We start from the raw sequence: 57671 nt of genomic DNA on the forward strand, positions 1-57671 counted from the left end.
AAACATACCGGATAATCACGTGCTAACTCAATATAATTCAATGATGAGGGTACATGACGATAATGACTGGATGAACGCTCGTCCCACTCAAAAATACCAATCCCAAAATCAATTTCACAACGTAATAAACGCTGTAAGCTATCATCATTCCAAGTTTTACTGGTTAGGCCAATATCAGGCGCTTGCTGTAGCAGTTGTGGCATAAAACGCGGGTAAGTTAATGAATAAGCAGTTTCTACTAGATCAATATGAAACTGACGTTGACTCAGCGCTGGATCAAACGCTTCAGCCCGTGTCAGCTGATTAACCTGCTGTAAAATATCAGACACAGAATCCGATAATAACAATGCTTTAGGTGTTGGTCGCAAACCATAGGGTGTACGTTCAAACAAAGGATCGGCAAATGTTTGGCGTAATTTAGCTAATTGCTTACTAACAGCTGACTGACTCAAATGCAGTCGCGCCGCAGCTGCCGTCACACTTTGCTCTTCTAGCAATACATTCAATATGCGTAATAAATTTATATCAAAGTTTTTCATCCACTACTTTCCTATCAAACATTTAAATCTAGCCACAACCATCACCATGATTATATTCTGCTACGCAAATGTTGATGAGCAGCGTCTGAGATATCATTTCCCCATGCTTGACGTTGTAAGCGTTGCGCAGCAACTAAAGTTGAACCCGAGCCAAAAAAAGGATCAGCCACAATATCACCGGCAACAGAGCTTTGCTCAATTAACGTTTCAAGCAATGGTATCGGTTTCTCTGTGGGATAACCGCGATAGATACGTTTAAACTCAAGTACATCTGGAATAGATAAGTTTGATAATTTACGTTTGCCTTTTTCAAAGAAAAGAATGAATTCATAACGCGCACGATAATGATAACCCATACCGATGGCGACTTTGTCCCATACAATCGGTTTCCAAAATTTAAACCCAACCTGTTCAGCAATCGGTTTAATGTAAAACATGGTTTCTTGATCGCAAAACAGATAGAAATGGCTATTAGGTTTTAATACACGGTAAGCATGCTCTAATAATGCCTCAAATCGTTGATTAGGGAAGATATCAAACCATTGATTACTTGATGACTTACTGTTTTTTAGGCGAGTTGTAGTACCTATTTTTCGATGCTTTTCTAACGATTCATATGGAGGATCAGTGATCAGAAGATCAATACTGTTATCCGCTAATGAAGACAGCCATTCGACTGCGTCTTGTTGATGTAATTGCATTGAAAAACCCACACTAAACAATAGAAAATAATAACGCCTCCATACCATTGATGAGGCGTTAATTTGGTTACGTGTTTTAGCAAAAAAAGCACAATATAGATAGCAACACGCCTTTAAACAGCTGTAATTTTAATTAACTGTGCTATTTACCATCATTGTGAGTTTTCTTGCTTCACGTCGACACAACGGCGTTAATAGCGCGACATTATTTTTAATAAAACTATCAACAAAATCAAAATCAATTTGGCTGTAGGCATTTAATACTTGTCCCATCGCTTGTTGAACTAACATCGACTTATCAGCAGCAAGATATAAAATAGTTTCACTTAATAAGGTTACATTGGTTTGTTGCTGATGATGTAAATGTGCTAGCAATGATGCTCGTTTCAGCCATACGTTATCTGACTCTCGCCATTGAATAAGGTAATGTTCTAAATCTCGATGTTGTAGTATCACCTTACCTATCAAGTTACTCGCAAGGCGATCTAAAATATCGACATTATCAGCCGTATCTAACATTTCAAGATAAATATCAAAAGATGCTAATGTTTGATAATCGGTATAATATTCACCTGCATCTAAAGCTAAATAACGCTCTTCTCGATAAATACCCGACCATAACCATAATAATAACCGCTGATAGTCCTCAACGTTATTTATTGTGGTATGTGCTTGCGCGAGTTTGAATATTTTATGGCGTTTTTCCGGACTAACGCCATAGAAAGGCTGTCGAATATTCAAATCATACTGCATTTTTTTGGCAACAAGTGTGCTGCCAGCTGCGACTAGGTGCTGCTGCATAAGAATAACCATTGGTATAACTAATGACATAGTCTTTCCTCTTTGTTACTTCTCATTACTGCCGAGCATTAATGCTAGTAATGGTAATAACTTTTTTATAATCAATATTGTTGTATTTTTTAGCTTATAAAAATAAGTTCCTCGACTTTTTCATATTGCGACCTAAATCTCAAATCATTTATCACGGTTTCAAGCAATTCACAGTGATAATACGAACGATAACTATATGCATTTATATTTGAATTGTAAGTTTGCATTTATTGCAGTTCAAAATAATAACCATTCTCATTAGTATTCGTGAAAATTATTCTTTACAGGTATCGTTGTGAAAATTAAGCTAAAAATCCTTACAATTTGTGCAGCTACTCTTTGTCCACTGACCTCTTTTGCTGCTACCTACCCTGTTACAGTGACTGACGTAGCTGGACGTACTATTACCTTTGACCACCAGCCACAAAATATTGCGCTATCAACCAGTCGTATTTTTCCATTACTTGAAATCATCTATCAACAAGACGCTGCTAAGCATCTTGTCGCTGCACGTGATGATATGCAATTTTCCGCACCAAGCATGTACGCTAACTATGTAAAACACTATCCGTCACTACAACACGTACCAAAAATTGGCCTCATAAAGTCAGGGGAATTTGATGCAGAACGATTCATTAATTTAAAGCCTAAACCAGATTTATTTATCGTTGATTTATCTAATATTAAATTAGCTCAAGATAACGGTTTATTAAAAAAATTAGCGGCGGCAGGCATTAAAGTGATTGCAGTTGATTTTCGAGAAAACCCTATCAAGAATACGGTAAAATCGGTAGAAACAGTGGCGAAAGCTGTTGGCCGAGACGCACAAGGACAAGCATTCGCGCACTACTATCTCGATCACGTTACTGCACTCGAACAAACCATTGCTCAGCACTCGAACCTAACCCCTAAACGGGTATTTATTGAACGTGCAGCAGGTTACAGTGATTCTTGTTGTCGTACCTTTGCTGGCGGTAATATGGGGGCTTACGTCCCATTCTTAAAAGCGATTAATATTGCCGATAAACCACTTAAAGGAGCGATCACAGGTCAGATGTCACCAGAAACTGTGATTACCGCTCGTCCTGATGTATACATAATGCAGACCACAGGTTGGATTAACGATAAAGGCCTGCCCACTCATGGCATTCCATTAGGTTATAACCCAAATCCTGCTGCGATAAAAACAGCCACTAAAGCATTAATGGATCGTGATTGGTTACAAGCTGTCAGTGCTTATCAAACTAAAAATGTCTATTCGATTTATATGCCATTTTATAATTCACCTTATAACTTAGTCGCGATGGAATATTTTGCGAAATGGATCCATCCAAACGTATTTAAAAACTTACACCCACAACACACTTTTGAAGAAATGAATAAGCAATTTGGGCATCGTACTGTCAGTGGCGACTTTGGCCAGAATAACTTTAAGGCAATGCAATAATGAGCGCATTGTTACTTGAGTTAAACACCCACAATACTCGTAATCGCAACAAGAAAGTGGCGCTGGCTATTTTCTTAGTGCTGAGTATTGTGTGTGTCATTGCTGATATTTTTATTGGTTCACAAGGACTGACTTTTACTCAAGTTATTCACGCCCTGATTCATCCTCAAACCAGTGATATTGCCAGCAAAATTATTGTGTGGAATATTCGAATGCCAATGGCACTAATGGCACCCTTAATCGGGGCCGCCTTAGCGTTAGCAGGCGCACAAATGCAAACCACATTAAATAACCCTTTAGCTGATCCCTATACCTTTGGAGTCTCGGCTGCGGCTGGATTTGGCGCATCATTGGTGATCACTAATGCCATCGCGATCCCCTTCGTGCCAGCCCAATATCAAATCGCATTGATGGCATTTATTATGTGTTTATTAACCACATTTTTAATTGCTGCTGTTTCATCAGTAAAACGAATTTCTATTGAAGGGGTAATGCTGTTTGGTATTGCGGTGATGTTTGCTTACGACAGCTTACTGACCATGATGCAATATGTTGCCAGCGAAACTCAATTACAAACATTAGTATTCTGGCAAATGGGATCTCTTGATCGCGGCAGTTGGGCAAAAATTACTGTGCTTGCAATTGTGTTACCGCTTGTGCTGTTGATTATGATGAAAGATGCTTGGCAATTATCAACCCTCAAAATTGGTCACGAACGTGCTCAAGCAATGGGAGTAAACGTTAAGCGGCTGCGTATCAAAACCCTATTATTAGTCTCTGTTATCACCTCTCTCGCGGTTTCATTTGTAGGCGCCGTTGGTTTTGTCGGATTAGTTGCACCACATATTGCCCGTATGGTGTTAGGCGAAGATCAACGTTATTTCCTGCCTGCATCTTGTCTTGTCGGTGCTGTGCTACTTGAACTCGCCTCTATCGCCAGTAAAAGCATTATGCCAGGTATTATTTTGCCGTTAACGGTAGTGATGTCGATCATTGGTATTCCCTTCTTTGTCTATTTGATCATTAAAAAAGGTGGGCGTTTCTAATGGCTCTTACAATTAATGATATTTCAGTCACATTTGGTGATAAAACAATCTTAGATAACCTATCACTGCCTGTTATCACAGCGGGAGAAATGGTGGCGATTATTGGTAAAAATGGCGCAGGAAAATCAACCTTACTGCGACATATTACTCAGAATTTACGTCAGCATTCACAGCAAATTTTATTACACGGCAAGCCATTAACTTTAGATAACATAGGCTATTTACCGCAAGATCACCGTATTTCCGCCACCATCACAGTAGTTGAATTATTAATTACCACGCTAAATATGGGATCACACTCTTTATTTGCCAAAGCAAACAGTGCTGAGAAAAGCTTACTATTATTACAACAAATGGGCATTTTACATTTAGCCAATAAGATGTGTACTGAACTCTCTGGCGGTGAAAGCCAAATGGTAGGACTTGCACAAGCGGTAGTTAATCAACCTAAAGTGCTTATTCTTGATGAACCAACATCAGCACTTGATATGCATAACCAAATGAAGTTACTTGATTTTGTGAAACTATACGCTCAACAAAACCAAGCTTGTGTATTGATGGTTATCCATGATCTTAATTTAGCCATTCAATATTCAACCAAAGTTGCTGCATTGCATCAAGGTCAGCTTTTTGCTTATGGCAACCCGATTACAACCATTACTCCTTCGCTCATTACTTCAGTATTTGATGTTGATTCACATGTGGCAATTATTGATGAGCGTCCGATTGTGGTGGTGAGATCATCTGCTAACACAGCGCCTATGAGCGCTTAATTTTTAACACTTATATAAAAACCTCTATTGGTATCAACCAGATAGAGGTTTTTCATCTCAATTAACAGTTATAATTAATCGAGTGTCGAGATCTGCACTTTCTTTGCTAAAGACATCGCTAAATTATTATCGTAATACGCCGCTTCATTGATAAAGTGTGGAAAGGCTTCATAATCCCCTTTCCAAAAAATCTCACTACCATCAAACAAGGTAAAGATTGGATCGCCACTGTGCAGCGGTTCAAAGTCATTATCTTGCACAGAACGATGCACCATGCCGATACGTTGACCTTGTTCATCTAACGGTAATGATAGCGTTTCATGATAACGGAAAGCTTCATAGCTTGGAATTAACGGTAATAGCTCATCGGTATTATATAAATGCACAAAATCTAGAATATGCTGGGTCATTTCATTCATCCAATCAAGCACATCTTGACGGATCACTGACTGAGGTTGAGGTCCAATTTCAACAATCACCCCTTGAGGTGCGATTGAACTTAAGAAATGATGTTGCTCAACAGAAGTATGATCCTCTAGTACAATCACCGCATTAGGCATGTGCATTTTTACATACGCGCCTAATTGGCGATTAAAGCGATCTGATTGCAATAAAATTAACGATGGCCCCATATTACTGGTGGTATTGTGCAAATCGATAATAAAATCAACTTTAGCATCCCCTTTAGGGCCAATTTGTTGATTAATTGCTTTGGCTCGACTTTGTTCGTAGCTTGCTAGCTCATTATTGGCTAAGTCAGCCAAACTAAATTGACGGTTTAAATCATGATCAACATAACGCTTATTATCATTATGGGCTTTAGGGTTTGCAAATACCGTTTCAACGCTAAAACTATCACGTGCTAATGCTGCTGATTGCTGCCATTTACGTAATAAGTAAATGCCACTAAATTCATTACCGTGAGTACCGCCAACCACTGCTACTGTTTTTATTTTACTCATCCGTGTGTCCTAATAATCAGTCATTCATTTTAGTGTACTGAATTTAATCGCTATTGGAAGTGTATTTATCAGACAAAAAAGCTATTAGATATCCCTAAATTGGCCGAGTTTGCGCCAATTTCAAATAGGAATGCAGTTCATCATTTTTATATTCTATAGCGGAATGAATATTGACATAGCGGTTAGCATATACAGCACAGCGATAACGGTTATCTCCTTTAATTATTTCAATTTCAATAACCCCATCAACTAACTGCCAATGTCCTTGAGTATGCATACGATTAAACAAGGTATATTCATCTAAAGAGCCATCAGCATGTAACCGCAATTCGGTGATATAGCCCGCACTACAGGTTTTGATCCAATACTGCTCACATATTTCATCACGTTGAAAATTACGTTTAGTCTCAAGCCATTGATTCATCACTTGCTGTAATTCAATACCTAATGGCGGCAGTTGATAAACATCCAATAAGCGTACACGTTCTGTTTCTCGATAAAACAATTGTAATAGTTGTAGCGTCTTTTTTTCAAACATCCTTGTTCACCAACTGATTAGCAAATGTCGCGGTTAGCCGCGGTACAATATTGTCAGATATTAATAGATAGTCACAGCAGCGACTAACAACTAAGGTGATTATGCAGCCAATATCACAAAAATATTTTATTACGCTAATAGTGGTGATTGCGGCACTTATTTACAGCTACATTTGGACTTTTCCACGCAGTTGTTTGGTTTTACCGCGTTGATTTTTTTTATCCATTCGGCGTACTTGAGAACCTTTGGTGGGCTTCGTTGCTCGACGCGCTTTTTGAATCACCATCGCATTTTGAATCAATTCTTTTAATCGAGACAGTGCTTCTTCACGGTTCATTTCTTGAGTTCGATGTTGCTGACTCTTAAGCACAATAACACCGTCTTTCGTTATACGACTATCAGATAGCTTCAGTAAACGTTCTTTATAAAAATCAGGCAGTGATGAACGATTTATATCAAACCGTAGGTGGATAGCACTTGATACTTTATTAACATTTTGCCCACCCGCACCTTGAGCTCGAATTGCGGTTAATTCAATCTCCCAATCACCTAAGCTGACTGAATTAGAAATCACTAGCATCGATATTTACCCCTTCAACGCTGTATTTATATTAATCTTATATTACCACATAGATTGCTCAAATCAGTCCAATCTACAAGTAAACACTCACTTGTATTCTCTCGTTATTAATTTCTTTCTGTTGATACACGACTGATTCCATTAATAAATAATCACATTCCATTAATATCATTTACAAAGCTTGCATTTTACTGACATTTGAACAGTGTTTTTAATTATGATCAGTCCATTGCTAGTGATTCACAAACAACATCAAGGTTATTTCATGAAAAAATTATTATTCTTAGTATCGCTAATCGTTTCCAGTTCTGCTTTTGCAATGCCTCACGGTAACCCAGCATCTATTTATTGCGTTAACCATGGCGGTAAATCAGTGCTTGTTGATGGTCAAGGTTATTGCCGTTTACCTAGCGGAAAGATGTGCGATGAATGGGCGTTTCAGAAGGGTCAGTGTTCATCATCAAAACCAAAACAAGAGAAATGGATCAAATACTGCGTAAAGCATAAAGGCACAGCAATTGGCTCTAATTGTCACTTTAATAAGCAAGGCACAAGCTGTGATTTAAAGAAATTTTATAATGGTACTTGTAAGAAAAAACCCAAACACCCAAAGGTATATTAATTAATATGATATATAAAAAATGCTCAACCTATTATTCATAGATTGAGCATTTTTATATTCACTAAACTACATTTAAAAACTGTAATTAATACTGAGAATTTACAACAACCTCTTCGCCATAAATTCCATTTTTAGCAATTGGACGGTTAGTTGAGTTTGCGGCACGCATTACACGAATACCAACAGCACCAGCAGCACGTGCTGCGGTAATATCACCATCTGAGTCACCATAATACACTTTAATGTTATCTGCTTTTATATATGGCGTTTTAGTATTGGTTGTTTTACTTGAACCTGCAAAAATAACTTTGTGCATATTTTTAATGCCAAAGACATCTTTTAAATATTGGGTTGTAATTTCACATTTAGATGGATCGCGACCAGTAATAAAGTAAATATCATCGCCACGTTTTTGGTGCATCGCGATCAATTCTCTACCTATTTTCTTAGGAATACTGAACTTATCCCAATCACAATTCATTTTATCCCAGAATTTCTGATTTTTTAAATAGCTAAAACTGTTTGGAGAGAAAACTTGTTTACCGCGATAGAAACCAGGAGAACTAAATAATACTGTATCATCAATATCAAAACCAACAGCCATTGGTGGTTTACCCTTAAGCTGCTGAGCAATTTGATCAACAGTAACCCAGTGAACACTCTTAGGTTGACCCATTTGAGTTAACTGAATAGTACTGTAACCTGTTTCTGTTGCTGGTACTTTTGGCTCTGCCATTGCAGAACTAGAAACAAGACTTAAAGCCAATAAAGAGGAAAGCGTAATCGCAGTAAATGTCTTTTTCATTTTAGAATAAATCATCAAAAAAATTGAATTAATAATTTAACTATTCATCACTTCAGATAAAGTGACAATTATCACATTGAACCATTATTTTATTTGGAATATAAGATCCACAAAAAGTAAACGCAAAATAATACACCCTCGTTACATTTATAATTTATATGTTTATAAAACAATAATCATACGCGTTATTATAATTATTAAGAACTAACATTTTACTGAAACAGATTGAACTAATTTATTCTATTATTACTCTAACCCAATAAATATTTATAGTGATTGATAATAAAATGAAAAAATTGCTTCTACCTATTATGCTAGGTGCATTACTTACCGGCTGTAATGAAACAACAACAGTTAATAACAATGGCGAGTTTACGGCTCAACAAAAAGCACAAATTGAACAAATTGCCAGCCAATATATTATTAGCCATCCTGAAGTATTAGTAAAAGCTTCACAAACATTGCAACAACAGCAAATGCAAGCACAACAAAATGATGCTAAACAAGCTGTTATTGCCAATGCTGATCAGCTTCTAAAAGATAAAACAACACCTTTTATCGGTCCTAAAGATGCAAAAGTCAATGTGATCGAGTTCTTTGATTACCAATGCATGTACTGTTCTAAAATTGCTGATACCGTCAAACAATTAGAAGCTAAAAACCCAGAGGTGAAATTCATCTTTAAAGAAACACCTATTTTCGCATCGCGTTGGGAAGCTTCAAAATATGCCGCTGATATGGGTAATTGGATCTACCAGCAAAAAGGTGGGGCTACTTATGCCAAATACCACAATGCAGTATTTGCAACAGGTAAAGATGAAGGTAAGTTAACCAAACAAGATATCAACACTATCGCCACCAGCGTTGGGGTTGATGTCTCTAAATTTAATGCTAACAATACCTTTATGAATAACTTTGAGTTATTTAGCAAGCTCGGCTTTCAAGGTACACCAGCACTGATTGTTATGCCAAGCAACAACATCACCGCAGATAATATCCATATTATTAATGGCTACAACCCTGATGCGTTAGCTAAAGCAATTAAAGACGTAGAAGCAAGCACTAAATAATAGTGGCTTCACATTACGCATAAAACACAACAAGACATATATCTGTCTTGTTGTGTTTTTTTGCTTATTAATACATTTAGTAATACTTAAACATCTGCTGTACTTCTTGATAATTTTTGGTTTGAGTTAGCGACAGCATTAATAAAACCCGTGCTTTTTGTGGATTAAGTGTACCTGCTGCAACAAAACCATATTTTGCATCATCAACTTCGGCAGCTAACGTCGTTGATCCTGTTGGCACTCGAGAACTACGCACAACCAAAGTGCCGTTTTTACTTGCCTTTGCTAATTCATCAAAAATAGCGTTATACATATTCCCGTTACCGACTCCGGCACTAACTATTCCATCAAATTTTGCGTTAACTAACGCTGTCACCGGTAATGGCGATGCATTGGAATAATTATAAACAATCCCCACTTTAGGTAGACTGGTTAATTTGGATACATCAAAATGCGTTGCTGTTGTATGATGACGCTCTGGCGCACGTTGGTAGGTAACATCGTTATTGTGAATATAGCCTAGCGGTCCAAAGTTTGGCGATTGGAAAGTATCAACGGCTGTAGTATTGGTTTTGGTAACATCTCGTGCATCTAATACTGTATCGTTCATTGCTAACAATACACCACGCCCTTTTGAGTCTTCATCAACAGCAGTAATAACAGCATTATATAAATTAGCAGGACCATCAGCACTGACGGCTGTAGATGGACGCATAGATCCAACGAGCACCACAGGTTTGTCACTTTTAATGGTCAGATCAAGGAAATAAGCCGTTTCCTCCATGGTATCAGTACCATGTGTTACCACAACACCATCAACATCATCTTGTGCAAGTAACTGATTAATACGCTTAGATAACTTCAACCACACTTGATCATTCATATCTTGAGAGCCAATATTAACTACTTGCTCACCAGTTATATCTGCAATTTTAGTCATTGCAGGTACTGCTTTAATTAATGAATCAACTCCAACCTGACCTGACGTATAAGCAGATTCTGTTGCTGACTGACCCGCACCAGCGATTGTTCCGCCTGTGGCTAATATTTTAATATTAGGTAAGTCATCAGCTGCAATAGCCAACGAACTTGCACATAAACCTGCAATTAGCATTGCCACACCAATAGGATTTTTATTCATCACTCACACCATAAGTTAGATTGTTAATATTTATTTATGGTGTAAATAATATTATTAATAGGATATTTTTTTGCGCTAAATGTCACTGTTTATGCACACACCTAGTGACCACAATCACACAAGAGTAACTGCGCCCACAAAAGCCAACAAAAGATAAACACTTATATAACAAAAGCTTATTCCTATTTTATATATAAGATCGCGCATTACTATGACTAATGAATAAATTATGCAATGGCGGTTATTGGATCAACGCTATAATAGTCATGCAAACATACATCTCCTAATGTAGTTGTAATATAGTGTTGAATGATATCAACATCACTTGCTTCCCATAAACACTGAAAATAGCCCTCCTTAATATAAACAAATGTTGAATGCAAAATCATATTCTTGGGTAACGGTTGCTCAAAGATAGCAATATCGTTGACGTTTTGTGCTTGATCGCGACGCTGATGACAACTGGCATAAAACATAAAGCACGTACCTCGTTAGAATAATTAACTTTAAGTGTAGACATAAAATAGACACTTAAACCTCTGCAAGGCTTATTTATCAAAGTGAATATAATACGTACATTAAACGGATATTAATTAATCAAATCGTTATTATACTATCAATTCATTATCGTGCTTCGACTTAAAGGGACTTTAAATAACCATGAATCGATAGTGGTTATTTATTAACTAACGATAAGATTAAATATGCTGATATACAGATATGTTAGAATTTATTAATAATGATTTTTTATTTTACACTTTTAGCACGTTATTTGAGCAATGTTATCCGTACTGTATAAATTAACCTCACAAGGTTTTTAAACATCACTTTTTATAAGGGGTTAACAAGGGTTTTACTGTATCCTAGCCATCTTTTATATGCTTGTCGCTATAATGCGACCAGCTGAACAAATGCTCCTTACTTAGACATTTTTATGCATTTCAACCAAAATATACCAGTACGCTCCCCTAAAGGGATTTTCGCCATGTGGAGTGTTTATAGCTTCACTGGTGCTGCTATTCTTGCATCAATCGTGTTCTCACTATTGTTGTTTTTATCTATTGATGATGACCCACTGATGAAATTCCTCTTTGGCGGCTTAGCTGTCATTTTTGAATTGGGTAAATTCTTTGCGTGGTATGAGGTTGGAGAACGTAAAGCACGCCGTAATTACACCGGCACCTTCACCGCTTTTACATTTTATGCCGTATTAGCTGCTATTTCTATCGGTGGCTCTATTGGTGGCATTAATAGTGCGACCAATAAGGCACACAGTGAAGCAAATGTTCAACAAAGTAAGATCAATGCCTTTAATATGCAAATTCAAGCCATTGAAAAGCAAATTGATCTCAATAACGTTGCGGCTGAGAAGTATATCCAAATGGAGCGTATCGCTTCAGGTGTAACTCGCATTCAGAAAGAAAACGAACAACTGCGCAAGCAACAACAACAAATTGCTATTGAGCGTGATACAACACCAGTTGTGGGTCAAGGTTCGGTACTTGGATTAATTGACAGTCTAGCAACAACTTTCAATGTCAGTAATCAAGCCGCTCAGCTTGGTTTAGTTATATTCTTATCCGTGTTGCTTGATTTCTTCGCTGCTTTTTTTGTTGGTTTAATTGGTGAGGAAAACCGTTTCCGCTACCAATTTAAGCGCCAGCAATTACTGTCAGTTAATGGCTACAATATGCAAGAGCAACCGCAGCTATTAACCCATTTTGATCCCTCGGCTGTTGGCATCTCATCGATTGCTGATGTGAATGATGAAGATGAAATTATTGTCGAGGAAGCTGAACCTGAGCCGCCGAAAACGGCCTATGAACAAGCAGTTGAAGCACTCTCTAAAAATCAAGTGAATTGCAGTAAACGGGCGGTAAGTCAATTACTGAAACTTACCACTGATGAAGTCGATACGATTTTCCATGAGTTATTAACCCAAGGTATCGTGAGTAAGAAACCCAATAACCATTATCAATGGCATGGTACTGATACTGTAACCAGTTAATTATTCGACTCAATGTGTTTCTTATATGCAAAAGCCCAAAATATTGATTCTATTTTGGGCTTTTTTACACCTAAAAAGTGTCAACAATGACATGAAAACCATTAACTATTCTAAATAAACATACATAGTAATCAAAAATACGTATTCTGTTATTTATCTAAAGCACAAATATATAATTACAGGTAAAATCGCGGCACTTTTTTCAGAACAAATTTTTATAATGATTACTCTTAATCGTTTCAAACAATTATTGACGCACTCACTGATTGCGACTAGCGCACTAACATTAGTTGGATGTGCACAACCTCTATCGACATCAAAAACATCGACTTACAGTAATGTTGATAACTTCACCACCTCTTTTTATCAACATACGCGACCTTATACCCAAGCAAATCCTAATAAAACAGGTTTTTACCCACTTGGTGACGGTCAAGCAGCACTTCTTGCTCGTTTAGCTGTTATTGAAGGCGCACAAAAAACTATCGATGTGCAATATTATATCTACCGTGATGATGCAACGAGCAACCTACTGACATGGTATTTATATCAAGCGGCAGAGCGTGGTGTACGCGTACGTCTATTACTTGATGATATGCAAAATCGTGATGACCAAGCCTTAGCGAGTCTTTCTGCGCACCCTAACGTCGAAGTACGCTTATTTAACCCTTTTGGTAATCGCAGTTTTAAACCTCTTAGCTTTTTAACTGATTTTGATCGACTTAATCGTCGTATGCATAATAAATCCATTATTGCTGATGGTGTATTTGCAATTACAGGCGGACGTAATATTGGTGATGAATATTTTTCTGCCAATGATAGCGTTGAATTTGGCGATTTTGACTTATTAATGATGGGGAAAATAATTCCTCAGGTTTCACGTCAATTTGATGAATACTGGAACAGCAAACCAGCAACTCCAATTGAAGCGCTGGTAAGTTCAGCCCATAAGCCAACACCGGAGCAACTTACACAATGGAAACAAGCGCAGCTTAAATACATGTCGACAGATTACGCACGTTCATTGAAAAACCACCCAATGGTTAAACAATTGATCAATCAAACTCTGCCACTATTCTGGACAGACGCTGAGCTGCTATACGATACACCATACAAAGTGGCTAACAGCAAAGACGATCTATTACTGCATAAGCTATCTGAAATGATTGCAAAAGCAGATCACGACTTCTTTCTTGTCTCTCCTTACTTCGTACCAACCGAAGAAGGCGCAAAAGAATTAGCACAAGCAGCTAAGAACGGTAAAAACATTACTATCGTCACTAACTCGCTCGCATCTAATGATGTCTTTGCAGTGCATGGCTGGTATGCAAAGTACCGTAAAATCATGCTAGAAGGCGGGGTTAAGCTGTATGAAGTGAAAGTTGAACCAGGGCAAAAAACGAAACACAAATGGCTAAGTCACTCGCGTACAAGCCTACATGCGAAAACGTTCATTATTGATAAGTCTAAAATTTTTGTTGGTTCATTCAACTTTGACCCTCGCTCAGCATATTTAAATACAGAGCTAGGTGTGATTGTTGATTCACCTACGTTTTCTGGTCAAGTGTATAACCAGATCAGCGACTCAATGCTAAAAGAGGCTTACCGTCTATCTCTTGATGAGAACGGTGACATTGTATGGAATGACGACGTAACAGGTAAGCAATATACGTCTGAACCAGACAGTAGCATCTGGTTGAAGATGGGAGCTTGGGCTGCAGGCGTACTACCTATCGAAAATCAGCTTTAATTGAATATATAACAACAAATAAAAAAGGCGTTCAATAAACGCCTTTTTATTTACCTAATCAAAACGCTTGGTATTAACCACGTCCGCGTGTTGTTGGTTTTTTAGATGCATTCTTTTCGATGTATTCGATGACCATGCCAGCAATATCTTTACCGGTTGCCTTCTCAATACCTTCCAAACCTGGTGATGAGTTAACTTCCATCACTAGTGGGCCACGATCAGAACGCAGTAAGTCAACACCCGCGACACCAAGACCCATGATCTTCGCTGCAGCTACGGCTGTTTTACGCTCTTCAGGCGTGATCTTAACCAAAGCAGCGCTGCCGCCACGGTGAAGATTAGAACGGAACTCGCCTTCTGCACCTTGACGTTTCATTGCCGCGATCACTTTATCACCGATCACGAAACAACGAATATCTGCACCGCCTGCTTCTTTAATGTATTCCTGCACCATGATATTGGCTTTTAGACCCATAAATGCTTCGATAACACTTTCAGCTGCTTTACGGGTTTCAGCAAGAACAACACCAATACCTTGTGTACCTTCAAGCAGTTTAATAACAACAGGCGCACCGCCTACCATATCAAGGAGATCTTTAACATCATCAGGCTTACTTGCAAAACCGGTTACAGGCATACCAATACATTTGCGTGATAATAGCTGCATTGAACGTAATTTATCGCGAGAACGACTGATCGCAACCGATTCATTCACAGTATAAACGCCCATCATTTCAAACTGACGTAATACCGCTGTCCCGTAAAATGTTACTGATGCGCCAATACGAGGGATAACTGCATCAAAATCCACTAAATCTTCACCTTTAAAGTGAATTGATGGCTTTTGCGAGTTAATGTTCATATAGCAACGAAGTGCATCAATCACCTTGATTTCATGGCCACGTTGCTCTGCCGCTTCAATAAGGCGAGACGTTGAATACAATGACTGATTACGAGATAAGATACCGATTTTCATTACTATTATTTTTCCTTGGTTTGAATTAGGTAAGAAGCTTCTGGATCTACAATGATACGACCATGCATGGCGGTTCGTCCAAGCAACATACGAAATGCCATGTTATCACGGCTAGTTAGCGATATTTCTATTGGCCATTGTTGACCATTAAAATCAATAGTTGAAACAATAAAGTAGCGCAATTGTTCATCGCCACCTGAGTTTCTTACAACACGTTTGTCAGCAACCTTAGCCATACAAACCTGCTCAATATCGGTATTATTGTGGATAGGGTGTAGCCAAAATTTCACCCATAATTCATCATTTTGGGTAAATTCTTCAATTTTGAATGTGTGAAGACAAGAACTACGAGCACCAGTGTCAATCTTCACATGAATATCATCAACACCAAGATCAGGTAAAGCGGCAACTTCGCGCCAACCAACAATAAATTTATTATTTTTATTCACAATTGATTCTTTATTTATCATTACAATAACCCAAACGTCCTTAATAGCTAACCTAAACAGCTTACAGAAATAAAGCACATATAATTGACATCAATAATTTCAGATTATACATAGCTAACTGTACTCGATTTAAACGGTTGTCTATAAATAAGGAAGTCATTAACAAAACTGAGCACTGAATTGATCTGAGTCAGTGCTAATAACGATGATAAAACCATCATTAGACGACTATTTTTTAGTGTCATCTTGCTATATATTACCACAAATTAGCCATATAAGATTTTTTATTCATGTCATTAAGCAATAAGTTTTCACGTGATAATCCTGATTTTACCTGTTTTATTCCTAGCAGGATCACAACAACACAAACATTAGTCTAAAATTAGCGGCATTTAAAATAAAATACGTATATCAGTGACCCTTTTTATGGCTTATTATTATAAAAACCAATCAATTACACCTAATTATAATATATTTCATTACGCCACTCACCCATACAGCACTTTCACTATTAACAAATAAGACGCAATAGACATGTCACACCTAAAACAACAATTATTATTACTTGGCATGGCCAATTTATCTGTTGATGCATCGATCCAGCAGCAATTAGAGCAATTTATTTCAACATCATCAGCCCATTTTGAGCGGGTTCGATTACAGCGGCCAGATAGTACACCATTAGATTTATTACTTGGCTTTATGACCTTACACCACCAGCAAGCGCATCAGCAATGGCTACATCAACATGCTGCCGCGACAAAAATGCTGGCTGTTTTTGACAGCACACTCGGTGATCATGCCAATGGCTTCACCAATCAAGATCAACACTATCTCGTTGCTTTAACCCATTTATGGCTAATGGTACAAGGCGCTTGCAACATTGATTATAGTTACAGTAATGAACAAGCAGAAATCCAAAGCGGTATTATTAACGGCGAGCACCATCAGTTACCGCCTCAGTTTAGCACTGATGTTGAGTCACTAAGATGCCAATTTATGCAATCATACTACTTGGGAAAAAACCATAATAAGCCCAACTTTAGTACGCGTATCAAGCAACTGTTCAGAAAAGTATAACCACGTTATATCTTATAACTTTAAAATGACATAACCGTTGCTTTTTACTCCGCGTCTGACTTGTTCTAACGCCATAAATTACCGACAATACAACTATCGTTATTTTTAATGCAATAAGATCTTTTCAATAGCGGTCTTATGAGTAATGTTATAAATACTGCTCGCTTTACACGTAAAGAGTGCTGTTATCGATAGTACCTTGGCCAACCATAAAGAATCATATATTGAACAACGTTAAATAGTGTCACTTTGCACGTTGTTTACATGGAGCTCTAGATTGAAAACGTTATACCAGTATTTCTATTTAACCTTTGCCTTACTCATCTCTGGGTTTGGGCTTACCTTTTCATCCATTGCCGCAGCAACACCTCAATATACGACGGGATGGGTTAAAAATCCTCAGCACCCGCCTGTTGAAGTTAGGCTAATGCTTACTGGTCAACAAGATTTGGCGAAACAGACTGTTCAGGGGCTACTTGAAGTAAAACTTGATACGGATTGGAAAACCTATTGGCGTTCACCGGGTGAAGGCGGTGTCGCACCTTCTATTGATTGGAATATGTCATCTAACATTGCCAAAGTAGATTGGCAGTGGCCGTTACCTAAACGCTATGAATTTTTAGGTGTTGAAACGCTAGGTTACAAGCACGACGTTATCTTCCCTCTTTCGATTCATGTTAAAGATATGAATAAGCCAGTATTCCTTGCTGGTAAATTAACCATGTCATCATGTACTAGCATTTGTGTACTCACCGATTACGAGCTTTCATTCGATTTTACACCAAGTAAGCTAATGCCATCGACAGAAGCGATGTTTTTGTATAACAAAGGTGAAAGTCAGGTACCAAAACCGTCGCCAAATGTAACCTTAGATACCGTCTCTTATAATAAAGCAGACAAGAAAGTAACGGTTGTTGCAACCAATACCATGGGATGGCAACAACCCGATGTGATCATTGATGGTGATACCCAAGCTGCCAAAGACACCTCATTTCTAAAACCAACCACAACGATAAAAGGCAATACGCTTTACGCAACACTGCCGGTTACCAGTTGGTTTGGTACCCCAAAATTAATAGGCCAACCGCTGCATATCACCATCGGCGATCATGATACTGCCGTTGAAATGACAGCAAAGGCGACAGATACACCAGTTAACATTCCAAGTGCCAGTGGCAACCTAGTAAAAATTATTGGATTAGCTTTATTAGGTGGCTTAATCCTTAATATTATGCCGTGTGTATTACCAGTATTAGGCATGAAACTAAGCAGTGTTATCTCTGCTCAAGGGTTAGCACGGCGTCAGATTCGTACCCAATTTTTAGCCTCTGCTGCTGGGATCATTGTTTCGTTTTGGCTATTAGCCGCTTTTCTTACTGCAATGAAAGTCTCAGGCCAAGCACTTGGGTGGGGTATTCAATTCCAAAGCCCATGGTTCATCGGTGTAATGGTGGCAATTACGGTGCTATTTGGTGCCAATATGCTGGGCTTGTTTGAAATTCGCCTTTCAAGCAATACCAATACCTGGCTAGCAACCAAAGGTGATAATTCTCACTTAGGCCATTTCATTCAGGGAATGTTTGCAACGTTACTCGCAACACCTTGTAGCGCACCGTTCTTAGGCACAGCTGTTGCGTTTGCACTTGGCGCAGATTTAGTGACCTTATTTGCTATTTTCACGGCACTTGCAATTGGTATGGCTGCCCCTTGGTTATTGATTGCCATATTCCCACAACTCGCGACATTAATGCCCAAACCAGGGTTATGGATGGATCGTGTTAAGACACTGTTTGGCTTAATGATGCTTGCAACCTCAGTGTGGCTATTAAGCTTAATGACCAGTTTCTTTGATGCAATCATCGTGTGGGGATTAGGTGCACTTATCTTAGCCACTATTTTATGGTTATTAGGCCGCAAAAAAGGCCGTAAAACCGTCATTATTACCTTAGCAGTAATGTTACTTGGTGCAGGTGCCAGTTTATTTACAGGCAGTCTTACTGCCGATAAATGGGCGACCCCTCTGCCAGCAGATCATCATTGGATTCCATTAGATACCGCGAAAATAGCTACAGAAGTTGCACAAGGTAAAACGGTATTTGTCGATGTAACCGCCCAATGGTGTATTACTTGTAAAGCCAACAAAATGGGCGTTATTTTGCAACAACCTGTTTATTCAGCTTTGGATAATAAAAATATTGTCTTAATGCGTGGTGATTGGACCAAGCCGTCTGATTATGTGACTGGCTTTTTACAGTCCCATGGCCGTTTTGGAGTGCCATTTAATATTGTTTATGGCCCTAATGCACCAAAAGGTATTGAATTACCAGTAATTTTATCCAGTGACAGCGTACTTGACGCACTCAAAAAAGCAGGAAAATAATGTCAGTAAATTCCAATAAAACACCTCGCCATAAGTGGCGAGGATGGATCAAAAGCATAGTTATTTTTATGATCATGTTTACAGTTGCTACAACAGCATTAGAAGCATGGCGTAACCGTCATTTAAATCAAATGCAAATATCAGCCACTCAACCTGCTTTTACTACTATTGATGGCCAAACAGTCAATATCTTTAAAGACAGTTATGATCAAACCGTGCTGGTGTATGTATGGGCAACATGGTGCGGCAGTTGTAAGGTTGTGTCACCAATGATTAATTGGCTGAATAACCAATCGTGGCTAAATACTAAAATAGTGACCATCGCAATGCGATCAGGGGATGATCGTCGCTTACATGCTTATTTAAATATGAAAGGCTATGATTTCCCTGTCGTCAATGATAATAGCAACCTGATAACTCAAGAGTGGAAACTATCGCGAGCGCCGACTATTTTAATTATCAAAGATGGTAAAATTCAAAACACGACAGCTGGGTTAGTTACCCCGCCTGGATTATTGGCCCGTTTAGCATGGGTTGATATGAAATAATAAAAAACCCAGCGAGTTAGCTGGGTTTCTTTTTAATATTTATCTAATCGACGTATTTGCCAAAAATGCCGCTTCCAATAAGGATTATCTAATCGTGAAATAATAACCCCTTTTGATTGAGATGCATGTAGAAACTCTGAATTACCTAAGTAAATCCCTACATGACGTGAATTACGCCCAGTTCGAAAAAAGACTAAATCCCCTTCCTTCGCGGTATGACGCTTAACTTGCTTGCCTTTTTTTACGAGCTCTAATGTCGTTCTAGGGAGCATTTTTTGATAAACACTTGAGTATCCAACCTGCACAAAAGCCGAACAATCAATCCCTTTTTTTGATGAGCCACCGTAACGATATGGAGTACCTTTCCAATTATGATAAACACCATCAAACATACCATCATTACCGGGTAATGACTGTGCTATTGTCTGTTTGGGGATCGGTGTTAGCGATTTTTGGGCTGCGGTATCATTAACGGAAGATGATGAACACCCTACTACCGAAAATAGAACTAATACCTGTAATATCGTTTTTTTTATAAAAAATCCATTATTCACGATTTATCCTGCAATCCTTCGATAGAAATAAATATACTCGACACAATCAACGAAATATTATCACTGCGTATAACATACTAACGTAAATCACATACAATAACTGTGGTATTGATTCAATTGTTGGCGATCTTCTTATTAGGTGCATTTAATAACACACAAATAATCATACCATTAAAGAATAACAAATACTTCTATATAAACAACTGGATACATTACAACGAAAAAAAACAAAAAAAAAGCTTACGCCCAAGCGTAAGCTAAATTAACACAATAGAAGAGACAAACATGATGAAATGTCATCTGTCCTTACTGTAAATCTTTCCGTACTAAATACGAGAGATTTAACATCTGTATTATTAATCTTAGAGGTAATTCACACCTCTGTGTAATTGTCTTTATTATCAATAATATAACCCCTGTGATAATAACAAATAGGCATTGATGATTATTCACAAGGTTAGTTTTATATTAAATAAAACAATTATAGGTAAAGTTTAGCCACTTCTGAAGGCTCTAACTCTACACCTTCAAGTGATTCATTCCAGTTCAAACCAACTAAAACACCGTCTTCAACTAGAGTAAGCATCCAATCTTCAAGAAAGATATCTAATGGTAGTTCACTTGGTTGAAACTCTGCCCACTCATCAGCACACTGTACTTTAGCATCAGCTTCACTTGACCAAAATGGCATTACTTCAGAGTCTTCAAATTCAGAAGAGGCAACAGACAACCAATCACCCTCTTCGTTACGAAGACTCCAAACAATACGCGTTGCTTGTGTTTCTGTTACGAATAAAGCTTTATTTGCTTGGATATCTGCCGTTAATTTAGTCATTATCTTCTCTCAATTAAAATGCCATAACATGAATTTATCGGTTAAATACATCAACCTTTACTCTACTTAGATATTTTATCAAAAAAAACACCCTAGCAGCATTATTATTTAGTAATCACCTATTTTATGCCCCGACAAAATGAAAAATTCCCACAATTATTTTTCTTCACAGCACATATTGACTTATAAAAATACAATGACAAAATAGTCGCGAATGTTATCACTTCACACCAGGATGGTATCTAAGGCTCTGAGCGCCACTTTTGATCATTCATCAAAACTGCTTCTCAATATTGCAATGATATTGAGACCAATAACCACTTTCTATCATTAGGTGTTAACAACATGCAATCACATCGAGCAGGTAACATGCTTGCTGCATTCTCGTTCATTCTATGGGGAATATTACCGCTTTATTACCAATATTTACCCCAAGCAAATACTAATGAGTTACTTGCATTACGGCTGATATTTTCTGTACCTGTCATGTTAATTGTGATGGTATTACTTCGCCAGCCTATCCCTGCAATTAAAGACATACTAGCGGATAAAAAATCATTGGCTATGTGCGGTATTGCTGGTGTGATCATGAGTGTATCTTGGTACGCCTTCACATGGGCTATCACCCATGACCAAGTATTAGCAGCCAGTTTAGGCTATTTTATTAACCCTTTGTTTGCCATTGCTCTGGCGATGTTTTTCTTAAAAGAGAAACTCACTAAAGCGCAAATGCTTGCCGTTATTTTGGCTATTCTAGGCATTGGTTATCAAGTATGGCAATACGGTCAATTACCTTGGCTATCTTTAATTATGGGCAGTTTTTTTGCTGTCTATGGCTTAACCAAAAAATACATAAAATATGATGCACTAACCTCGGTCATGATTGAGGCTGCCCTACTAACACCATTTGCACTTATCTATATGATTTGGCTATATTTTAGTGGTGATAGTGTTGCTCTATCTTCTGGCACAAGTACCTTTTTATTATATGCAGGTGCTGCTCCAGTTACCGTAGCACCGTTAATCTTTTTTGCCTTAGCATTAAATCGTACCAGCCTGACGATGGTAGGCTTAATGCAATATATTGAGCCAAGTTTACAATTTTTATTAGCCGTCTTCTTATTTGGTGAGGTCTTTGATCATACCAAAGCCATCAGTTTTAGTTTGATCTGGCTAGGGTTGATCTTTTGTACGCTAGAAGCATTACCACCATTTTCTCGCCGTAAAAAAATCGCCATCGCCACTCACTAAACATTCATCAGTTTAGCCCCTAACGTAAACATCGTGTTTCTAACGATGTTTACGTTTATGCTATTACAAACTTCACAATATCGATGATGATAATGACCACTTCCGCCTTTAATTCTGACATCAAACAATTACAATCAGCTCTCACTGAATTTGCCCAGCAACGAGATTGGGATCAATTTCACTCACCCAAAAATTTAGTGATGGCACTTAGTGGTGAAGTAGGAGAATTAACCGAAATTTTCCAATGGTTAACGCCAGCACAAAGCCAACAGTTATCAGCAGAGAAAAAACAGCACGTAAGTGAAGAAATTGCTGATGTAATGATGTATTTACTACGTCTAGCGGATAAATGCGATATTGACGTAATGCAAGCATGCCAACAAAAGATGCAGCAAAACGCTGCCAAATATCCAATTGATAAATGCTATGGCTCTGCTAAAAAATATAATGAATTAGACTAACAACATACACTTGAAAAACGAGCAATAAAAAAGCTGACACATGGTCAGCTTTTTATAAATAATTTACTTCTCACCGACACCGCGGTTTTCTTTCTTTGCAAGTGCAATCTTACCAAAGCCTAACTTGCGGAAATAGCTATCACGATATTCACGTCCAGCTTTACTGCACGTCGATACTGCTTCGACTTGTTGTTCCATTTTTAAAAAGGCCGTTAAGTCGATACCTTCAGCAGCAGCTACCGCTTCATGAATGTTACGGTGTATATCAAAAGAGAAAATTAAACGCTTCTCTTCTTCTTTATAGGTATAAACAATAGTGCGTGACATAACGTCCCCAATAGAGCATAAAAGGAGAGCGAATTTACCGTATAAGCGTCCAATATGGAAGTAGAACCGTATTTCAAATAACGATTTACTTGCGTGGGTGTTAATTATCAACCACTTCACACTGCTGCGGTGTTAATAAGCCACGTTGAAACAAGGTCTCTTCAGCCATTGGTTTATAAAAATAAAAACCTTGAATATAGCGCACACCGAGTGACGCAATAAAATCTAACTCAGACTGCTGTTCTACGCCTTCCACCAGAATATCGGCATGGGTTATTTTGCCTAATTGAACCGCTATTTTAAATAATTCTCTTCCGCGCTGTGTATCAAGGTTCAATACTAAAGAGCGATCAATTTTTAGTTTATCAAACTCAAAACGTGATAAATATGCCAATGATGAGTAGCCGCTACCAAAATCATCTAAAGCGACAGAAATCCCCAATCCTTGTAATTCAGTGATGACTTCCGCAACCTTTTTCTCATCACGAATTAATAATTCTTCGGTAAATTCAAGTTCTATATGCTGAAAAGATAACTCGCTTTCAATGATACGTTTTTTAACTATATTAACGAAATTCTTTGATAAAACAGTACTGGGTGAGATATTAATCGACACCACAAGATCAGGATTGACTTCAATAAAACGTTCAGCCGATTTTATGGCTTTATCTAACACCCAAAAATCAAGTTCAGGCATCAGACCTAATTTATTAAAGTCATCAATAAATGTCGGTGGTAAAATATCACCTTGATTGTTTTTAAAGCGTAGTAAAACTTCACAGCCAACAATACGGTTATTATCAATATTTACTTGCGGCTGAAAATATAAAATAAACTCACCACTATTTTGAAGCTTTTCAATATTCTTTTGAGCTATTAGATTATTATGAAGCGATGGAATAAAACTGGTTAAACGTGTTTTAGATTCAATTTCATCGCTGGTAAATAATCGATTAGATAATAAGCCTGAAACACCAATACCTAAACTTCGTTTATCCATGAGTTTAAAAAATGGAAAATATATAGCGATACCAATAGAAATTAATAATAATTGTAGTATTGCACCAGAAATTGCGCCCCCTGTTGCCATATAGCCACTAATAAAAGGCGGCATTAACCAACTATGTATTTCACTTAGTGGCGGAACAACCCCAAAATAAATAGCACCATAAGCAATAACAAAACTTACCGCAGGGACAACTAAAAATGGAACAATCATAATCGGATTAAAAATAACAGGGATACCGTATAATATCGGCTCATTAACATTGAAAACACACAGTATAAATGCTGATTTTGCTAATATTTTATAGCCTTTACTCTTGGCAAATAATAACATGCAAATAACGAGACTTAACATATTACCACTGCCGCCAATTCCGGTAAAAAAGTCATAAAAATTAGTACTTAATATATTTAAATCAACACCATAATTATGCCACTCAGTCATATTCATACTGGTAACATTATACAATTCGACCTTATAAGCATGCAGAATATTATGGCCATTAACCCCTATTGACCATAATAAACCCCGTAACACTTCATAAATAAGACCATCGAAAAATGAAGTAGGATCTAAACGAGGAATCAATGATCCAGAAAAGAATGACGATGCCTGCTCAAACAGTTTACGAAATAAGAAACTTACCGATAATGCAGCAAAAATAGTAACGATAGATCCTGCTAACATACTCATCGAAATATCAATAAATGATTGATTAGATTTCAGTCTAAATAATCTGATATTTTTTAGTTTAGCTATAATCTCACAAGAAACATACGCTGACAGCAGTGAAACCAAAAAACTATTTGGCAGAGGAATTAATGGTGATATTAAATTCCATTGATAAGATACGATAAAAAATACCGTTAATGACGTTGCTATCGCTGCGCTCTTTGGAATCCGTTTAACAGCAGATAAATAAGTAGCTAAATAAAAATTAATCAGCAGAGGAATGATCACCCTTGTCGCTCGACCAACCTCTTGCGCTATTTTTCCAAAGTCATTGAATTTAAAATACTCACAAGTAAGAGCAATCAGTTCGCAAAATGTTGAAATCAATACTAATGGCAATGCCATTAAAAAAACATTGGAAACTGCGACAAGATATTTATTTGCAGATAAGTGAGACATTGCTTTAAACATTGGCATAATATTTTCGGCTTCTATACTAAATACTTACATAAAATCAATGCTATAACTAACAGCATTGATTGATACTAAATATTAACACTTTTAAATAGAACGCCAAGAAATTTGACCTAAAAATCGATCACAGGTAGAAAAATACGCCGATATTGTTCAAATATTATTTCAATTTATATAAAAACCAACGATCTAATACCGTTTACCAACATTTACCGATTTTTCCCAAAGTTATGCACAGAAACAGTGGATAAGTTTTAAAATCACACAAAAACACACAATATATAAACATTTCAACAACAAACAAACCAAGTATCATCATGTTATTGATTGCTTAATAATCAACCTTTAGTTATCGATATTAAAATAATGAATAACTTGATTTTCACTACCCTTCCATACCAAAGAAGGATTTCGTTGCGCTTGTTCATATTTTCCATCAACCATCACATCAATAAGATTAACAATTTGTTGCTGCTCTAGAGTCAGTTCTGACAATAAATACCCAGTCCATAACCAAATATCTTTACCTACACACTCACGACGTACGCGCTGCACCAACTTCAAAACAGCAGCCACATTTTGAGGATGCAATGGATCACCACCAGACAGTGATAAACCACGACGTTTAATACGGGTATCGTTAAGATCATTAATCACTTGATCTTCCATCTGTTGAGTAAACGGATGTCCGGCATCTAACCGCCATGTACTCTGGTTATAACAGCCTTTACATTGATGAGCACAACCAGAGACAAATAAAGTTACTCGTGTACCAGGGCCATTAACAATATCGACAGGGTAATAATTGTGGTAATTCATTGTTATCTCTATTAATTAATAATGTATACGGGAAACGTAACTAACCCAGCATTTCAAAACAAAAGAAGCGCCCTAAAGCACTTCTTCTATGTTTAACTCAATCAGGTAATCGGTAGTCGTTACATATGCTTAACGCGACGTTTCACTTCTTCTTGTTTGCCAAAGTTAAACGGACGTGCATCAGGGCTACCTAAGTAACCACATACACGACGGGTTACAGATACTTTCGATGGCTCATGATTACCACATTTAGGGCAAGTAAAGCCTTTACTAGTACAGTCAAACTCACCTGTAAAACCACACTCATAACATTCATCAATCGGAGTATTGGTTCCGTAATAAGGTACACGGCTGTAACTGTAATCCCAGACGTTCTCTAAGGCTTCAAGATTATGTTGAATATTTGGATATTCGCCGTAACAAATAAAGCCACCATTAGCGATATTTGGATATGCCATTTCAAAGTCAATCTTGTCATATGGATTCACTTTTTTCTCAACATCCAAATGGAAGCTATTGGTGTAGTAACCACGATCAGTAACACCATCAACCACACCAAATTCTTTAGTATCAATTGCACAGAAACGACTACACAAGTTTTCACTTGGAGTACTGTACAAACTAAAGCCATAGCCTGACTCTTCTTTCCATGCATCCGTTGCATCACGCAAGCGCTGAACAATAGCCACTGCTTTTTGGCGTAATGTCTCGTTATCATAAACATGGGTACCATTGCCATAAAGTGCATTCACTGTTTCATGAATACCAATATAGCCGAGTGAAATTGAGGCACGACCATTTTTAAAGATCTCTGATACATCATCATCTTCTTTTAAACGTACGCCACAAGCACCTTCCATATAAAGAATAGGAGCAACACGGGCCTTCACGCCCTCTAGACGTGTAATACGAGTATCAAGCGCACGGCGAGATAACGCTAAACGCTCATCTAAAATCTCAAAGAAACGATCTTCATCGCCTTTTGCTTCTAACGCAATACGTGGCAAGTTAATACTAACAACACCTAAGTTATTACGACCTTCATGAATCAGTTCGCCATTTTCTTCGTAAGGACCAAGGAAACTACGACAGCCCATTGGCGTTTTAAATGAACCTGTTACTTCAACTAATTTGTCATAGTTTAAAATATCAGGGTACATACGCTTAGATGCACACTCCAACGCCAGTTGTTTAATATCGTAGTTTGCATCATCTGGTTTATGGTTAAGGCCATCTTTAATAGCAAAAACAAGTTTAGGGAATACCGCTGTTTTATGGTTTTTACCTAAACCTGCAATACGATTTTTAAGAATAGATTGTTGAATTAAACGCGATTCCCACGATGTGCCTAAACCAAAGCCAAAAGTTACAAAAGGTGTTTGACCATTCGCGGTGTGAAGCGTATTTACTTCATATTCTAGTGATTGAAATGCATCGTAACATTCTTTATGAGTACGAGATTGTGCAAAAGCAACAGGATCAGCAATGTTCCACTCAGTTGCAATTTCTAAATGCTTGGCATAACTAACGCTAACATAAGGTGCTAACACTTCATCAATACGGTTAATGGTGGTGCCACCATAAATATGGCTCGCGACTTGAGCAATAATTTGAGCTGTTACTGCTGTTGCTGTAGAAATTGATTTAGGAGTATCAATTTCTGCATTACCCATCTTAAAGCCATGCGTTAACATGCCATTAAGATCAATAAGCATACAGTTAAACATTGGGAAAAACGGGGAGTAATCTAAATCATGATAGTGAATTTCACCACTTTCATGTGCTTTTACAATATCACGTGGTAGTAAATGTTGTGTTGCATAATGCTTAGCGACAATACCAGCAAGAAGATCACGTTGGGTTGGGATCACTTTACTGTCTTTATTTGCATTTTCATTTAATAACGAAGCATTACTTTGTTCAATTAAACCACGGATCTCATTATTTAGACGACTTTTCTTCTCACGTGAAATATCACGATCGTGACGATATTCAATATAAGCACGCGCTACAGCCTTGTGTGGGCCAGCCATAAGTTGTGTTTCAACGGCCTCTTGAATGGCATGGATATCTACGTTCTCAGCGCCAAAAAACTGCGCTAATACTGCTTCAGCTACCGATGTAGCATAAGCCTCATCCATTGTATGACACTCTGAATCGCTGATGGAATTAGCTGCTCCAAGCACAGCCTCTTTAATGCGTAAAACATCAAAGGATACACGGCAACCATCACGCTTTATTACTACAGGATTCACACAAGGCTCCTAACTTCACAGAAAATGACACTGTCACTTAAACACAAAATATAGTGTTCTATTTATAAGCGGCAACAAGATGTGGGGTATTAGGCGCGATCTAGCGTAAAGAAACCTTGATCGAGATCAATTTAATAAGCGAGCAGTTTGTCTTGTGAACGATGATTATGATCCGCCACAAAATTTTGCATGCAAGCTAATTTCTAAAGAACATTGTCAATAAATTTATTATCACATTCAGAAAATAATTAAAAAAAACACTTGCCTTTCTACTAAGAATTGCCACTATTTCCCTTCCAGTAATCATGGCTCTCTATCATGAATTTTTCATCACTCAATACGCGTATTGACAACACTGTATATAGCAATCTTCGCCTTGGTTTTATTTGGGCTTCTAAAATATCGTTAATTACGATAACGCTGATAACTGCGGTTATTTGAATTGATTTTATCCACACCAAAAACAGCAATTTAGTGCTAACTGCGATAAATTTTAGTATTCAAGATCCTCGCTTTGAGCTCCTTTTTGTGTTGCAAAACTCATTATTACTATCATTATCATCGAATCAGGACGGCTACTACTGTTTGAATGGTTTACTACCTGTATTCAGCAAGAACACGACAATCAGCGTTTGCTCAAACAATTGACACAGATCTCTTCTACTGATCAATTAACCCAAATTAATAATCGCCGTTTTTTTGATATGGCGATTAATAAACACATTATCAACGCAAAACATAGCCAGCACCCACTATCGATCATTTTAATTGATGTTGATTATTTCAAACTTTTTAATGACAACCTTGAAAACAAACCAGCATCCAACACAATTAATTAATACAGCAGATAGTTGCCTATATAGAACTAAGAAATTAGGCCGTAATCAATTTTTTAAGCACACAAAAATGAAAACAGTGATGGCATGGTTACATTAAAACCTAACCACTCTTATAGTAATGCGATTACTTAGTATAAATAATTCAGAATACTAACCAAATAAGGCACAGTGAATAGCAAATTCGTATAATGATAATAACGATGCCTATTTTAGCTTTATTACTACTATTAATGCCTATCAGCACCAGTTACGCACAATCTTTCACTCTCATGAGCTGGAATATGCAGTGGCTATCATTAAACTCAACCTCCCCTGTTGTGCGCTCAGAAGCAGATTATCAAGCATTGCAGCAAATATTTACTTCACACTCCCCCGATATTCTAGCTTTTCAAGAAGTTGATAGCGTCGCAGCCCTATACCGCGTCATTAATCGACAGCACTATAATATTTATTTTTCTAGCCGTATGAATAACCATCAAGATAGCTTTAAGAAAAATAATCAATACACGGGATTTGCTGTAAAAAAGGCGATTGTTGTCGACAACCTTGATGATTTATCACAACTAAGTACACCAACAATTGCGACAGGCGGGACAGCATATTTCAACAATAAGTTACGTTATGGCAGTGTTATAAACATAATCATAGATAATCAACCAATTACATTGCTAAATCTACACCTAAAATCGGGCTGTTTTTCAGGAAAACAATTGGCTCAACAGCAACGTCGAGCATGTAAAACTCTTGCTCAACAACTTAAGCTTATAAAGCAATGGATACATACTCAGCAAGCAGTATCAACAGCGTTAATTATTGTTGGTGATTTTAATCATCGTATTACATCAAACCATAACTTCATCAATAAAATCACTGATAATCCAATCCGTCTCCATCATATATCTGCATCAATTAAAGCCAATTGTACGGTAAAATTAGCCACCAAAGTTAGTCAATATCGTACTTATACCAACTTGATTGATCATCTATTTGCAACCACCAATGTTAAAGTGCTAAGCCAACATCAAATTCAATATAACAAGCAACAACTGTCACAGTTTACACTTAGTGATCACTGTCCATTGCTTTTTAGGTTAGTTTCTGATTATAAAGACAAAAAATAACTATTCTGTTGCATAACCACCATTACAATAACGCACATCTGGAATAATATTATGCTTGTTAAGCAGTCGATACATGGTTGCACGCGATACCCCAAGATCTTTAGCAGCAGAGGCAACCTGACCTTTGTGAGCTTCAAGCATGGTAACTAATACATCTTTTTCTGCTTCATCTTTAATGGTGCGTAGACTTTGTTTAAGATTAGTTTTTTTGGGTAAATCAAAATGATCGAGGGTAACTTCATTACCATCATTTAATAATGATACTCGCTTAACTTGGTTAATGAGTTCACGAACATTACCCGGCCAGTTATAACGTAATAATAACTGTTTTGCCTCTTCACTATAATGCATTGCAAGTGTGTTATATTCTTTAGAAAACTGCTGTAAATAATATTCAGCTAATAAAATAATATCAGCACCACGCTCTCTTAACGTCGGTACGACTACGTGAAAAACATTTAATCTATAATAAAGTTCTTTATTAAAAGTATTATTTTTTACCGCTTGCTCTAAATCAATACTTGATGATGTAATGACACGCACATCAAACACACCTTGATCATTAAGTTTTTCGTTTTCAGGCTGTTGTAAATAATTAAGTAACTTTAATTGTAATGGTTTAGATAATTCTTCAATACCATTTAATAATACTGTTCCATTGGTAATAGTGTCATTAGAATTATCATTATAAAGTGGGTTTAAAAAATGAATACGTTGATCATCATCTGTTAACGAAGAACAGTTAATTACGGTTATATCATCATTTCGTCGTTTACTTAGATTATGAATTGTTTTCGCAATCAGTTCTTTTCCGACACCTTGCTCACCCGTAAGTAAAACATTCACATCTGTTATTGCGACTCTTTTTACCATATCTCTCAAGTGCTTAATCGATTTTGATTCGCCATACAGACCAATTTCACATTGCTGACTAACATCATTTAACGATGTTGATTCAATCTCTAACATTCCTAATTGATGGCCTGCTGTATCTAATAATTGACTTGATGGTATCGGCGTAGAAAAAAAATCAACACAGAAATTATTTATGAACTGACAAATAGAATCTATTTTTAGCTGTTCTTTTTTTATTATTGCTATCCATTTAACCTGCTTAGTTTTATTCGCACGTTGGGATATACTATTTAAACTAAAATCATTATTACTTAAATCAACAATACAAACACATGGGCTATATTCTTCTAATATTGCATCAGCAGTTCTCAAATCATAACAACAATGTGTTTTCCACCCTGCTTGTTCTAACAATGCAATCCAAGGTTCATAGGTACACCCCATTGCAACCAAACGTCCACCTGTCTTTTTTTTATCATTTATAGCCACCATTAGAGCCACCCTTTTAGAACATATCCATTATTGATTTATATTAAAAAATATAGGTAACAACGATGTATTTTGCAGTGTATCAACGATAAGAATAGTCCTAAAAATATACCACCATCATTTAAAAAATATTTATTTTCTTTATATAATTGTTATATTTCATAGTATTAAAAATTCTGTCGTTAAAAATAATCATATAATTTATTTAGCTTAAATTTAAAATGAGAAAATAAAACATTGACTTTTATTGCTTTAATATACATTTAAGTATGCACATAAACACAACTATATAGACATTGTTTAAATAAACATCATCACTAAACGACGTAAAAAACTACGGATAAAACGAGATCTTACTCTGCTTTTGTTTTATCCTTGCTTACATAACAATGTGTAATAAATAGGACAACAATATGTCTACCCCATTAGATGCTGCAATGATTGAAACAATTCAGAGTTTTGATGCTGAAAAACGTTATAAACACTTAGTAAAAGAAGTTGTAGAAAACCGTGAAATCTGGATTCTTACTGATGAACATGGTTGCGTTATGCTCAATACTGACGATGAAGATTGCGTACCAGTATGGCCTAATAAAGAATTTGCAGAAGCATGGGCTACTGGCGAATGGGAAACATGTAAAGCAGAAGCTATTTCATTAAACAAATGGCATAGCCGCTGGACTCACGGTTTAGAGGATGATGAACTTGCATTGGTCGTTTTCCCGATCCCTGAACAAGAAGGTCTGGTGATCTATCCTGATGAACTTGATTATGAATTAAAGACATTAGCAAATAAACGTCGCTAATCATATCTGACTGTTTTGATAGGCTAGCATTTTGCTGGCCTTATTTTTAATTATTCCAAATTATGAGGCTGTTTTGGATTCTTTTATCGAACAAATTAAACAAACACCAACCACGATTGAATTTGACGCTGTCATGGCGATGATTAACCACTATTATGATTATCAACCAACAGGTTTTACCAATGGGTTGAACGATAATGTAATCTCTAACCAAGCAGCAACTAACGAGGGATCATGTAAAATATTTGCATTTGCACACCTACACCAACTATCACAAGCTGAAACATTAGCGTGTTTTGGTCGCTATTATCGTGAAGATGTACTTCTGCACCCACAACACACTGATCATAAAAATATTCGTCAATTTATGTTATCAGGTTCCAAAGGGATCACTTTTGAGCACTTTCCTCTAATACTAAAAACCGTAATATAAAAGCCATTAAGTCCGTTAATTCTTAATGGCTTGATATTATTAAGATACGCTACTTATAGTGGCTTTTTACAATGACTGCATTTTTGTGGCGGCTTCATAAAGAAAGGAGAGCGGCTAGCCTGACCACAACTATCACAAAATTTTGTTGATCGAATAGTCAAAAATGTTACCGGTACTAATAAAATCAATATCGCAATCATCCATGTTACTGGTGGCTGCATAAAAATGATAAATCCACCAATCACAACATTACTGAACACCGTATAAATCGGCCATAATCGACGTTTTTTTGCTACATCATTACCGCGTTGGAACAGCATTACACTTCCTACCGTCAAACCCAGCCAAATAACAACAAAGCCAATTAATAGATTTTCCTGCATTTTTTTTCCTTAAAAAATATATCTCAAAGCACAATAGCTATTGATTAAGTATCATATAGTTGCTGCATAAAACACCGCATTCATTGTTACTCATAACCTCAACTATTGATAGTAATCTCGTTACAATGCTGCATTTTTATCCAATTTTATACCAACATTAAGACCCACTCACCATGTAACAAAAAAGTTACAACTATGATGCAAAATATTATTGATTATATTGATAAAAGTATTATATTTAGCGTCAGAACAGGATGTTCAGTGAAAATACCTACTTAGCTGCCATTTGCTAAAGCTAGGTTTAAGGAGTAAAAATGGTTATGCTTTCAACTTGTCAACAATCTAGCAACAATGTGCGTTCTATCGTGTGTGGCTGTGCTATGTCTCATCGTCTTAATCTTATTAACGATTGGCGTTATGACAACATTCACCAACCTCATCAACAATTTGAAAAATTGTATCAACATGCTAAATTTGCACAAATAGAGCTTAATTTATTAATTAAAAAAGCAGCATCAGATACTGCTTGCCACCCAATCCTTCCTGGTCAAAAATCACGAACACGTGCTCTACAAAAGATCACTACCGAGCTACATGGTAAATCTGATGCATTAACCGATCTAGTCCGTGGATCAATTGTTGCCTCAAATATTGATGATTTAATCACGGCTTATGATTATATTATACAATATACCGATGTTTGCGGTGTTAAAAACCGCTTTAGCCAACCGACAGATTCTGGCTATCGCGATATTAAGCTATTGATACGTTTACCTAATAGTCATTTCATTGCCGAAATACAACTACACCTAAAAAAAATAGCGTCAATAAAAAATGGCGCTGAACACTCAATTTATGAACAAATTCAAAATATTGAACGTCAGGCTATGCTTGAGTCGCGTTTACTACATGAATTAGAACAACGAAAAATTACCAAATTACGCCAGTACTCACAATCGCTGTACCAGCAAGTATGGCAGCACTATATGGGCAGAGGCCGTCTTGCAAGTTAGTCCTAACAACATCCATTATGTGTGATTATGAATAATGTAAATACACTGTAATAAATAATTCAAAAATATGAATAACAGCACAGTATTCAATTCCCATTCAGGGTAAAGTTACTACCATGTGAACAGATAACACATTATATCTAACGCTCAACATACAAACTTTTTAGTTATACCCGTTTTAGTATGTTTCGATATTGCACATGCAATATTTACAGGAGTTGTTTAATGAACATAAAATCTGTTTTACGTACAAGTTTTGTTCTTTTTTGCATGCTTAGTCGCTCTGTTGTGGCAGCGCCGGCTATTACTCCCGCTTTTAATACTCATGATCAATCACCAACCCGTCAAACACAAGCCAGCCGTAAGGCCTTTCAACGTGATTTAAGCGGCTTATACAGTATTCAATCATGGAAAACTGACAACCTGCGTCAACCATTTTCGAATTTTGATGACCTTTACTTAGCCGCAACCGATGCGCAAGTAGAACTACAAACATTACTGCAAAGTGTTAGCCTTGCATCAACAACTAATATTATTATCCCTCAGATTAAATCAGCCCAACGGGCACAGCAGAAAATCACCACAGAATTACAAGGCCAGACTGATAAAATTACCGATATTGCACGCGGGTCTATTGTTGCGAAAAATATTCCAGCATTAGTTCAGGCGTATGAATTACTATCAAAAGAAGCAACAATCGTTAGTGTCAAAAATAGATTTAAAAATCCAACACCATCAGGTTACCGTGATTTAAATGTGCTAGTACGCTTACCTAACAGCCAAGTTATTACTGAGGTTCAACTGCACTTAAATGAAATATCAACCATAAAAAATGGCCCAGAGCACGACCTTTATGAAAAAATTCAACATATTGAACGTGTAGCATTACAACAACAACGTCCATTATCTGAATTTGAAGTTGCGCAAATTAATAAACTGCGACAACAATCACACCAACTATATCAAACAGCATGGTTAGGTTATTTACAACCACAAGCAGCATAATTTACATAAAAAAAAGCCTATATGAAAATTTATCATATAGGCTTTATATCAACAGCTACTATTATTAGAGTGATATTTTTTTTGCATCTTTATCATTTAATTCTTTAATAAAGTCAAAGAATGGTTCAAAAACAGGACCATTATTAGCCTGATGAAAACTAATATCAGACCAAAGAATATTATATTCAACAATAGATATAACACCATCTTGATCTACTGTTATATCCCATGATACTAAATCTTGACTCTTTAATTGTTGATGTTTTTCTTTTACTAGTGCAACAATTTCATTAAAGTAAGGCACATAATGATCATCAGAAAAATCAATCTTAGAAAATGGGTGAGTATAGAAAATTTTGTCTAACGCATAATTAAATCCGCGATTATTTAATTTCCCTTGATGATCCATACCAATAGAGATACCACCACTAGAGGCATTATCTACACGACCACCATTACCCATACGCAAAATTGCAGAAACGAAATGAATATCGCCATGACAACGCATTGTCATAATTCGTAACGTATTTATTGAAGTCGGATTGAATTTTTTCAATTCCTGATGTTGTGTAATTAATGGTTGAATAATAAAGTCAGTTTTATTATTCAATAGCTTTTCAATTGCTGTTTTAACTTCAGAAAACGTACCAATTGTTACGCCAATGCCACCACCAGTACCAGAACTTACTTTAACAACAAACTCTCGACCATCTTCTTCAGTTAAAATATCAACCATTTGAGAAACAGTAATGATTTCACCATTCTCATTGTAAATACAATTAGATATTTTATTAATAATACACTTTATTGTATGTGAACCTAAAACAGTATCAATATAACCTTTATGATCAAAATAACCAGCAACATTATAATTATTAAGCTTACCTTCAACACGATTGTGATAGTAAGTCTCAGATAGATATTTATCCGATTGGATACCTGACGCTAATTGGTATTGATGTGTCCAAAATCGTCCGGTAATAGGACTCAATTCATTGCTACACTTAAACGAGTCTTTATTTTTAAGCCCATATTTAAAATGCTTCAAGTTCGCTTTTAATTCGAAAAAAATACGACGTAATTTACTATTTTTCATATTTCAACCACTCTAAGTTATCCACACACAAATATAATTAACTAACGATTCACTGAATGTATACATGTATAGAATTAATAGTAAAATCCTAATTTAGCAATTTACCCTATTAAGAATAACTTATGTAAGCTCAATAAATATAAGTCGATAAATGGTATTAGCATTATATATTAGTGATAGTTATATAATCATATAAAACAAAATATCATAAAAAGCTCAAATTAACTATTTAATTTAATATGTAAAACACCAACAAAGTATTGCTTATAATTTATATAAATTACACTTATATAAACATTGTTCATTTTGGGGTTTTATATTAATACCATCTTTAATAAAAATATATTATGTATTTTGATTCCCCTCATGCTCATAACGTAAATTGTAGCATCTACATACCTAAAGTGTTTTATACTTACTTCTCATTTTATATTAGAATTAAAAACACCATCGCTACATTCAATTATTCTACACCCACTAAATTATTGTTGGTTTGGTACATTTATAAAAAAGCGCAATGTTGAATATTTGTACGTATAAATAATAAGTTATGTATATAAATTGAGAGTTTTACGATACAGAACAAAAGTCTTTATTTGAGCAGTATCATAGTTACATTTATTTGCTTTCATTAGGCGCACTTTTTTATCGTGAAAACGTTTTCAATCTCTTATTATCCAGCCCATATAAATGGACTTTTTCCAACAATATGGAGCTAGATAATGGTTACTATTTTTAGTCTTGTGGTTATATTCCTTGTAGGCTTATTAATCTATAAAAAATACAATCCACAAACAACACTACTGCTTGGCGGTATTATTATGATGGCAGCAGCCATTATATTTAGTACAGGTACGCCGCTTCCTGAAAAAATTTCTAGTGGTAATCAATGGCTTGATATATTTACTTTCCTAAAAAATACCACCGCCAAAACAGTGGGTACTCTTGGTCTAATCATCATGGCTGTTGGCGGTTTTGCTAAATATATGGATCATATCGGTGCCTCACGCGCATTGGTTAATATTGCGATAAAGCCTTTAGGTTACTTTAAAGCGCCTTATTTAGTAATGGCACTCGGTTATATCATGGGCCAAATACTGAATATCTTTATTCCAAGTGCATCCGGTCTTGGTTTATTGTTAATGGTAACACTGTACCCTATTTTAGTGCGTCTTGGTGTGAGTAAAATGTCTGCTGTCGCTGTTATTGCAACCGCAGCCTGTTTAGATTTAGGTCCGGCCTCAGGTAACGTGAATTTAGCGGCGCGTACTGCTGATATTCCTGTTACTGAATACTTTATTACTTACCAATTACCTGTTGCTATTGCGACAATGATAACAATCGCTACGCTACATTTCTTCGTACAACAATGGTTTGATCGTCGCGCAATAGCAACTGATGAAGTACAACTTCAAACACAAGATGACCACGTTGCACCACCAGCATGGTATGCATTACTGCCAATTATTCCGTTAGCATTAATTATGATCTTTAGCCCAATGGCGATTGCTAGTGTAAAAATAGATGTGGTAACTGCAATGTTTATTTCAATTGCGGTAGCGATGGTTTGTGAAGGTATTCGTCACGGTGCAAAACCCATCTTTAAAGATATTTTGGTTTATTTCGATAGCATGGGTAAGCAATTCGCACGCGTAGTAACGTTAGTTATTGCAGGCCAAGTGTTTGCTCATGGTATGAAAGTCATCGGTCTACTAGATACTGTCATCAACTTTGCAATTAATGCGTCTGTATCACCAGCATTAATGATTATTTTAATGGTTATAATCATTACCTTTGCGGCAATTTTAATGGGTTCAGGCAATGCGCCGTTCTTCTCATTTGCTGCTATGGTGCCAGATATTGCCAACAAAGTCGGTGTTAATGCCGTTGTTATGTTGATGCCAATGCAATTAGCATCAGGTATTGCACGCTCAATGTCGCCAATCACAGGCGCTATTGTTGCTGTTGCCGGTGTTGCCGATGTGTCACCATTTGAATTAGTCAAACGTACCGCGATACCAATGATTGGTGCGCTGATTGTTTCAACGGCAATGTCACTGATTTTAGGCTTATAATTTTCGCTACTTAAAGAAAACCCCGTTAGCTATTATTAAAGAGAAATAACTATACGGGGTTTTTTATTATCTTTTATTTACACTAATAAATAAGCTTAGATGCGTTCCCAAGGGCCATTTGCATTACCCGGTTTATCACCTTTCGTCCACCATTTTGCGCGGTAATTATTACCGTCAAAGATAACTTCATCACCACCATTATAGGTTTTCGATGCTGACCAACCACCAACTTCACCGGTATCTTCTTCTACCCATACCGATGATGTTCCCGGAGTTTCACCTTTCGTCCACCATTGCGCAGTATAAGTAATGCCGTTATAAACTACAGTGTCTCCGCTATTGTAGATAGTATCGGCATTCCACGTATCACCAACAGCTCCACCTTCAGCCTTAACATTAACCATAACTGTTTGTTGAGTCGCGGCTTGACCATCAGACACAGTAATCACAACATTGAGTGTTGTATCTGTCGTTGTTGTTGGTGCAGTGACAGTAACATCAGCACCCGTTGCAGTCGCTGTAACCTGACCTGTTGATGCAGAGTAAGTTAGTGCATCACCATCGGCATCGGTTGCTGTTACTGTAATAACCACATTCTGACCACTTTCAACATCAACCATTGCTGGCGCTGTCAATTCTGGTGCGGTATTTTCAACGACACCAGACCCTTTCACATTAACAACCACAGATTTAGTTGCTGTTTTACGACCATCAGTTACTTTGATCGCTATTGATGTCACAGTATCTGTTGCTGAGTTAGGTGCGGTATAAACGACAGTTGCAGTACCGTCGCCATTATCTGTAATTTGTGCATCAGCAGAACTAAAGCTTAAGCTATCGCCATCAGCATCGGTTGCCGAAACAGTGAAACTAATTGTCTCACCAGCCAGTGCCGATTGAGCACTTGGTACGGTTAACTCTGGCGCAGCATTTGGCGTGGTGTCAGCACTAAATACATCATCAATCGCTTCTGCTAATGGTGAGCTTAACTTAGTACACTCTTTTAGCTTGGTACCATGATTAATAAAGGTGCCTTCACACTTAATATCGCCATGCACTTGCCACACGATCACTCCACCTAAATCATGATCAACAATGTACTGTGCTTTCTTCTTCATCGAAGGTACATCATCATAACTTAAGAAATATTTTCCTTTCACAGCATAAGGGACTTCAGCACTAGCATCCCACTTATGTTCCCAACCTTTTGTTTTAACAATGTAGTTATAGTTTGGTGAACCTTCAAATTCTTTCCAGTTATCAACATCAACTGCCGATAGTAATGGCCCATCAACCGACATATTATAAATACGCTTATCGGTTGGCGCACCTAAATAAGCCTCAGCTTCTGTGGTTTGTACACCTCGACCATAGAACGCAGCACCAAAGTTAATTTTTTCTGATGGAATGCCTTTTTCTGCCATCCAAATACGTAGTGTATCTAAATCAAGACCTTTAAATTCTTCTTCAGGATATGGATACAATGGCGCGTTATGGCCTGTAACATTTGACCACGCACCGTTAAGGTCGTATGTCATCATGTTGAAGTAATCCATTGATTTAACAAGGCGTGGCCAATTAAATCCTTCAAGTTTAGCGGTTGATGCAGAGAATGCAGCAGTCAGTAGTTTATCAGGACCAATACGCTTACGAATATCTTCCATTAACTGTTCAAAGTTAGCAAAATCAGCAGGATCACCCGCAAAGTTCATACCGCCAAAACCTGGGTATTCCCAATCAATATCAATACCGTGGAAACCTAATGCCATTAACTTATCGAGATCTTTAAGGAAACGGGCTTTTTTAACAGGATCGGCGGCCATTTCAGGAAAGTGCTTAGACATACTCCAACCACCAAGTGATGCCATCACCTTAACGCCTTTCTGATTAGCAAGATCAATCAGACCCGGAGCGCCACCTTCTTTTTTAAGTGGGATCGGCATATCACCTTCAATACCAGTTGGCTTATGACGCCAACCTTTACCACTTTTCACAAAACCTTGCGCTTTTACTTTGGCTAAATTTTCAGCATCCCACGGTTCATTTACAGGATATTGATGAATATACTCTAATTCACCCCATAGAATATGGAAATCCCAGCTTGAATACACATCTGGATGTAATAATGGCCCAGGCTCTTGCACACTACCTGGCTTATAAATTTGTTTATTACGTAAATCACCGCTATGTAACGTACCGTCTTTTGCTACGCCAAAAAATGAGAAATTAAGAATGGAGTAAATATCCATATCTACGTTCAAATGCGTCGCTTCACCTTTTACAGAAAAACCTGCATTAGTACCTTTCCATGCTTCCCACTGAGTTAGATAACCGATTACGTTCTTATCATGTGTTGGCGCTGCTTGTACTTGAGCTGCCGTACTTGCAAATAGAAAGCCTGCAATAATGCCCGCCACTTTGGTTTTATTAAATCCCTTTTCCATTTTGTGCTCCACGTTATGATTAATAGCAAATTGCTATATCAGCTTTTATAAATACAACTGATTTTTTATAACGATTAGTAATGCTTTTTGGTCATTAAGAATCTAAACACAGTGTGAAGGAACTTTTTTAGTTTAGCGAAAAAAAATCACAAATATAGGCTCAATAACTAACATTAATGCAACAAGAGTGGCGGATAACATCTTTTTTTAGCCACAACATTCAAAAAATAGCACTTTTACACAGGTAAAAATTGGAAGGTGGAAGAGATAATATTTACATAAAAATATCATTCTAAAGCGGATAAAACGGTTTCTAGGCAATCATGGTTTTCAATACAAATAAAAAAGAGAATCGAATTAATCGGTTCGCTTTTTTATTTTGTATATTACTAATGCTATGATTATTAACGAATAAAACGATTATAAACAAATAGCAAAATGAAAGCACCTAATGTTGCAGTGATAATACTGCCAATATTGACGCCTGTAGCGTGGCCTAAACCAATAAATTTACCGACAAAACCGCCAACAAAAGCACCACCAATACCTAGCGCCATTGTCACAATCCAACCACCGCCATCTTTACCAGGCATTAACCATTTTGCTAATGCGCCTGCGATTAAACCTAAAATAATCCAAGATAAAATGCCCATTTTTTTTCCTCAATTGGCCAATTTTTCACTCTCAATAGAGATAATGTGATTATGGTATAAGTAGACATATATCACACTATTGAGTTCAATAAAAATTACATTGCGATAAAAGCAGCCCAATTTAGCACAATTATTTACTTTGATTGACTAGCATGTACTTCCTGACTTCAAGTAAAATAGCTTCCGCTTGCGAGGGTTCATCTAGTCGCATTTTCACTCACAAAAATAGAGATTTACGCGTAATGAAATACCAATGGATTTTATTTGATGCTGATGAAACCTTGTTTCATTTTGATGCTTTGCGTGGCCTGCAACTGATGTTTTCTCGTCATAACATTACTTTTACTGATGCCGATTTCAAACAATATGAAGCGATTAATAAACCACTATGGGTTGATTATCAGAACGGTATAATTTCAGCGACTGAATTACAAAATATACGCTTTGAAGCATGGGCAGCCAAACTTTCGCTATCAACCGAACAACTCAATCATGATTTTTTAATGGCTATGGCTGATATTTGTACGCCATTAGACGGTGCTAAATCATTGCTTGAAGCATTAAAACCACAGGTTAAGTTAGGTATTATTACTAATGGCTTCACCGCTTTACAAGAAATACGCTTACAACGTACGGGTTTTGCTGATTTATTTGATGTACTGATTATTTCAGAGCAAGTGGGTGTCGCAAAACCTGATGTTAAAATTTTTGATTATGCCTGCCAACAAATGGGCGAGCCTCAACGCCAACAAGTGCTGATGGTCGGTGATAACCCATATTCTGATATTTTAGGTGGTATCAATGCGGGCATGGATACCTGTTGGCTTAACTGTGACCACAAGCCGCAGCCCGTCGATATTAATCCTACTTATACCGTGACGTCATTAGCTGAATTACAAACCCTGCTGCAAGCCTAATCCGCGGTCTATATTATAAAATACTAGATGCCATTATATAATGACTATAATTCAGTTATTTATATGGCATCTAGCTGGTGAATACTAAAAAAACGTCAATTATTTCTTCAGCGTGCTTTACAATCCCTCTAATTCCGATTAAGTTTAAGCCTCATTTTTTCTTAGAGCGTATAAGCTATGTCTCAGAACATTAACAACAATCAGGATGCTATCACCACAGCAACCAGACCGATTGCTTGTACGCTAACATCTGTCGTCGTCGTCATTTTCTGACGCTGACGGTTAGTTTATTCGTCAGTAACGCTGGCGGATATGAGTCTCACTTCTTATTACCTCTTCCAGCATACTGACTCACATTGTTCGCTTTGAATAAGGTATGTCATTTGAAAACAAAAGAACTTGCAGCCATTGGTTTTATGACCTTTGCACTATTTCTCGGTGCTGGTAACTTAATATTTCCACCTCTTATGGCACAACAAGCGGGTGAAAACTGGCTCATTGCTATCGCTGGATTTTTGCTTACCGCCGTTGGATTACCAGCCTTAACACTGGTTGTGCTAGGACGATTATCTTCTGCTGATCGATTAACAGCAGCCTTACCTAAATGGATGGATCGTTCATTTTGGTTCTTAGTATTAACCACTCTTGGCCCTGCTTTTGTTTTACCACGTGCTGTAACGGTTGCTTATGAGATGGGAATTAAACCGTTCTATTCTGGCAATGGTTTAATGGCGTTTTCTGCTATTTTCTGCGCTTTAACATTAGTATTGGCCCTTAAACCTGGAAAATTGGTCGATTATATTGGCAAAATCATGACTCCAGCACTGATTGCTATGCTGGCACTACTTGCCATCTCTGCTATCGTCAATCCTCTAGGCTCCCCAACGGCTGCAATTGAAACCTACCGTAAAGCACCAACAGTAAATGGTCTTATTCAAGGCTACATGACATTAGATGCTATTGCAGCGGTCGCTTTTGGCTGGGTTATTATTCAAACAATTCGCAACACTGGCGTAAAATGCAATAAAGCCATTTCTTACTACACCCTTCGCATTGCCATTATTTACGCGGTTTTGATGTCTCTTTGTTACCTTGCTATGGGATATTTAGGCGCGACGTCGTCTGATATTGCGCCACAAGCAACGAATGGTGGTGAAATTCTGACGCGTTATGCAGCTGGTGAGTTTGGCACACTGGGTCAATTATTATTAGCCACCATTACTTTAATGGCTTGTTTAACCACAACGGTCGGTTTAACTAATGCTAATGGTGAATACTATAAAAATACTTACGGTGTAAAATTTAAAATCAGCGCGACTGTGATTATGGTACTGACAGCCATTATTTCTAACGTTGGTTTAGAAACCATCATTAAAGTTAGCCTACCTGCTATTTTAATATTGTGTCCAATTGCGATTTCATTAATTATTTCAACATTTTTCATACATAATCATTCAACTGCTGAGCAACGCTATATCTCGCTTAGCCAAACAATCGTGGTTATCGTTGCCACTATCTTTGGTAGTATTGATGCGTTAAATATTCTCGGTAAACTACCCTCGACAATGTCTACATTTGCCGAGCATTGGTTACCTTTATTTTCATCACATGCTTCTTGGTTAGTACCTGTTGCAATTACTATTTTAATCAGCAAATTGTGCCGTTTGGGGCATAAAAACCAGCCAAGTATTGCCGTCAATTAATTTGCTATCACTCATTATAGGGCTAGATAACTGCTAGCCCTATCTGCTGATTGCTCACAAAAAAACATACATTCACAACATAATTCATCAAAATTATGACTACTATTCAAAATAAATAGCTCACATTTCACTAACCTTCTAATATTAAACACTTAAATTAGACTATTTTTACAACGATTAAAAAAAAATTGAAGAAAGTTATTTACAACACTAACTTTTCTTTATATTTTTATGCTGTAATTCACGTTTTCATTAATAGAAGTTGTTAAATTATGCATTCAACAGTGTTTGAACATAGAGAACAAAAACATTTAACATCGACAATAGCGGCTAACGCTTGGGTTGATGTTGCTTCTATAACGATAAAAAAAATATCTCGAATTATTTCCGCTTTTATCCTAGTGATTATTCGCTAGGCTGGCGGGCAAGCTTCCGTCAGCCGTTGCTGATGGAAGATAGTTTCAACTCTTCATATCTTCTTTCAGCAAACCTGCGGAACCATTATTAACGAAGCAACAGACTATAATAGTTACGATACTAAGTGATTAATAGCTGTTTGATATTCACAACAATGCAGGTACAACATTTGAAAACACAAGACTTACTCGCTATCGGTCTAATGACCTTTGCACTATTTTTAGGCGCTGGTAACTTGATCTTCCCCCCCGCAATGGGTCTCGACGCAGGAACATCATTAACATCAGCAATGAGTGGCTTCTTAGTAACCGCTGTTGGTCTACCCGCTTTTACTATTATTGTCCTTGGCCGTATTGGCTGCACAAAAAACCTCACTAAAGCATTACCAAAATGGTTAGCAACAATATTTTGGATCCTCTTATTTACAGCTATAGGTCCTGCATTTGGCATGCCGCGTGCTGTTACCGTTGCTTATGAGATGGGACTAAAACCTTTTTTCAAAGCTGATCATCTGATTGCTTTCTCTATTGTATTCTCTGCTATCACATTACTTTTAGCCTTTAAACCCGGTAATCTTGTTAACTACATTGGTAAAATCATGACACCTGCACTGATTTTATTATTAGCCGGTTTAGGACTAGCAGCATTTATATCACCACTTGGTGTTCCCGCAGCACCTTATGGTGACTATCAACACAGCCCAGTAACCAATGGTTTGATTCAAGGCTACATGACCATGGATGCTATCGCAGCGGTTGGTTTTGGTTGGGTTATTATTCAAGCGATTAAAGCTAAAGGGATCGTGTCACAAAAAGGGATTGCAAGCGTCTCATTTAAAGTCGCTATGATCTACTTTGTATTGATGGGCAGTTGTTATATTGCTATGGGATATGTAGGTGCCACATCAACCACAATTGCAACTCATGGTATGAACGGTAGTGTGATCCTCACTCGCTATGTTGCAGGTGAATTTGGCATCTATGGTCAATGGATATTAGCTGCAATTATTATTATGGCATGTTTAACAACAACGGTTGGTTTAACCAATGCTTGTGCTGAATATTACCAACAAACATTCAAAGCATCATTTGGCTTAACAGCCACAATCATCGTGGTATTAACGGGCATCATTGCTAATTTTGGTCTTGAAGATATTCTAAAAGTAAGCCTACCGGCTATTTTAGTTTTATGTCCTGTTGCAATTGCTTTGGTGTTTGCTTCTTTAACAGCTTCGACTATTCATGTTTCAACGCTGACGCACACTTCAGTATTAGTGACTGCAATGGCTTTTGGTACTATTGATGCAATCAGTATTCTCGGTAAAATGCCCGCGAATCTTAATCAGTTTTTCAACAATACACTGCCGTTATATCAAGCACATGCTAGTTGGTTACTGCCAACACTATTGATATTATTCGTAACAACAATCATGGCACGTCTACCGATTGTTGCACGTAAATTCAATGTCGTTGATTACCGATTAGATTCAGCAGCTAAACAGCAATAATATACTCAGTAACGATAATTGGGGTTATCAATACTCGTTGTATTTCCTTATTGACTAAGCATAAAAAAGCCTCTTATTCTGCTTCAATATACATGAAGAGCAGTAAGAGGCTTTTTATTACACAATGATCACACTACCTTATTCAGGTAAACGCTCACCTGTCATGAATGCGTGTAAAATTTCAGGCGTTAACTCACCTGCTTCTTCTAAACGCTTAAGCTCTGCCACAATTTTCTTTTGATCATCAATTGATGGAATCGGTAATTCTGGCTCTTTTTCATAATCATCAGGTAACGATAAATTAAGATCGTGCATGGTAAACCCTTGGTTATCTAAAATAAATTTCAACTTTCATAATTATACACTGAAAATTGATCAGAGTTCAGCTTTACCACACTGCGATAATTCAAATTACAATGATGCTTGATGCTGAGCAATTAATTGATCCATTGTTGCTTGTGCTCGGCGTTGGGCATGCTCAAACGTCTCTTCTTGGCTCATTGGTTCAACCACTTCATAGTAGCACTTTAACTTAGGCTCAGTGCCTGATGGGCGAACGACAACACGAGCACCATCTTCAAGATGATAAATCAACACATCACTGACCGGCAAATCAATCGCTTCAACAGTACCATCAGCAAAAGTACATAGTGATGTCTTAAAATCTTCAGTACGAACAATCGCTAATCCTGCAATCGCTTGAGGCGGCATAGCACGTAATGAATCACCAATAGGAGCTGCGGTTGGATCGAGAGCAATACTGCGTTGAGCGTTAATATATAACCCGTACTCTCGATAAATCGCTTCAAGTTGATCCCAAACCGTTTGGCCAGTAACGGCAAGTTCTGCCGTTAATTGGGCAAATGCAACTAAAGCCGATAGCCCATCTTTATCCCATACGGTATTACCTATGGTGTAACCTAATGCTTCTTCATAAGCAAAAAGGAATTTATGATCCGCCGTTTGACGATCCATTGCGACATTGGTTAACCATTTAAAACCAGTTAATGTTTGGTAATATTGCGCCCCAAGAGCTGTGGCAATTTTGCCTAACAATGTCGATGACACAATAGTATTGCCGACTAAACTGGTTGATGCTTGAACGTGATTAAGTAAATAATAACCAAATAATGTTCCAACTTGATCACCCGTCAGCATTTGGTATTCACCATCATCACGACGGGCAGCAACAGCAAAACGGTCAGCATCGGGATCATTGGCGCAGGCTAAAATTGCTCCATGGTGTTTCGCTTCGGCGATCACAAGATCCATTGCACCCGGTTCTTCAGGGTTTGGAAACTTAACCGTTGGAAAAGCGCCATCTGGTTCGCGTTGTGCAGCAACACTGTATACATGCTTGAAACCGGCATCGGCTAATAATGTTTCAGCCATCTCGGCACCCACGCCATGCATGGCGGTATAAGCAAGACTAATATCTTGTGGATTATGATGATTATTAAGTAACGGGGTACTATTTATTGCTCGACGATAATCTTGATAATAAGCATCATCAAGCCACACTAATAAGCCCTTGGTTTCAGCTTCAGCTAGATCCATAAGGTGTATTTCAGATTGAGTTGCTTTATCTATTTCTGCTGCAATTCCAGCATCATGAGGCGGAATGATCTGCGCACCATTACTCCAATAAACTTTAAAACCGTTATAAACTGGCGGGTTATGGCTAGCAGTCACAACAACAGCCGCTGCCGTTTGTAAGTGCTTAACCCCAAAGGCGACAATCGGTGTTGCAGCGACTTTGGTAGTAAGATAAACCTTTATACCTTGGGCTGCTAATGCGGCTGCCGTATCATGAGCAAATTGACGTGAATCAGGGCGACCATCGTAACCAATGACTACACCTTTATGAGCTGCTGCATTATCTGTGCGTAGTAAATACTGACCCAGCCCAGTTGCGGTTTCTTGAATAACTAGACGGTTCATTCGGTTAGGGCCTGCACCAACCACACCTCGCAAACCGGCGGTACCAAACTCTAAACGTCCATTAAAGCGATCAGCTAATTCAGCTGTCGCATTATCCGCGACTAATTGTTGTAATTCTTGACGTGATTTAGGGTCAGGGTCACGTTGTAACCAACGTGTAATTTCATTATTCATCGTTATTATCCTAGTACGTTTATCATCATTACTGCGCGGTGATAATGGATGAGTTCTTATAAAGACGCAGGCACTACCATCGTATATTTATCTATCATTGTTATCATATCGGGAATGCAAATGATAAATAGTCTCATTAAAATATGCCCTATTTCGCTGAATTACAACCGTCTTTGAACAAGATTTCATTCGCAATCGATTACCTTTGTCTAACCATATTACCGCACTGATTTGTTAAATATTCATTTAAACAGTAATACCTAACGATTGTCTCGACAAATATTTAGCTATAAAAAAAGCCTCAATCGAGGCTTTTTTAGGTTCGCGGTATTTACCACATCAGATCATCAGGAATAACAAAATCTGCATATGGATCATCTTCATCACTGATACTTTCATCAACGACATTATTAAGCACAATCGACTCTTGATCACGCAATGCAATTTTATCAGCGACAGCGGCTGGAATAATTTCATAACCATCAAGATAACGGGCGATAGCAAGACGACCATTAACAAGTTGGGTTTGCATTAACTTATCAACATAGATTTTCTTAACCGTTGTACCATCAGTAAAGTTATAACCAATATCACCGCTACTGCGATCCAAACGGTTCATCTCAATCAGTTGTTTTACCTGTGCTAAAAATGCTTTTTGTTGTGCATCTTCATCTCGTTGACGGTTGAGTGCTTTATCTTTCTCTAACTGAGAGATTCGATTTTCCTCAACAGCAGCTTTTGCTTCTTTCGCTTGAGTACGTGATTTTTTGTTTGTCTTACCGGCTTTTTTTAGCTTTTTCTTATCAATAAGACCCGCTTTTAGCATTTGCTCTTGTAGGCTTAGCTTTGCCATTGAAACTCCATCAATTATTCGTGGCGATGAGTAATAATTACATTCATAGATTAATGAGACTATTATCTCTGTTTGCTCCAAAACAGGTCAAGCATTGCTGCACATAGATATCATGATTATTACAATCAATACCTCAAGTAAATAACGCCTTACCCTTTATAAGCAACAATATCCAAAATGAATACAACATACATTTTTAGCATTAAAATGTCGGAATATGCTGATAATTCAATCTATTTTTTATATTATGATTATTAACACAACTATTAATAATCATTGGGAATAAACTCAGCAGAGAATATAACATGAGCTTATTGAGTTTTATGCATAGCATTAGCATCCTGATTTTTAGTAACCGCATAAATAACTTATCGAGCAAGGAATTATAATCATGGATATGGTCGAAATAGTTCGTCTTGGAGCACAATTTTTTAATCAATCACGCGCAAATACTCAAGCTGTTGATGAAAACAGTATCTTTGCTGCGCTCTGTCATTTATTAGACGGCAACGATCAAGGTCAGAATGTAGATCTTCAGAGTGTTATTAAAGCACTTAATCAAGCTGAATTATCTAATATTGCGCATTCTTGGCTTAGTAATGACGTCAATGCGCATATTTCAGCAACAAATATTACTGCGATTTTCAGTGTCGAAAAACTTGTCGCTTTTGGTGCTGAGCTCAACATGCCAGAGCAAGATGTTATTTTAGGCTTACAAGATGCATTACCGACAATGATAGACCAAGCCAGTCCTGGCGGAGATATTGATCATAACTTACTGATTCAACCCGTTGGCGAAATCCACAGTATTGATGACTTAATGGATATCAATAATCTGAAAAGTTTTGCTTCAACCATTTTTGGTAAAAAGTAGCGCTGTTACGCTTATAATCCGCTGCCGATGTCCTGTCTTGGTTATGCGGATTATACCCGTTGAAAATCATACACGGATCCTAACTTTAAAATATACGTTAGTTCATCTAATGCGGTATGTGATTCCACTAATAATAATGGATCAGCTAAATCTGCTTCTACTAACCGATCACGATAATGTAAATCGATCCAGTCACGTAAACGTTTAAATAATGTTTCGGTTAAGAACACCGCAGGATTGACAGCTTGTTGCTCTTTATCACTCAATACAACTTTGAGCCGTAAACATGCAGGTCCACCACCATTTTGCATACTCTGACTTAAATCAAATAAATCAACCCGATTAATACCAACCTGCGCTTGTAATAACTGCTGTATATATTCCCATATACATGCATTATGCTGGCACTCTTGGGGAAGAATTAAACTCACATCACCATTCGGTAAGGTCACTAATTGCGAATTAAATAAATAGCTACTGACAGCGTCATTGACACTCACCACATCATTTGGCACTTCTATAATAGAGAAACCTATGCCCATTTTATGATGCAGTTGTTGATATACATTGACTTGATCTAAAAATGCGTCTTGATGGCAAAACAACATTTGCTGATTAGCAACAGCAATAACATCATTATGAAACACGCCGTGATCAATCACTGTTGGGTTTTGTTGTGCCATCACTAGTTGTTGTGGCGCTAACTGATGCAGACGTGCAATAGCAGCACTGGCTTCATAAGTTTGCCGCGCGGGATAACGTTGAGGCGCTGATTGGTGGCGGTCAAAGCCATAACGTCCAAACACGAACATTTCAACGCCTTGTTCACCGTGTTGAACGCAAAAACGCATATGGTTCGCAGCCCCCTCATCCCCTAAATATTCAGATGCTGGCAGCGGTGGATGATGACAAAAATGGTTATCATCATTAAACATCGCCGCCAAAATACGAGAAGTTGTTTGATGTTCGATAGAGCGATGGAAATGGCTGACTAAATTAGCAGGAGTAAAATGGATTCGTTTATCACGCGTATCTGCTGAGGGGGATACTGTTGCAGCATTCGCCGCCCACATACTTGATGCCGAACAGCAGCTAGTTAATAGTTTTGGTGCTTGTTGTGCTGCTTGCTGTAACACACGCCGATCACTACCGCTAAAGCCAAGCCGACGTAACATTTTTATATCAGGCCTAATTTGAGGGGCAATAACACCCTGTAATAATCCAAGATTAGCCAATGCCTTCATTTTATTAAGACCTTGTAAAGCCGCATTTTTAGGATTAGACGCATGGTGGCTATGTGTTAACGATGCAATATTACCCGCAGATAAACCACTATAATTATGGGTCGGCCCAACCAACCCATCAAAATTAGCTTCATATGCAATCATTGCTTTCCTCCATGATATGAGCTCTATTTCTTTATAGTATAGCTGGCAACTATTTATCGCATTTCAGCACTGGTTAAGAAGTGATGGTTTATGATACCTATAAGTAATATTTAGCCTATTTATTACTATTCATCTCAATCTTTTATAAAAAATAGTAAAAAAACGCCATTTAATTATTGCGTAAAGGCATCAACATCCTTTAAAATTAACTCATCCGATGAGTCTTATAAGTATTTTTTATAAAAAATACCAGTTGTACTACTGTAAATAATAGCTACAATGCCCAGCCCCAAACCCAAGCGTGGCATTTCAAACTAAGGTTATGCTCTATGAAAGTAAAAGTCGTCGATTTTATCAAACGTAAACGTGAAGTGTTATCACATCACCCGTTTGAGTTTAAAGACTGGCTATCACCATCAATCCGTGATTATTGGATTGAATTCCTTAATAAAGCCAACAGCAGTCATTTTGCGACTTGGGTTAAAGATCATAACCTCGTATCGGTCTCTAATGGTGAACCGGTTTCTGAGCCTGCAGCAATTGAAATGCACCCAGAAGCAACCAAAGTTATGAATGAGCTTACAGCATCATTAGGTGAAGAGATTCATGTTGGTGAATGGTTAACTGTTGATCAACTACGTATTAATAATTTTGCCAATGTTACTGAAGATCATCAGTGGATCCATACCGATCCGCAAAAAGCTGCCGCAGAGTCTCCTTTTAAAACAACCATTGCCCATGGTTTTTTAACCTTGTCGCTGCTTTCTGTGTTAACTGACAGTGTTGATCCTGCGAGTCCAAAGTTTCCATCAGCAAAAATGACGGTCAATTATGGCCTTAACCAAGTTAGATTCCCTTATCCGGTTAAGAGCGGTGTTAATATTCGCGCTAGAACAAAAATTCAATCAGTGACACCGATTAAACGTGGTTTAGAAATCGTGCAAGAAATTACCGTTGAGATCGAAGGCTGTCGTCGTCCAGCGTGTGTGGCAGAATCAGTAATGCGCCTTTATTTCTAACGTCTTTGTTACCCTAGCTTTCCCCCATTCAAAAAAGTCGATTCGTCGGCTTTTTGTCTATCTACACTTACCCAAACCAATAAAAGCAAAAAACAGCAATTAATTCATAGTGTTATTACGCTTACATTTTTTGGTATTTTTATCATCTAATAGTGTAAACCTAACTTTTCATAAATAGTCATTTACCCAATGAAGAAGACTGGTATGGTAGCCGAACATTTTTTTAGCTAGGCATCATTATGAACAAGTGGATAAAATTCATTCCTCTCATTTTATTAATTGGCTATTTCATCACTTATGATGTGTTTAACCAAGTGAGTCAACCGACACCAACAGAACAAACAACCAACAATCAGTAAATAATCTAGAACTAACATAATTAGATCACACATAGATTAGAGGTAGCATGGTAAGCAATCCATGCTCTTACTGATAAAAGCACTTCAGAATATTATTCGCGTTAGACTCACCCTCCCCTCATTTTGAGCTCTATTCCAACATCTATTTCACCGCACACCATCAACATTAACCATAACAACAACTCACCTCTAAGTTACATTATTGCTACCACCCAACAACAAGTAGTAACCTTAACTTGCAATTATCGTTATTTTCATACTAAAAATGTGATGCTATTCTTATTTCATGATCTAGAAAACATCAAGATTCTCTAGACAAGTCATAATTGAAAGCATGTTACCAAATCACATTTGTTCCAGTTTATAGGATGTGATTTGGTTTTTTTCATTTATAGCCTATCGACAATGCTGCCGCTTCTGTATTGACTGCTTTACCTCTATCAAATGACAAGGTAAATTCATCGCATCCACATTTAGTCAGGTATGCGTGATGTCTTCAAAAATTAAAGTGCTGATTTCAGACTCTACCAATCCATGGTTCAACCTTGCCGTTGAAGATGCAATTTTCCGTACAATGTCGACTCAACAGCGAGTATTATTTTTATGGCGTAATGACAATACTGTTGTGATTGGACGCGCTCAGAATCCATGGAAAGAGTGTAATACACTTAAAATGGAACAAGATGGTATTACGCTTGCGCGTCGTCAAAGTGGCGGCGGTGCAGTATTTCATGATTTGGGTAATACCAATTTTACCTTTATGGCTGGTAAGCCCGATTATAATAAAACCATCTCTACCGATATTGTACTCTCGGCACTTAAAAAATTAGGTATTGAGGGTAAAGCAACAGGCCGTAATGATTTGGTTGTTGAGGATGCTGAAGGTGAACGTAAGTTTTCAGGTTCAGCCTACCGTGAAACAATGGATCGTGGTTTTCATCATGGCACATTATTACTGAGTGCCGATTTAACCCAGCTTGCAAATTACCTTAATCCAGATAAAAAGAAATTAGCAGCTAAAGGGATCACTTCAGTACGCTCACGGGTGACCAATCTCAACCAAATAGTAAATAACATAGATCATGATATGGTCTGTAATGCCATTATTGAGACATTTTGTGATTATTATGGTGAGCATGTTGATGCTGAACATATTTCACCGCAAGCATTACCAGAATTAGTAGGATTTAATGAAACCTTTGCAAAATTTAGTCGTTGGGATTGGAATTTTGGCAATACTCCTCAGTTTACACACAGCTTAGATGAGCGTTTCATTTGGGGAGGAATTGAGCTACACCTTGATGTAAATAAAGGCAGTATTACGGAAGTAAAACTGTTTACTGATAGTTTAGATCCTGCGCCATTAGAATTATTAGAGCAACGATTAGTTAGCCTTCCTTATAATAGTTCGGCAATCAGTGCAGCTATTGATAATTTAGCCATTGAATACCCACATTATAATGATGTTTTAATCGATGTCAGTCATTGGCTACAAAATACGATTAATTAATGTCGTTCTAATAATTTAAATTAATAACAAGACCGTATTAATTATCGGTCTTGTTATTCATTTAGCGACATGAGTTATACTTTTTTGTTATCACAATCATCGCAGCACGGATTATTTATTCGTTCTTGGCAATTATAAGGTTCAATGTGAATAATAATATCGACAACTTCATTTAATTCATTTAATAAATGGGTTTTAAAGTTTTCAGTGATATTATGCGCACGCTCAACACTCATGTCAGGATCGACCAATAAATGGAAATCTAATAATATAGTACTCCCTGTACGGCGACTTCTTATAGCATGCACTTCTTTAATATCTTTATCTTCAGCTGCATATGCTTGAATTTGTTTTTCGATATCAGAATCCGCTTTGGCTTCTGTTAATTCTAAAATTGCAGGCCATAGAATTTCAAACGATGCTTTTAAAATCATTGCAGTAACAATTAATGCGGCAATTTGATCTAAATAATGAAAAGAAGGAAAAAAGTAGTTCGCAATAACAGCAATAGCGACAGGCAAAGAACTTAATGCATCTGAGCGGTGATGCCAGGCATTAGCATATAATGCACGACTGTTAATACTTTTAGCCTGAACCGCTGTCCAACGATAAAGCACTTCTTTTACCACAATCGATATAACAGCAGCGATGAAAGCTAGCATTCCTGGTTGAGAATGTGATTGAGTACTGATTGAATGCAGTGAATCCCAGCCAATACCAATACCAACAATTGCTAGAATAAAACCAATAAAGATATTAGTTAAAGTCTCAAAACGACCATGACCGTAAGGATGTTCTTTATCTGCAGGGGCTGTCCAATACCGCGAACCGATTAAAATTGCTGTATCAGTGACCAAATCAGAAAAACTGTGCACACCGTCGGCTATCAATGCCTGACTACCAGTAAGTTTACCGACGGTAATTTTTATAAATGCCAAAGCAATGTTTGCAATAGACCCAACCCAGGTGACTTTCTGAATTAACTTAACAGCCGTCGTTGACATAACGCCCCATAAAACATAAAAAATGAATGTAATATGATAACGAATTTATCCTAATAAATGTGATCTTTTTTACATTTATAACGTCTCGTCTGTTATATCTGTAATACCATGATAACATTGACAATTAATCGTATGATCATTGACCATACCCACCGCTTGCATAAACGCATAACAGGTTATGTTACCAATAAATTTAAACCCATTATGTTTTAGAAATTGACTCATCGCCAATGATGCCGCAGTAGCTACAGGAACATCATCGCTTGATGACCAATGATTAATAACTGGCTTATTATTAACAAACTGCCACAAAGGTATCGCTAAATTGCCATATTGTATTTGCAATGCTTTTGCAGCCCGCGCATTAGTGAACACCGAACGCAATTTCCCACGGTGTCTAACTACATCATAATTATCAATAATGTCAGTTATACGTAATTCAATATCATGGTCACTATAGGCTGCAAGCTTATCGATATTATAAGCTTCAAAAGCATTTCTATAGTCAGGACGCTTTTTTAAAATAGTATACCAATTAAGCCCTGCTTGAGCGCCCTCTAGCGTTAAGAATTCAAATAAATAGTTATCATCTTTATGTGGCTGTCCCCACTCTTTATCATGATATTGACGCTCTAACTCTGAGTGAGTAGCCCAATCACAAACATTATTGGTAGCCATAAAATCAACCTTAACGAAAAGTATTATATTTTAGAATAATAACATTTATAAAATAAATTAATTTATTCAATAAGGTTATTTAAGAGTATATTAGCTTAACTTTAAGAACTTTTAATGTAAATAATCTTCATACAGCATTATTACTTAAAAAAACTCATCAATATCACATTATTTATATCAACTATAAATATATGGTTTTAGTTTTGTTAGTTTGCTGCATACTAATTAATGCCTATAGCATAGATGTATTCATTAAGGGATTAAATATGAAAAATATTGCGGAATTTATCGCAGAAATAGAAAATGACAACTGCAGCTATAGTATTTGGGTGTATGCACAACAAGGATACTATAAACAATTAAATAGTACGGCAGTTACCAAGAGCTATTCATACCTTAAAAAGATAGTTGAATCTCATATGCAAATAATTGTCGAGCTTAATAATGATAAACCTGAGCACTATTTGTTATTACCTGAAATAAATGTTGCCACACATATTGCATTTCAAGATCAAAAAGTAACAGCTATTGCCGCATAAAAATACTCTAAAATAAACAATAACTATTTAGGCTAGTTTACCTCTAACTAAAAACAGATCATCAGATCTGTTTTTTTTGTAAAATGACACTATCGTTATATCTTATAATTAAAAGTTATTAAAATTATATGCTATCTATTTAGTATAGTACCGTGCTTAGATTATAAAACAATAACAACTTTATAAATAATAGACATATGTCAAACAATTATTGAGTATTTGATAATTTGTATAACATTTTTTCAGTTCCAGATTCACATGCCGAATAGCCCTGTTGCCACCCGCTCTTAAATCGCGTTGAAATATTGATTAATGTACTGTCTTGGCTGTAGGTATGTTCGGCGACATTAACCTTTGCAAGTGCGGATTCACAGCCTTGGTTATAGCCATAGTGATAGAGGCTATTATACTCAACCTTATTAACGTACTGATCAGGTAGAAAACGAATATCACCCTCATTGGTATGAGTACAGCCCGCAATTAACAGTGCCGCACTACAGATAAATATAATTCCTTTTGGCATGCTATCTCCTTTCACCATGCTTTATTTAACTTCTTTTTAGTCTAGCAACAAATACCACTCTGTATTTAAAAAAACTGTATATCTTGAATTGACTGCAAAAAAAAACCGCCAACATTGCTATTGACGGTTTTTACTCAATCTCTACCGATTAAG

55 protein-coding genes and 1 pseudogene (2 of these 56 only partly in view) are annotated in these 57671 nt (G+C 37.1%); 26 read left to right on the forward strand and 30 right to left on the reverse strand.

The genetic code is table 11. The features are described 5' to 3' along the window. The 3 genes from G6R09_RS03415 to G6R09_RS03425 form a co-directional block, all read right to left on the reverse strand. A protein-coding gene (locus G6R09_RS03415; protein ID WP_163920516.1) for a LysR family transcriptional regulator crosses the window boundary here: on the reverse strand, window positions 1-539 show its 5' portion. 388 nt of this gene lie to the left of the window's left edge; the window shows 539 of its 927 coding nt (coding positions 1-539); the start codon lies at window positions 537-539; the stop codon falls past the left edge of the window. Between the two features lie 50 nt (window positions 540-589). Further along, entirely contained in the window at window positions 590-1240 is a 651-nt protein-coding gene (locus tag G6R09_RS03420; RefSeq protein ID WP_163920518.1) for a site-specific DNA-methyltransferase, read from the reverse strand. 129 nt (window positions 1241-1369) lie between these two features. Continuing rightward, on the reverse strand, window positions 1370-2071 hold the full coding sequence (locus G6R09_RS03425) for a DNA alkylation repair protein (RefSeq protein WP_065166940.1): 702 nt from the start codon (window positions 2069-2071) through the stop codon (window positions 1370-1372). Between the two features lie 295 nt (window positions 2072-2366). On the opposite strand from G6R09_RS03425, the gene G6R09_RS03430 reads away from it, so the two are divergent. The 3 genes from G6R09_RS03430 to G6R09_RS03440 are packed head-to-tail and all read left to right on the forward strand — an operon-like array spanning window position 2367 to window position 5337. Further along, entirely contained in the window at window positions 2367-3518 is a 1152-nt protein-coding gene (locus G6R09_RS03430; protein ID WP_163920520.1) for an ABC transporter substrate-binding protein, read from the forward strand. Then, on the forward strand, window positions 3518-4564 hold the full coding sequence (locus tag G6R09_RS03435; RefSeq protein ID WP_163920522.1) for an iron ABC transporter permease: 1047 nt from the start codon (window positions 3518-3520) through the stop codon (window positions 4562-4564). Before G6R09_RS03430 ends, G6R09_RS03435 begins: the two co-directional genes overlap by 1 nt. Continuing rightward, window positions 4564-5337 (forward strand): ABC transporter ATP-binding protein, encoded by a 774-nt coding sequence (locus G6R09_RS03440; protein WP_163920524.1) that lies wholly within the window; start codon window positions 4564-4566, stop codon window positions 5335-5337. Before G6R09_RS03435 ends, G6R09_RS03440 begins: the two co-directional genes overlap by 1 nt. Before the next feature lie 74 nt (window positions 5338-5411). Here the strand turns inward: G6R09_RS03440 and G6R09_RS03445 are convergent, their stop codons facing one another. The 3 genes from G6R09_RS03445 to arfB all read right to left on the reverse strand — a co-directional run bounded on the left by G6R09_RS03445 (window position 5412) and on the right by arfB (window position 7417). Beyond that, window positions 5412-6299: an aspartoacylase gene (locus G6R09_RS03445; RefSeq protein WP_065176990.1), complete on the reverse strand. Its 888-nt coding sequence runs from the start codon at window positions 6297-6299 to the stop codon at window positions 5412-5414. A 94-nt stretch (window positions 6300-6393) separates the two neighbouring features. Then, window positions 6394-6837, reverse strand: coding sequence for a hypothetical protein (locus G6R09_RS03450; RefSeq protein ID WP_163920525.1), 444 nt, complete (start codon window positions 6835-6837; stop codon window positions 6394-6396). A gap of 166 nt (window positions 6838-7003) precedes the next feature. Further along, window positions 7004-7417, reverse strand: a complete 414-nt coding sequence (arfB, locus tag G6R09_RS03455) for an alternative ribosome rescue aminoacyl-tRNA hydrolase ArfB (RefSeq protein ID WP_163920527.1) — start codon at window positions 7415-7417, stop codon at window positions 7004-7006. Between the two features lie 265 nt (window positions 7418-7682). Here arfB and G6R09_RS03460 point away from each other — a divergent pair, with 265 nt between their 5' ends. Then, window positions 7683-8039: a DUF333 domain-containing protein gene (locus G6R09_RS03460; protein WP_065176993.1), complete on the forward strand. Its 357-nt coding sequence runs from the start codon at window positions 7683-7685 to the stop codon at window positions 8037-8039. Between the two features lie 85 nt (window positions 8040-8124). Here G6R09_RS03460 and aphA read toward each other — a convergent pair whose 3' ends face one another. After that, window positions 8125-8844, reverse strand: coding sequence for an acid phosphatase AphA (gene aphA / locus G6R09_RS03465; RefSeq protein WP_087844665.1), 720 nt, complete (start codon window positions 8842-8844; stop codon window positions 8125-8127). 287 nt (window positions 8845-9131) lie between these two features. On the opposite strand from aphA, the gene G6R09_RS03470 reads away from it, so the two are divergent. Beyond that, window positions 9132-9914, forward strand: coding sequence for a thioredoxin domain-containing protein (locus tag G6R09_RS03470; RefSeq protein ID WP_065166948.1), 783 nt, complete (start codon window positions 9132-9134; stop codon window positions 9912-9914). 76 nt (window positions 9915-9990) lie between these two features. Here the strand turns inward: G6R09_RS03470 and ansB are convergent, their stop codons facing one another. Together ansB and G6R09_RS03480 are read right to left on the reverse strand one after the other, a co-directional pair. Next, a complete protein-coding gene (gene ansB / locus G6R09_RS03475) occupies window positions 9991-11055 on the reverse strand; it encodes an L-asparaginase 2 (protein WP_065166949.1) in 1065 nt (354 codons plus the stop codon). 227 nt (window positions 11056-11282) lie between these two features. Beyond that, window positions 11283-11531, reverse strand: a complete 249-nt coding sequence (locus G6R09_RS03480) for a hypothetical protein (protein WP_163920529.1) — start codon at window positions 11529-11531, stop codon at window positions 11283-11285. A gap of 509 nt (window positions 11532-12040) precedes the next feature. Here G6R09_RS03480 and G6R09_RS03485 point away from each other — a divergent pair. Both G6R09_RS03485 and G6R09_RS03490 read left to right on the forward strand, forming a co-directional pair. Then, window positions 12041-13063: a Preprotein translocase subunit SecY gene (locus G6R09_RS03485; protein ID WP_065176995.1), complete on the forward strand. Its 1023-nt coding sequence runs from the start codon at window positions 12041-12043 to the stop codon at window positions 13061-13063. A 220-nt stretch (window positions 13064-13283) separates the two neighbouring features. Next, complete coding sequence (locus G6R09_RS03490; protein WP_163920531.1) at window positions 13284-14813, forward strand: phospholipase D family protein; 1530 nt, start codon at window positions 13284-13286, stop codon at window positions 14811-14813. Between the two features lie 73 nt (window positions 14814-14886). Here the strand turns inward: G6R09_RS03490 and rimK are convergent, their stop codons facing one another. Together rimK and G6R09_RS03500 are read right to left on the reverse strand one after the other, a co-directional pair. Next, window positions 14887-15789 (reverse strand): 30S ribosomal protein S6--L-glutamate ligase, encoded by a 903-nt coding sequence (gene rimK, locus G6R09_RS03495; RefSeq protein WP_065166953.1) that lies wholly within the window; start codon window positions 15787-15789, stop codon window positions 14887-14889. A gap of 5 nt (window positions 15790-15794) precedes the next feature. Then, a complete protein-coding gene (locus G6R09_RS03500; RefSeq protein WP_065166954.1) occupies window positions 15795-16259 on the reverse strand; it encodes an ATP-dependent zinc protease in 465 nt (154 codons plus the stop codon). 513 nt (window positions 16260-16772) lie between these two features. Here G6R09_RS03500 and G6R09_RS03505 point away from each other — a divergent pair. From G6R09_RS03505 to G6R09_RS03515, 3 genes are all read left to right on the forward strand, one after another. Next, the gene (locus G6R09_RS03505; protein ID WP_163920533.1) at window positions 16773-17318 is read left to right on the forward strand and encodes a hypothetical protein; all 546 of its coding nucleotides are present in this window, start codon (window positions 16773-16775) and stop codon (window positions 17316-17318) included. Between the two features lie 277 nt (window positions 17319-17595). After that, complete coding sequence (locus G6R09_RS03510; RefSeq protein ID WP_240345695.1) at window positions 17596-19698, forward strand: protein-disulfide reductase DsbD; 2103 nt, start codon at window positions 17596-17598, stop codon at window positions 19696-19698. Continuing rightward, a complete protein-coding gene (locus G6R09_RS03515; RefSeq protein ID WP_065166957.1) occupies window positions 19698-20246 on the forward strand; it encodes a thioredoxin domain-containing protein in 549 nt (182 codons plus the stop codon). Before G6R09_RS03510 ends, G6R09_RS03515 begins: the two co-directional genes overlap by 1 nt. A gap of 32 nt (window positions 20247-20278) precedes the next feature. Here G6R09_RS03515 and G6R09_RS03520 read toward each other — a convergent pair whose 3' ends face one another. After that, on the reverse strand, window positions 20279-20638 hold the full coding sequence (locus tag G6R09_RS03520; RefSeq protein ID WP_087853549.1) for an NlpC/P60 family protein: 360 nt from the start codon (window positions 20636-20638) through the stop codon (window positions 20279-20281). 643 nt (window positions 20639-21281) lie between these two features. Then, window positions 21282-21635, reverse strand: coding sequence for a DUF2750 domain-containing protein (locus G6R09_RS03525; protein ID WP_060998406.1), 354 nt, complete (start codon window positions 21633-21635; stop codon window positions 21282-21284). A gap of 345 nt (window positions 21636-21980) precedes the next feature. On the opposite strand from G6R09_RS03525, the gene rarD reads away from it, so the two are divergent. Together rarD and G6R09_RS03535 are read left to right on the forward strand one after the other, a co-directional pair. Continuing rightward, window positions 21981-22886, forward strand: a complete 906-nt coding sequence (gene rarD / locus G6R09_RS03530; protein ID WP_163920535.1) for an EamA family transporter RarD — start codon at window positions 21981-21983, stop codon at window positions 22884-22886. Window positions 22887-22978: 92 nt separating this feature from the next. After that, window positions 22979-23347, forward strand: coding sequence for a nucleotide pyrophosphohydrolase (locus tag G6R09_RS03535; protein WP_373423684.1), 369 nt, complete (start codon window positions 22979-22981; stop codon window positions 23345-23347). A gap of 63 nt (window positions 23348-23410) precedes the next feature. On the opposite strand, the gene G6R09_RS03540 is transcribed toward G6R09_RS03535, so the two are convergent. The 4 genes from G6R09_RS03540 to nrdD all read right to left on the reverse strand — a co-directional run bounded on the left by G6R09_RS03540 (window position 23411) and on the right by nrdD (window position 28900). Further along, on the reverse strand, window positions 23411-23674 hold the full coding sequence (locus tag G6R09_RS03540) for a DUF2960 family protein (RefSeq protein WP_060998403.1): 264 nt from the start codon (window positions 23672-23674) through the stop codon (window positions 23411-23413). A 100-nt stretch (window positions 23675-23774) separates the two neighbouring features. Further along, complete coding sequence (locus G6R09_RS03545) at window positions 23775-25829, reverse strand: EAL domain-containing protein (RefSeq protein ID WP_163920537.1); 2055 nt, start codon at window positions 25827-25829, stop codon at window positions 23775-23777. 342 nt (window positions 25830-26171) lie between these two features. Then, window positions 26172-26645 (reverse strand): anaerobic ribonucleoside-triphosphate reductase-activating protein, encoded by a 474-nt coding sequence (gene nrdG / locus G6R09_RS03550; protein ID WP_065166961.1) that lies wholly within the window; start codon window positions 26643-26645, stop codon window positions 26172-26174. A 119-nt stretch (window positions 26646-26764) separates the two neighbouring features. After that, the gene (nrdD, locus tag G6R09_RS03555; protein WP_163920546.1) at window positions 26765-28900 is read right to left on the reverse strand and encodes an anaerobic ribonucleoside-triphosphate reductase; all 2136 of its coding nucleotides are present in this window, start codon (window positions 28898-28900) and stop codon (window positions 26765-26767) included. A 536-nt stretch (window positions 28901-29436) separates the two neighbouring features. On the opposite strand from nrdD, the pseudogene G6R09_RS20010 reads away from it, so the two are divergent. Together G6R09_RS20010 and G6R09_RS03565 are read left to right on the forward strand one after the other, a co-directional pair. Continuing rightward, window positions 29437-29739 (forward strand): annotated as a pseudogene (locus tag G6R09_RS20010) (membrane-associated sensor domain-containing protein); the annotation flags it as partial. A gap of 200 nt (window positions 29740-29939) precedes the next feature. Then, complete coding sequence (locus G6R09_RS03565) at window positions 29940-30860, forward strand: endonuclease/exonuclease/phosphatase family protein (RefSeq protein WP_163920550.1); 921 nt, start codon at window positions 29940-29942, stop codon at window positions 30858-30860. Here the strand turns inward: G6R09_RS03565 and G6R09_RS03570 are convergent, their stop codons facing one another. Next, the gene (locus tag G6R09_RS03570; protein ID WP_163920552.1) at window positions 30861-32207 is read right to left on the reverse strand and encodes a sigma-54 dependent transcriptional regulator; all 1347 of its coding nucleotides are present in this window, start codon (window positions 32205-32207) and stop codon (window positions 30861-30863) included. A 410-nt stretch (window positions 32208-32617) separates the two neighbouring features. Between G6R09_RS03570 and G6R09_RS03575 the strand changes: the two genes are divergently transcribed. Together G6R09_RS03575 and G6R09_RS03580 are read left to right on the forward strand one after the other, a co-directional pair. Continuing rightward, entirely contained in the window at window positions 32618-33010 is a 393-nt protein-coding gene (locus G6R09_RS03575) for a DUF2750 domain-containing protein (protein WP_065166965.1), read from the forward strand. Window positions 33011-33083: 73 nt separating this feature from the next. Next, window positions 33084-33443, forward strand: coding sequence for a HopJ type III effector protein (locus G6R09_RS03580; protein ID WP_065167002.1), 360 nt, complete (start codon window positions 33084-33086; stop codon window positions 33441-33443). Between the two features lie 53 nt (window positions 33444-33496). Here the strand turns inward: G6R09_RS03580 and G6R09_RS03585 are convergent, their stop codons facing one another. Continuing rightward, complete coding sequence (locus G6R09_RS03585; protein ID WP_065166966.1) at window positions 33497-33826, reverse strand: hypothetical protein; 330 nt, start codon at window positions 33824-33826, stop codon at window positions 33497-33499. A gap of 320 nt (window positions 33827-34146) precedes the next feature. On the opposite strand from G6R09_RS03585, the gene G6R09_RS03590 reads away from it, so the two are divergent. Further along, window positions 34147-34839, forward strand: a complete 693-nt coding sequence (locus tag G6R09_RS03590; protein WP_163920554.1) for a phosphoribosylglycinamide formyltransferase — start codon at window positions 34147-34149, stop codon at window positions 34837-34839. A gap of 225 nt (window positions 34840-35064) precedes the next feature. Next, complete coding sequence (locus G6R09_RS03595) at window positions 35065-35844, forward strand: RelA/SpoT domain-containing protein (RefSeq protein ID WP_065166968.1); 780 nt, start codon at window positions 35065-35067, stop codon at window positions 35842-35844. 64 nt (window positions 35845-35908) lie between these two features. Here G6R09_RS03595 and G6R09_RS03600 read toward each other — a convergent pair whose 3' ends face one another. Continuing rightward, window positions 35909-36940: a sugar-transfer associated ATP-grasp domain-containing protein gene (locus G6R09_RS03600; protein ID WP_065166969.1), complete on the reverse strand. Its 1032-nt coding sequence runs from the start codon at window positions 36938-36940 to the stop codon at window positions 35909-35911. A 722-nt stretch (window positions 36941-37662) separates the two neighbouring features. On the opposite strand from G6R09_RS03600, the gene dcuC reads away from it, so the two are divergent. Continuing rightward, window positions 37663-39015: a C4-dicarboxylate transporter DcuC gene (dcuC, locus tag G6R09_RS03605; protein ID WP_065166970.1), complete on the forward strand. Its 1353-nt coding sequence runs from the start codon at window positions 37663-37665 to the stop codon at window positions 39013-39015. A 95-nt stretch (window positions 39016-39110) separates the two neighbouring features. Here dcuC and G6R09_RS03610 read toward each other — a convergent pair whose 3' ends face one another. Both G6R09_RS03610 and G6R09_RS03615 read right to left on the reverse strand, forming a co-directional pair. Continuing rightward, complete coding sequence (locus tag G6R09_RS03610; RefSeq protein WP_163920556.1) at window positions 39111-41459, reverse strand: glycosyl hydrolase family 18 protein; 2349 nt, start codon at window positions 41457-41459, stop codon at window positions 39111-39113. Window positions 41460-41863: 404 nt separating this feature from the next. Beyond that, a complete protein-coding gene (locus G6R09_RS03615) occupies window positions 41864-42112 on the reverse strand; it encodes a GlsB/YeaQ/YmgE family stress response membrane protein (protein WP_060998390.1) in 249 nt (82 codons plus the stop codon). Window positions 42113-42354: 242 nt separating this feature from the next. Here G6R09_RS03615 and yjjG point away from each other — a divergent pair, with 242 nt between their 5' ends. From yjjG to brnQ (G6R09_RS03630), 3 genes are all read left to right on the forward strand, one after another. After that, window positions 42355-43029 carry a pyrimidine 5'-nucleotidase gene (yjjG, locus tag G6R09_RS03620; protein ID WP_065166971.1) on the forward strand — a complete coding sequence of 225 codons (675 nt, stop codon included), beginning with the start codon at window positions 42355-42357 and terminating at the stop codon, window positions 43027-43029. A 416-nt stretch (window positions 43030-43445) separates the two neighbouring features. Further along, on the forward strand, window positions 43446-44732 hold the full coding sequence (gene brnQ, locus G6R09_RS03625; RefSeq protein ID WP_373423695.1) for a branched-chain amino acid transport system II carrier protein: 1287 nt from the start codon (window positions 43446-43448) through the stop codon (window positions 44730-44732). Between the two features lie 586 nt (window positions 44733-45318). Then, window positions 45319-46656, forward strand: coding sequence for a branched-chain amino acid transport system II carrier protein (brnQ, locus tag G6R09_RS03630; RefSeq protein WP_065167004.1), 1338 nt, complete (start codon window positions 45319-45321; stop codon window positions 46654-46656). A gap of 138 nt (window positions 46657-46794) precedes the next feature. On the opposite strand, the gene G6R09_RS03635 is transcribed toward brnQ (G6R09_RS03630), so the two are convergent. From G6R09_RS03635 to G6R09_RS03645, 3 genes are all read right to left on the reverse strand, one after another. Beyond that, window positions 46795-46971, reverse strand: a complete 177-nt coding sequence (locus G6R09_RS03635) for an ATPase (RefSeq protein ID WP_036791078.1) — start codon at window positions 46969-46971, stop codon at window positions 46795-46797. 96 nt (window positions 46972-47067) lie between these two features. After that, on the reverse strand, window positions 47068-48771 hold the full coding sequence (locus tag G6R09_RS03640) for a phospho-sugar mutase (protein ID WP_163920560.1): 1704 nt from the start codon (window positions 48769-48771) through the stop codon (window positions 47068-47070). 331 nt (window positions 48772-49102) lie between these two features. Next, window positions 49103-49624: a DUF2058 domain-containing protein gene (locus G6R09_RS03645; RefSeq protein ID WP_065166973.1), complete on the reverse strand. Its 522-nt coding sequence runs from the start codon at window positions 49622-49624 to the stop codon at window positions 49103-49105. Between the two features lie 391 nt (window positions 49625-50015). Here G6R09_RS03645 and G6R09_RS03650 point away from each other — a divergent pair, with 391 nt between their 5' ends. Beyond that, window positions 50016-50498 (forward strand): YidB family protein, encoded by a 483-nt coding sequence (locus G6R09_RS03650; protein WP_163920562.1) that lies wholly within the window; start codon window positions 50016-50018, stop codon window positions 50496-50498. 50 nt (window positions 50499-50548) lie between these two features. Here the strand turns inward: G6R09_RS03650 and astB are convergent, their stop codons facing one another. Next, on the reverse strand, window positions 50549-51886 hold the full coding sequence (gene astB / locus G6R09_RS03655; protein ID WP_163920564.1) for an N-succinylarginine dihydrolase: 1338 nt from the start codon (window positions 51884-51886) through the stop codon (window positions 50549-50551). A 329-nt stretch (window positions 51887-52215) separates the two neighbouring features. Between astB and G6R09_RS03660 the strand changes: the two genes are divergently transcribed. Together G6R09_RS03660 and G6R09_RS03665 are read left to right on the forward strand one after the other, a co-directional pair. Continuing rightward, window positions 52216-52905 carry a MaoC family dehydratase gene (locus G6R09_RS03660; protein ID WP_163920567.1) on the forward strand — a complete coding sequence of 230 codons (690 nt, stop codon included), beginning with the start codon at window positions 52216-52218 and terminating at the stop codon, window positions 52903-52905. 849 nt (window positions 52906-53754) lie between these two features. Next, complete coding sequence (locus tag G6R09_RS03665; RefSeq protein WP_065166976.1) at window positions 53755-54774, forward strand: lipoate--protein ligase; 1020 nt, start codon at window positions 53755-53757, stop codon at window positions 54772-54774. Between the two features lie 74 nt (window positions 54775-54848). On the opposite strand, the gene G6R09_RS03670 is transcribed toward G6R09_RS03665, so the two are convergent. Together G6R09_RS03670 and G6R09_RS03675 are read right to left on the reverse strand one after the other, a co-directional pair. Beyond that, the gene (locus G6R09_RS03670) at window positions 54849-55778 is read right to left on the reverse strand and encodes a cation diffusion facilitator family transporter (RefSeq protein WP_163920570.1); all 930 of its coding nucleotides are present in this window, start codon (window positions 55776-55778) and stop codon (window positions 54849-54851) included. 75 nt (window positions 55779-55853) lie between these two features. Continuing rightward, the gene (locus G6R09_RS03675) at window positions 55854-56456 is read right to left on the reverse strand and encodes a DNA-3-methyladenine glycosylase I (protein ID WP_087844697.1); all 603 of its coding nucleotides are present in this window, start codon (window positions 56454-56456) and stop codon (window positions 55854-55856) included. Window positions 56457-56722: 266 nt separating this feature from the next. Between G6R09_RS03675 and G6R09_RS03680 the strand changes: the two genes are divergently transcribed. Next, window positions 56723-56995, forward strand: a complete 273-nt coding sequence (locus tag G6R09_RS03680; protein WP_065166979.1) for a hypothetical protein — start codon at window positions 56723-56725, stop codon at window positions 56993-56995. 208 nt (window positions 56996-57203) lie between these two features. On the opposite strand, the gene G6R09_RS03685 is transcribed toward G6R09_RS03680, so the two are convergent. After that, window positions 57204-57518: a hypothetical protein gene (locus tag G6R09_RS03685; RefSeq protein ID WP_082955656.1), complete on the reverse strand. Its 315-nt coding sequence runs from the start codon at window positions 57516-57518 to the stop codon at window positions 57204-57206. 148 nt (window positions 57519-57666) lie between these two features. Then, on the reverse strand, window positions 57667-57671 hold the final stretch of the coding sequence (secF, locus tag G6R09_RS03690; protein WP_087844700.1) for a protein translocase subunit SecF. The gene runs 898 nt beyond the window's last position; the window shows 5 of its 903 coding nt (coding positions 899-903); the start codon falls outside the window, past its right edge — the gene reads right to left on this strand; the stop codon is at window positions 57667-57669.

Origin of the sequence: Photobacterium sp. Alg240-V54 (assembly GCF_900537155.1) — a bacterium.
Taxonomy (GTDB): domain Bacteria; phylum Pseudomonadota; class Gammaproteobacteria; order Enterobacterales; family Vibrionaceae; genus Photobacterium.

Excerpts from the sequence above, each read along its gene's own strand:
- G6R09_RS03420 (WP_163920518.1), bottom strand. The coding sequence starts at position 1,240 with ATGCAATTACATCAACAAGACGCAGTCGAATGGCTGTCTTCATTAGCG.
- G6R09_RS03425 (WP_065166940.1), bottom strand. The coding sequence starts at position 2,071 with ATGTCATTAGTTATACCAATGGTTATTCTTATGCAGCAGCACCTAGTC.
- G6R09_RS03435 (WP_163920522.1), top strand. The coding sequence starts at position 3,518 with ATGAGCGCATTGTTACTTGAGTTAAACACCCACAATACTCGTAATCGC.
- G6R09_RS03440 (WP_163920524.1), top strand. The coding sequence starts at position 4,564 with ATGGCTCTTACAATTAATGATATTTCAGTCACATTTGGTGATAAAACA.
- G6R09_RS03445 (WP_065176990.1), bottom strand. The coding sequence starts at position 6,299 with ATGAGTAAAATAAAAACAGTAGCAGTGGTTGGCGGTACTCACGGTAAT.
- G6R09_RS03450 (WP_163920525.1), bottom strand. The coding sequence starts at position 6,837 with ATGTTTGAAAAAAAGACGCTACAACTATTACAATTGTTTTATCGAGAA.
- arfB (WP_163920527.1), bottom strand. The coding sequence starts at position 7,417 with ATGCTAGTGATTTCTAATTCAGTCAGCTTAGGTGATTGGGAGATTGAA.
- G6R09_RS03460 (WP_065176993.1), top strand. The coding sequence starts at position 7,683 with ATGAAAAAATTATTATTCTTAGTATCGCTAATCGTTTCCAGTTCTGCT.
- aphA (WP_087844665.1), bottom strand. The coding sequence starts at position 8,844 with ATGAAAAAGACATTTACTGCGATTACGCTTTCCTCTTTATTGGCTTTA.
- G6R09_RS03470 (WP_065166948.1), top strand. The coding sequence starts at position 9,132 with ATGAAAAAATTGCTTCTACCTATTATGCTAGGTGCATTACTTACCGGC.
- ansB (WP_065166949.1), bottom strand. The coding sequence starts at position 11,055 with ATGAATAAAAATCCTATTGGTGTGGCAATGCTAATTGCAGGTTTATGT.
- G6R09_RS03480 (WP_163920529.1), bottom strand. The coding sequence starts at position 11,531 with ATGTTTTATGCCAGTTGTCATCAGCGTCGCGATCAAGCACAAAACGTC.
- G6R09_RS03485 (WP_065176995.1), top strand. The coding sequence starts at position 12,041 with ATGTGGAGTGTTTATAGCTTCACTGGTGCTGCTATTCTTGCATCAATC.
- G6R09_RS03490 (WP_163920531.1), top strand. The coding sequence starts at position 13,284 with ATGATTACTCTTAATCGTTTCAAACAATTATTGACGCACTCACTGATT.
- rimK (WP_065166953.1), bottom strand. The coding sequence starts at position 15,789 with ATGAAAATCGGTATCTTATCTCGTAATCAGTCATTGTATTCAACGTCT.
- G6R09_RS03500 (WP_065166954.1), bottom strand. The coding sequence starts at position 16,259 with ATGATAAATAAAGAATCAATTGTGAATAAAAATAATAAATTTATTGTT.
- G6R09_RS03505 (WP_163920533.1), top strand. The coding sequence starts at position 16,773 with ATGTCACACCTAAAACAACAATTATTATTACTTGGCATGGCCAATTTA.
- G6R09_RS03515 (WP_065166957.1), top strand. The coding sequence starts at position 19,698 with ATGTCAGTAAATTCCAATAAAACACCTCGCCATAAGTGGCGAGGATGG.
- G6R09_RS03520 (WP_087853549.1), bottom strand. The coding sequence starts at position 20,638 with ATGTTTGATGGTGTTTATCATAATTGGAAAGGTACTCCATATCGTTAC.
- G6R09_RS03525 (WP_060998406.1), bottom strand. The coding sequence starts at position 21,635 with ATGACTAAATTAACGGCAGATATCCAAGCAAATAAAGCTTTATTCGTA.
- rarD (WP_163920535.1), top strand. The coding sequence starts at position 21,981 with ATGCAATCACATCGAGCAGGTAACATGCTTGCTGCATTCTCGTTCATT.
- G6R09_RS03535 (WP_373423684.1), top strand. The coding sequence starts at position 22,979 with ATGACCACTTCCGCCTTTAATTCTGACATCAAACAATTACAATCAGCT.
- G6R09_RS03540 (WP_060998403.1), bottom strand. The coding sequence starts at position 23,674 with ATGTCACGCACTATTGTTTATACCTATAAAGAAGAAGAGAAGCGTTTA.
- G6R09_RS03545 (WP_163920537.1), bottom strand. The coding sequence starts at position 25,829 with ATGCCAATGTTTAAAGCAATGTCTCACTTATCTGCAAATAAATATCTT.
- nrdG (WP_065166961.1), bottom strand. The coding sequence starts at position 26,645 with ATGAATTACCACAATTATTACCCTGTCGATATTGTTAATGGCCCTGGT.
- G6R09_RS03565 (WP_163920550.1), top strand. The coding sequence starts at position 29,940 with ATGCCTATTTTAGCTTTATTACTACTATTAATGCCTATCAGCACCAGT.
- G6R09_RS03570 (WP_163920552.1), bottom strand. The coding sequence starts at position 32,207 with ATGGTGGCTATAAATGATAAAAAAAAGACAGGTGGACGTTTGGTTGCA.
- G6R09_RS03575 (WP_065166965.1), top strand. The coding sequence starts at position 32,618 with ATGTCTACCCCATTAGATGCTGCAATGATTGAAACAATTCAGAGTTTT.
- G6R09_RS03585 (WP_065166966.1), bottom strand. The coding sequence starts at position 33,826 with ATGCAGGAAAATCTATTAATTGGCTTTGTTGTTATTTGGCTGGGTTTG.
- G6R09_RS03590 (WP_163920554.1), top strand. The coding sequence starts at position 34,147 with ATGCTTTCAACTTGTCAACAATCTAGCAACAATGTGCGTTCTATCGTG.
- G6R09_RS03595 (WP_065166968.1), top strand. The coding sequence starts at position 35,065 with ATGAACATAAAATCTGTTTTACGTACAAGTTTTGTTCTTTTTTGCATG.
- G6R09_RS03600 (WP_065166969.1), bottom strand. The coding sequence starts at position 36,940 with ATGAAAAATAGTAAATTACGTCGTATTTTTTTCGAATTAAAAGCGAAC.
- dcuC (WP_065166970.1), top strand. The coding sequence starts at position 37,663 with ATGGTTACTATTTTTAGTCTTGTGGTTATATTCCTTGTAGGCTTATTA.
- G6R09_RS03610 (WP_163920556.1), bottom strand. The coding sequence starts at position 41,459 with ATGGAAAAGGGATTTAATAAAACCAAAGTGGCGGGCATTATTGCAGGC.
- G6R09_RS03615 (WP_060998390.1), bottom strand. The coding sequence starts at position 42,112 with ATGGGCATTTTATCTTGGATTATTTTAGGTTTAATCGCAGGCGCATTA.
- yjjG (WP_065166971.1), top strand. The coding sequence starts at position 42,355 with ATGAAATACCAATGGATTTTATTTGATGCTGATGAAACCTTGTTTCAT.
- brnQ (WP_373423695.1), top strand. The coding sequence starts at position 43,446 with ATGACCTTTGCACTATTTCTCGGTGCTGGTAACTTAATATTTCCACCT.
- G6R09_RS03635 (WP_036791078.1), bottom strand. The coding sequence starts at position 46,971 with ATGCACGATCTTAATTTATCGTTACCTGATGATTATGAAAAAGAGCCA.
- G6R09_RS03640 (WP_163920560.1), bottom strand. The coding sequence starts at position 48,771 with ATGAATAATGAAATTACACGTTGGTTACAACGTGACCCTGACCCTAAA.
- G6R09_RS03645 (WP_065166973.1), bottom strand. The coding sequence starts at position 49,624 with ATGGCAAAGCTAAGCCTACAAGAGCAAATGCTAAAAGCGGGTCTTATT.
- G6R09_RS03650 (WP_163920562.1), top strand. The coding sequence starts at position 50,016 with ATGGATATGGTCGAAATAGTTCGTCTTGGAGCACAATTTTTTAATCAA.
- astB (WP_163920564.1), bottom strand. The coding sequence starts at position 51,886 with ATGATTGCATATGAAGCTAATTTTGATGGGTTGGTTGGGCCGACCCAT.
- G6R09_RS03660 (WP_163920567.1), top strand. The coding sequence starts at position 52,216 with ATGAAAGTAAAAGTCGTCGATTTTATCAAACGTAAACGTGAAGTGTTA.
- G6R09_RS03665 (WP_065166976.1), top strand. The coding sequence starts at position 53,755 with ATGTCTTCAAAAATTAAAGTGCTGATTTCAGACTCTACCAATCCATGG.
- G6R09_RS03670 (WP_163920570.1), bottom strand. The coding sequence starts at position 55,778 with ATGTCAACGACGGCTGTTAAGTTAATTCAGAAAGTCACCTGGGTTGGG.
- G6R09_RS03675 (WP_087844697.1), bottom strand. The coding sequence starts at position 56,456 with ATGGCTACCAATAATGTTTGTGATTGGGCTACTCACTCAGAGTTAGAG.
- G6R09_RS03680 (WP_065166979.1), top strand. The coding sequence starts at position 56,723 with ATGAAAAATATTGCGGAATTTATCGCAGAAATAGAAAATGACAACTGC.
- G6R09_RS03685 (WP_082955656.1), bottom strand. The coding sequence starts at position 57,518 with ATGCCAAAAGGAATTATATTTATCTGTAGTGCGGCACTGTTAATTGCG.